The organism is Streptomyces sp. NPDC054783, from assembly GCF_053611725.1.
Genome location: NZ_JBSHAY010000033.1, coordinates 1 through 55,907, shown reverse-complemented (window position 1 = coordinate 55,907; position 55,907 = coordinate 1). Strand labels below are relative to the sequence as shown.

The window sequence follows — 55,907 nt, the reverse complement described above, 5'->3', positions numbered from 1 at the left end:
CTCAATCAGGCCTAACTGTCGCTCGTCCACGTGACAGCAGTCCCGTAGGCGATGAAGTTCACGCTGCTGTACCCACCACCACCGCCCGGTGGATGAGCGGGGCAGGTAAAGCCAACGCCCAGTACCGCGTCATAGCCAAGGTTGTACGCCTCGATCAGGAGGGCCTCGTAGGCAGCGTCCATCGAGGAGCGCGCGGCGCCCCAAATGACTTTGACCTGTGTGAACGGGCGCGAGTCATGGCAGAGTGTGCTGGCTGTAACGGTTGCCAGCGCCCTTTCACGAAGCTCTCCGGCCTCCTGCCGCCTCTTGCGGGCGTTGTCCATCCACTTCACGATCCCATTCTGACGCGCACTCAGTTCAAATGTCACGACCAGAGATCAGCAACCCCTGGAGCCGATCATCTAGGCGTTGCGTGAGGGGACACGGTCTGCGAGCTCGGCGACGAAGTGGCGGCCTGGGCACCCCAGCGATGGTCCATCGTGCCGAAGTGCTGCAGGACGTCCAGCAGCTGGTGCGCCTCGGTGAGAGTGAGCAGCGGCAGTCGCGGCTCGTACAACTCCGGCATACCAAATCCAGGATCGAGAAGTTCGTCCATGCACGTCATAACGGACGCACCCCGTGCCCGTTACGCTCGTCGGCTGGCGCCTGAACAGGGCTTACCCCCTCCGCATCCCGCGCGCTGTGCTCCAGACCCGCCTGGACCCGTGAGGTGGGGGTGAAGGCGAGGTGGGGGAGTTGTCGCATCAGGTCCACGCGCGTAGCGCACGGCGCGAGGGCTGCGGTGATCTCGTGTGTGCGTCTCCAACCCTCACAAACTTTGGAGAGTTCATGCGTCGCGCCTTCGTTGGCCTGCCCGCAACCGCCCTGCTCCTGATCGGGTGTCAGCACCGTCCCGGCTTTCGCCGATCCGCCCACCCCGCCGCCTGTGGCGACCGCCCGCGCGGAGCTGGCCGCGCTCACCGTGGTCCCGCCGCATTCGATGGACGGCTACGCCCGCGACAAGTTCGACACCTCGTCCGGACCCACGCCAACCAGATCCAGGTGCTCACCCTGGCTATCGAGGAGCTTGCCGCAGACAACCGGCGCCTGCTGCAAGCTGTTGGGCAAACCAGCGACAACGTCAGCGCTCTCCGTCCCAATGACGCTTCGCCACGATTCGTGAGACACCGTCAGGCCCCTCTAGCGCCACGGATGTCGAGGAGAGAGCGGAAAGCGCATGAGATCCTCGCCCACGATTAGGTCGCCACGGTATTTCGCCTTACGGGCCCCATCTAGGGCGAGTTGCCGCCACCGGCTGGTCGGGACCTGAGAGCCGTCTCCCGGACCGAGGTGGCTGAGGACGAGGGAGAAGACCTCCGAATTGCGGGCTACGCTGCCGATGTCGCGAACATCGGTGTGGGTTTTGCGCATGTGCTCCGCAAAGGTCTCGGTGGCGCCCCCCTGAATCTAGTACTGCAGGTCGACGGCCTCATGCACCAGGATGTCCGCGCCGTGGGCGAGGGTAGGGATGTTCGGGGCCAGGGCGGTGTCACCGGAGAACGCCACCACGCCGTCCGCGGTCTCGAAGCGATAGGCGAAGGCCGGGAAAACGGCTCCGTGTGGTACCAGGGTCGCGCTCACCGTGATGTCGTCGTTGCTCATCACCTTGAAAGGCCGCATGGCAGGAGCTGTGTCCCCGATGGGTGAAGCGCCCACGTTCGGGATGTCGATCTCGTGCACGCGTAGCGCGGTGGCCGGGTCCGTCCCCAGGCCCTCGGCGATGAAGGCGTTGCTGGAGTACCCGAATGCCGCGTCGGACAGCCGCGTCAGGTCGGCAAGGCCGGGTGTCGGGTGGTCTGGTGCGACCCAGCGTGTCCCGTGGTGGGAGGGTGTGGGCAGGGCTCCGGCCGGGCCTGGACCGTAGACGTCGAACAGCGGCATCTTGCCTGTGGCCAGCTGCATGTACGCGGCAACGAGTGTGGCGAAGCCGAAGTAGTCTGCGACGTGGTCGACATGCAGGTGGGTCAGGAAGATGCCCCTGAGCCGGGAGGGGTCCAGGCCGGCTCGCATGTACTGCGACAACGCACCGCGGCCGCAGTCGACGAGGTAGACGTTGCCGTTGACCACGAGGGCGCTTGCGATGCCGAACCTCGTGCGCACGGGGGCGCCACCGGCGGTGCCGAGCAGGACCAGCTCGGTCTTGGCCCTGAGCGAGGGGCTGGAAGACTTGGCCGGGGATGTTGCGGCAGCACAGCCGGCCAGCAGGCTCGCTGAGGTGACTCCGGCTGCGAGCGCGGTCGAGGGCAGCACTGCCCGCCGGGACGTTCCTTCAGCTGCGCCGCTTGGCTCACAGGTGCACATACATCGTCCATTCTTGGCTTGGGTTGGTTCGCCTGGAGCGTGTCCAGCCAAGGTGCGTGCAAATGGGGCCATGACGTGATCTTGGAAACCGGCCTTGGGGACCATCGGCGACCCCGCGCGGCCGGACCCCGCTGTTCTGGTCCCACGTACGCCCGTACGGGGAGGTAGACCTCGACATGGACGCCCGCCTGAAACTCGCCGCCGTCACCGTGCCGGACCCCCGGCCGCCAGCGGACGCCGACGCTCAACAGCCAGCTGGGCATGCGTGAGCTCGCGTACGGTCGACATCCGCCACGCTTTCGTTACCTCGGAATGCGATCAGAGCCAGCGTCCAGGTCCGCTGCTCCTCGTTCACCGAGGTGTCCAGGTGCGTCGTGTCGGTCAGCAGCAGCACCTCGATACCGATGCCCCGGACCAGCAGGAGGGCACTGGCGCCCCATCCCAGCCACCTTGCCAGCAGAGCGGGAACACCCCGGAGCCTGGGCCGGGCAAGCAGCCATCCCAGCGAGGCGCCGAGGAGACAGAGCACACCCACACCCCACAGACCGGCCGCGACGAACCACAGCGGGCGCTCGGAGGCCAGCGAACCGGCGGAGATTCTCAGCCCCACATCACCGCCGACGGCCCAGTAGAAATGCAATCCGGCGAACGCGGCCGCCCACAAGCACGCGACACGCCCCCACAGCGTGGACGGTCCTGCACCTGTTCCCTCCGGTTCGCGACTCACCGCCGGCCCTCGAGGCCATCTCGCCTGTCAGCACACGGGCCATCCGCTTCCTGTGGCAACACGATGAACGCGGTGCCCTTGGTCAGGTCAATGCTGGAGCGGGGCGGTGCACCGTCGCCCTCGTCGTCCCGCCACAGCAGTTCCACCCGCCGCTGCTCCAGTTCCACCGTCTTGTTTCCGTTCACCACCGCCGTGAATTCATCGAAGGCGATGTTTGACAACGAGCGCCCCGTGCGCCTGTGCAGCCACGGGATCAAGCCCAGTCCCGTGAACCACCGCCACATGCTCTCCACCAGGGCGAACAAGGCCAGCAGACACGCGAAGGCCGGGAACGACATGAGCCAGATCGTCACAGATGGCCGCCCATCGTCCTCAAGACAGTTGCACTCGTCTCGCTGATCGCCATGGGATCACTGTTCTGGATCCGCGGTGCGCAGGGATCAGACCGGCGTATGATGCGCTTCCCCCATGCGGCGGAGGCGCCGCCATGGAGGTCCACCGCATGGTGGAGGTGTGGGGCGTGGCGACCTGTCTGACAGTCCCTGGAAACCTACGAGTGGCCGCACGAGGATTCTGGTCCGGACTGCGAGTGCCTGCCATCGCGGACCAGTTGAGGTCCAATCCCAAGACAGTTCGCCGGTGGCTTCACGGATTCAACCGCTTCGGCCTGGACGGGCTGGACGGGCTGGAGGACCTGGGTGGACAGGGCCGGAAGCGGCGGATCACCGAAACGGAACGCTCAAGAATCATCGGTCTGATCAAACAGCCGCCTGGTCGGCTGACTGTGCAGGCCGACGGCGAGTTGCCCGCGGCGGATGAGTCCGGGCCGCCGGAGTGGACCCTCGACGCGCTGGCCGCCGAGGCCGGACGGATGGGCATCAAGATCGGTCGCAGCAGGTCCGCCGGATCCTATTGGCTGAGGGCGTGCGCTGGCGCCGCACCCGTTCCTGGACCCGGTCGAAGGACGCGGACTTCGAGGGAAAAGGACCAGGATCATCGAGCTCTACACCTGCCCGCCCGAAGGCGCGACGGTCGCAGTCAAGCTCCTTGTCGGCGTCGGCCTGGGCCATCAGCGCCGCGAACACCCGCTCCCAGGTGCCATCGACGGCCCACATCCGCAGCCGGTTGTAGACGCCTCGCCAGTTCCCGTACTTCTCCGGCAGATGGACCCACTGCGTTCCTGTCCGGAACTTGAAGGCGATCGCGTCGATCACCTCACGGTGGTCCCGCCAACGGCCACCCCTCTTCGGCTTCCGGTCCGGAAGTAACGGCTCGATCCGCGCCCAGTGGGCGTCAGTCAGCGACATGCCCAGATCAACGTCCCACTGATCCAAACGAAACTGCCTAGCTAGTTCCTGCTCTGCAAGCCTCGGGATCCAGAGGCCAAGGGCCTGGTCGAGCGGGCCAACGGCTGTCTGGAGACGTCGTTTCTGCCCGGGCGGGTCTTCACCTCGCCGGCGGACTTCAACATCCAGCTCGCCGACTGGCTGACCAGGACAAACCGGCGCATCCACCGCACCTTGCAGGCCCGTCCGTCGGACCGGCTGGAGGCCGACCGCTCCCGGATGCTCGCCCTGCCGCCGATCGCCCCGCCGGGCTGGTGGAAGGCATCGCTGCGGCTGCCAAGGGATCACTATGTCCGTCTGGACACCTGCGACTACTCGGTCCATCCCGTCGCTGTCGGCCGCCGCATCGAGGTCGCCGCCGACCTGGACCAGGTCCTGGTGACCTGCGACGGGGTCGAGGTCGCCCGTCATGCCCACAGCTGGGCCCGCCATCAGACCATCATCGACCCCGATGACGCGGCGGCGGCCGCGGTCGCCCGCGAGACGGCCACGGACAAGAAACCAGCACCAGTGGAGGTCACCGAGGTCGAAGAGCGGTCGCTGGACTCCTACGACCGGACCTCCGGCGTGATCGACGGCGGCCTGAGCACGGGTGAAGGGGCAGCGTGATGAGCACGAAGAACAGCACCACCCAGGCCAGGACCAGCCACGATGTCAGCTCTGAACTCGTCTATTTGACCAACGCGTTGAAGGCACCGGCCCTGCGGGATGCGGCCGTCCGTCCGCGACGCCGTCAGTTCCGGGAGCGTAGTGATCGCCCTTAACCAACCTGGCGGGGCGTCACCGACCGTGCGCCCTCCATCAGACCCTTCCGCGCCTCGGCCACGATCTCCGTGTGCCGAATGAGCAGCTCGAGGTGGCTCGTGACCAGAGCCGCCTCGGCAGGAGTCGTCCAACCAGGTCTGTGGATGATGTTGAGGAGGTCCTCGTATTCATCGTGCGTGATGGCTTTCGTCATCGTGATGAGATGACGAATCCGCTGCTCGAGGTGGGAAAGCTGAGCCTGCTCCATGGGCGCTCCTTGGGTCGTAGCGGTTCGAGCAGCCCATACATATCCAGAACAGGAGTAGTCGCCATCGCGGCTGAACGGGTGGAGTGAACCCTGCCGAGCGATGCCGACGTCACAGATGCGACTGGTCAAGTGCCCCGGGAACCGGGTGCGGTGTGGGTGCCTCGTGGCGTCAGCGCCGAGCCCGGCACTGGGCCTTTCGCATGGAAATCAGCGCATCGGATGGCCGCGCGCCTCACACCGGGGGCGCTCCTCTCGGCTGGACGATGGCCGCGATGTGTGACTCCACCCGCCCCGGCACGCTGGGGGCATGAGGCGCCGAAGGTGCGGCGCTGTCAGCGTAGTTTGGTCCATCAGTAGTACGTTCGGGCCGTTCAGAGCCATGGCGCGGAGGCAGAGATGAGCGAGCGGAGCGGCATCGGCAGGGCACTGGCGAAGAAGGAGACGCCGCGTACGATCGCTGAACTCGCGGACGCGGCCGAGCAGCAGGCGGGGCACTGGCTCGACCGCGAGGTGTGGTGGCGCGTCACGCACTGGACCACCCTGGTCACCAGCAGTGTGCTGGCCTCGGTCGCCGGTGCCACGGCGCTCGCCGAAGTGTGGCACGGTGTTCTGGCCGGCGGCCTGGCTCTGACGGCATCTGCCCTGACCGCTGCGGCCGCCGCTCTGCGTCCCGCGGTGATGGCTGCGGGCAGCGGCGCGAAGGCAGCGAAGTACCTCGCCCTCGCCCGGGACGCCCACCAGGCCGAGGACACCCACAGCGCGGACGATGTCGGGTGCGACATCTACTACACACTTCTCGCGCGTTACGACGCGATCAGAACTTCCCCCGAGCCGGCGCTCCCCGCGCTCGCCCAGTGACTGCCGGTCCATGGGCGATGGCTGCTCTGGTAGGTGACGGGCGGTGCCGGATACTGAGTTCCGGGCGGCGACGAAGCAAGCTCACCACCACGGCATCGCGGGCGGAGCTTGCCCGCCGCCCGTAGGGGCTGGCGTCGAGGCACTGCACGAACACCAGCGCATCGTCCGCTGCGCCACGAACCGGGCCACCGAACCCGTCGAGGAAGTGTCCCGCCGCATCTACGCAGGCTACGAGCCGGACCATGAGGCACTGGCCGACGAGATCGCTTAGCAGAACGTCCTCACCGGTACCCCCACGGTGGCCGCACCCACCCTGCTCGCCAGCAAGTTCCTCACCGCGAAGTCAGGCGCTTGCGGTTCTGCTGGACGGCGTAGCCAGTCGTCCCGCACGGGGGAGCGAAGTCCGGAAGCGGGCCGCCACCCTTCAAACTGGGCATTGGCGGCTGGTGCTGGGGCGGATGCTCAGTGCGGGCGAGACGTTTCAGAACGGCGTCCCGCTGAGGCCTCGGGAAGGTGCCCATCGTGTCGGTCTCGGCGATCTGCCGCTCGAGGTGCGCCAATGATCGCCCGAAGCCGGGGCGGGTCAGGGGGCAGATTGGACATGGCGTGCACCGTGTAGGGCCCCCAGCCTGCCGACCGCCAGCCGTGCCGGTACGGGTGGAACAGCACCTCCGATGACAGGTGGATCAGTCGCCTCCGGAGGGTGGCGGGCGGGGTTACGGCGAGTTGCTGGTCGGCGGCGTGCCACTCCTGTGGTGCGCGAGCCAGGTCGTCGGGCATCGGACTCATGACCTGGATTCAATCGTGCGTTCGAGTTTGTGGGGCAGCGGAGGAAGGGTGCCGTTCGCATGTCGGCGTGATCAAGCTACGCTCGCGGCATGGCTGGCTTCTTCCAGATGTCCACAGCAACTCCGACACGAGAACAAGCGGTTGAGCTGGCACGTACCGTCGTAAGCCGGCGACTGGCCGCGGGCGCCTAGATCATCGGTCCCGTGATCTCTGCCTTCTGGCACGAAGGGGAGTGCGGTACAGGCGAGGAGTGGCAGCTGCTGCGGAAGAGCACCGCCGCGCGGTACCCGGAACTCGAGGCCCACATCCTGAAGAACCATCCCTGGCACAACCCCGAGCTCGCGGCTGTGCCGATCGAGGCAGGCTCCGAGGGCTGCCTGGAGTGGATCGCCGCCAACACGACATCGGCTGAGTAGGGCATCAAGCGCCGCCGGCCTTCTCTAGGACATCGGCGAGCGTCGCGATCTCACCGGCGGTGACGCAGGCGAACCTGGCTACGACGATCTGCCGCAAGGGCGGCTGCACCAACAACATCCGGCCGCCGGAGGCGATCACCCGCAAGGGGAAGCAGGGGAACGCCGCCTCCTACGGCTACAAGGGCAGCCTCGGGGATGCCGAGTACGACCACCTGAGTTCACTTCAGCTCGGAGGCGACCCGAACGACTACCGCAACCTCTGGGTAGCGCCGGCCGACCCTGCTCACAAGCCGGGCTCGGGGGAGAACAACCTGAAGGATCCGGTGGAGACGAAGCTGCACACTGCGGTCTGCTCCGGGAAGGTCACCCCCGCCGCAGCCCAGCGCGCAATTGCCGGCGACTGGACCACTGCCTTGCCCAAGCTGGGCCTGAACTGACCAGGTAGGTCAGCACCGGCACCGCGGCGGCATCGGGTGCTGCGGGCGTACAGCGCGATGCCCTTACAGCGGGGAGGTGAGGCGCTCGCCGGGGTGTCCGTGCCGACGGCGTGCCAGGCGGGCAGGTGGGCGGCGACATTGCCGTCGGCGTCGTAGTCGATCCCTTCCCCGAAGGCAGCTTCGAAAGTGCCGGATGCGGGGGTCGGGCCGGCAATCGTCTTCGGCGCCCGTGCCGCCCCGTTCATTCCCACAGGATCTGGCATGCGGTGAGGCCGAAGGTGGCCACGCCGAAGGCGACCATGAATGCAAGGGTCAGTCGCACGTCGCGAGTTGAGTGCTTGAGTGTGATCCCAACGAGCACGCCGACGAGAGCGGCAGCAAGTCCGATCGTCAGGATCCAAGGGGCCTTCTCACCCATTCCGGCCTTCTCTTCATCGAAGGTGGCCGGTGATCGCAGGGCAGCTCTCAACCAGGCCACCCAGTTGGATGGAGGTTGAGACCTGCCTAGTGGTGCAGATCCGGGGTCTTCCAAGTAACGGTAGGCAACACCGCGTCCGGAGCTGTCTTCCGCCGTGAACGTTAGGCGACGTCGCGTCCGGCGCCGTCTACCGTTCGATCAATGCGTGATGCGCAGCCACTCCCAACACATCCCGACCGAGTGCGCGAGAGCACTCGATGAGGGGTAGCCTAGCGTGCTCGGCGCGTCACTGTCACGCGATCCCCAGCCCACGGGAACCATGCCGCAACGGCTCCAGGCGATGAGGGCGGGGCGGGTCGGCATGGTGAGTTCCGGCCCGGCGGCCGTGCTGCCGGCACAGGCCACAAGGCGCCCGGAAACGGCTCTGCCCCGGGCTGTGTGCCGAGTGCTGCGCCGGCGCCACCTACCCCTCTGCCTTCGCCCGCGCTGGCGCGGCCTTCGCCGCCGCACTCGCCCTCGCCGCCGCCATCACCGGCGTGCTCGCCCAGGTCCTCACCTGACGCCGCAGCAGGTGCCGTTCCCGGCTCGGCCCGGGACAACACCCTCGTCGGTCCCCGAGCAGCACACCGTGCGCCGGCTGGCGATGGAACACTGACGCGGGGGTCAGCGTCCGAGGGAGGGGCCGGAGCGGCCCTGGCTCGGCTTCTGGTAGCGGTACTCCCGCTGTGCCCGCCGGGCGTTCTCGCGGGCCCGCTCGGCGGCCTGGCGCTGGGCCTGCTTGATGTGGGCGGCGCGCTCCTGCGCCTCGCGGGCGTGCTGGGTGGGGGCCTCGGCTGCCATGCGGGTGCGCAGCGCCTTCTCCTCCTGCAGCTTGCCCACCGTCGCCGTACTGACGGTTGTTCCGGCGTAACGTGCCGGGTAAAGGCCTGGTACATCGTGCGTCGCGGTGAGCGCCGAAGGGGTGCAAGCAGGATCTGTGCTGGACGGGCGCCACCGGCTGATCGAGCCCATTGGCTCGGGCGGCTTCGGACACGTCTGGAAGACGCGCGACCCCAACGTCGACCGCCCGGTCGCGGTCAAGGTGCTCACCGGTGACGCGGGCAGCAGACGGCAGGTGGCCCGCTTCGCCCGTGAGGCCGCAGTCGCCGGCGGCCTCACGAGCGTGCAGTTGAGATCTGGAACGACGAGCTCGTTGACGTACAGCACCGTGTCGTCGCGGCGTACGACGGTGATCCGGCCGGAGAGCTGCTCGGCCTCGATGACGGCCAGCGTCTGGAGCATCGCTTGCGCGCAGGTGTCGTGGTTCTGCCAGGAGACGTACCGGCCCTCGGTGAGGAGGCGGTCGGTTTTCGTCCGCCTGGGCCGGGCCGCTGATCTGCGGGTTCTGGCCGAGGTGGACGAGCTCGGCGAGGCCTTCGCCGGGCGCGTCCAGGCACCTGCAGGCGGGCACGACGGTGCGGCCGTCGATGCCGACGTGCTGAAGGAGCCCGGCCAGGCCGACGACCGCGCCGTTCTGGCGCGGGCAGCCCGGTTGTTGCAGGCGGACCTTGCCGGGGACGAGCCAGCCGTGGCGGGGCATGTCCTGCGGGGCGCGGCTGACTGCCAGGGTGAGGTCCCACAGGGCGTCTTCGTCGGGGCTGGCAACTCGGCGCGCAGTGCGTCGCGGATCGTCTTCCGCTCGCGTTCGGTGTGGGTGAGCCCGTCCGGGCCAGGGTGACGTCTTCCATCTCGGGGCCGGTGTCGGGCAGGAGGATCGGTTGGGCGTCGGCGGCGGGCTGGAGCTGGTTGGCGTCCACCTCCTTGTGCGGGAGGTTGAACGCCTCGGCGAAGGCGGCGCCGGCGAGGTGGCGGGGCACGCGGGGTGCGGTACTCGAACCGGAACCCGGACGCCCCTGTGTCCGGGCTGTCCGCGAGGGTGTCCTCGGACACTGGCCGGACGGTGCCCCGGCTGGTCATCCCGGATCGATCGTGGGATAGCCGAGGTGGTGGGCGCACCCGGAGTCGGGGTGGCCGCGTTGCCAGATCTGGTGAAGTTGGCGCCACTGCTTGCGTTCGGCGTCATAACTCGTGGGCCGGCGCAGCCCCATGGCGTCCAGCAGCAGCCAGCGGTGGACGTCGAAGGCCGCCCGGACCAGCTCCCCATAGGCGAAGGCCGCCCGCAGGGCGGCGCGGAAACCGAGCCAGGAAGTGAGGGCCCCGCCCGCGGCACACAGCACGGCGGCCTGCCAGGAGAGCATCGCGCCGGCCAGGGACGCACCACCCACGGCGAACACCGCGCCGAGGCAGCTGATCGTGATCATCAGGTCGAGCGTGGCGCAGGTGGCGGCGAAGTGGAGAGTGAACGTCTCGGGCAGCGTCACGTAGAGGCGGGGCCAGGCTGTGGCCGCGTCCATGCCGTAGCGCTGAGCCTGCTGCTCGGCGGCGCGGACGACGTTCCCGATCCGTGTGGGCATCAGCCGGTCCGGACTGGGAAGTGACCATGGCCGCTCGGTCCGCGCCACCTGATCCTCGTGCCTGCGGCGGAGCCGGTCGGCGATGCGGTCGCCGTACGGCAGGGCGCTCCAGTATCCCTCGTACAGGCGGATGAGCCCGGGCCGGAGCGCGGCGAGCAGCTGGGCGAGCACGGCGGTGACCGCGATGGCCAGGAGCACCGTCAGGATCCGCAGATCGGCGGGCAGACCTTGCCACGCGTGTCGGCTGCGGGACTAGCCGACACCGCAGGCGGCGAGTGCGCCGGTCAGCGTCGCGAAAACGACCAGCGGAAGCCAAACGGTGGTCAGCAGCCGGCGCTCGAGGAGTCCGCCCGCTGTCTGCAGCAGTCCCGGCACGGCTCACTCCAGGTCCGGATCGAGGGGGTGGCCGTTCACACAGGCCTTCTGGTCACCCGGCAGGCAGTAGTCGTAGGCGTTGACGGTGCCGCAGGTCAGGCACCGGATGCGGACGGCGTCGCTGACCGCCTGCGCGACCCCGTACAGGAGCGGGTCGGAACCCGTGTCGCCGCGCAGTCCGGTGCCGACGAGGAGGGCGTCCACCAGTGCCCTGCGCGGCACGAACCCGAACGGACGGCCCGACCCGGCGACCACCACCCCGGGCACCGTGCGCGTCACCATGCGGACCAGCCGACTGGTGGCGGCCAGGTCGCGCAGGGAGGTGCCCGGCGACATCACCACGGCGGGGAACACGCCTTCCGGCGTCCTCACCCGGTACGGTTCGCCCCCGGCGTCCACCTCCACGGTCGGCTCCGGGCCGGGCTCCGACCCTGCCGACGGCTCGCCGTCGCGGCGTCGCACCGTGCGGACGCCCCCGGTCACCAGTTCGCCGATGGTGCCCTTCATATCCGCCCCCTCACGGACCGACGTGTACATACGGGGCCCACAAGGACGGCAGGTCCGGATGGCTCTCCCGGAGCGCACGCACCGCATGGTGCAGCGCCGTGGCGCCGTCAATCCGCTCCGTGGTGCTGCTGGCGAGCGCGAGGTGGGTGTACACGTCTTCGGCGACAGACGGCGCCATGACATCCGCCACGGGCCAGAGGGTACCGATGACCTGGCGGAATCCCGCCATCTGGAAAGCCGAGGTCGGGTGGATCGACTCATCCATGAGTTCCACGCCGCCGACGGCGGTGGAGCAGGCCGAGAGATACGCCAGCTCGGCGCCCCGCAGGTGCAGCCGGCTCATGTCGAGGACGTTCATCGTCTCCTTTCCCAGCCGCAGACCTGACGTGGAGGGGGCGAGCGGGTCGAAGACCCCGTGACAGGCGAAGTGCACGATCGCGGCGTGCGGCAGCGCGTCGAGGACCGTTTGCCGCGTGGCGCGAGCGCCGGCCAGGACGGTCGCACCGGGGAAACCCGCCCGGACGGCGTCGACTTCGGGACCGGCCGCCGGCAGGTTGTCGTCGGGCCGGGCCACGACCAGGGCCCTCGGCGAGTGACCTCCCCGGGCAGTGGGGTCGCCGGTGGCCTCGGTCGCGCGCAACAACGCGCCCAGGGTGGGCGTGTAGGACGGGATCACATGGTCCAGCAGGCCGCCCTCCGCGGGATCCTCCGCCGCGTGCAACGGCAGGGAGGCGAGGGCGCCGGTCGGGCACCACCACAAACGGGGCAGGCGTGCCCGAGGCGGGCCGAGCAGACCCAGCTCGCCCAGGACGGGACGGGCCACGGTCTGCCACAGCCACCGCAACGTCTCACCGACGGGCGCGTCCAGCTCTCCGGGACACAGAATCATGCTCCTGACCAGCTCGGTGGCGCGCTCTCCCACCTCTTGCGCGGTCAGCTTGAGGGGGACGGCCCGTACGCCGTCCCCTTGCACGATTAGGGCGGCGCACCCGTGCATGCTGACGTTCACCATCACCACGGGTCCGGAGGCGGCCGCCGCGCGCAGCCGGTCGATGCGCAAGGGGCTGAGGAAGTCGGCGAGGCCCGGCACCGTCCTGACTTCGGCGAGCGCGGCTTCCCACTCCTGTGCGGCCTGCTCGCGGGGGCGCCTGCGGCGCCGGTGGCCGTTGCGCAGGAGCACCGGCTCGTCATCGTCAGGCCGGAGCGCTGCCGCTGCCGATTCCAGCCGTGCGGCGAGTTCCGGCGCCACGGCGCGTACCGTGTCGAGCCCGGTTCGCAGCTCCATGCCCCGTCCCAGCAGCAGGCCCCGACCGGTCTCGAGAAGTTCCACGGCCTTGTCGGCCTTTCCCGTCCTCAAGGCCAAAGCCGCTGCGCCGGCGGGAATGTTCGACCAAGTGGCGAGGCGGCGCTCCTGCACCCGACGGCTGAGGTCGCGTCCGATCTCGACGGGCATCAGGGAGACGGCGTCGGCGTATCCCTGCGCGGCGCGGTCGACTTGGCCGAGCGAGAGGGCGACCTGCCCGGCGGCCAGGGCCGCGTCGACCTGCAGGGCGGGGCCAGCGGCGGGTGTCCGCACGGCATCGAGCACCGTCATGGCCTCCTTGGCGGCCTCCGGATCGCCCGCGCCCGAGCGGTGGCGGATGGCCAGAGCACAGCCGAGGAGGAACAGCCGTCTCGCCCGCGCGGACGGATCCTGGCAGGAGGTGTCGGCCACCGCCTGACGCGCCAGGCGGGTCGCCTCCTCCAAGTCCTCCGGGGCACCGGTGGTTTCGTAGCGGTCCAGCAGGGTGTGGCTGACAAGGGTGAGGTAGGTGAGGAAGTCCGGGTGGTCCGGTTGGCAGGCGTGCACGGCGGAGCGGGCCAGGCCGACAGCCAGGTCGAGATCCTCCACGCAGCCGTTCTCCACGCCCCATGCGCTCAGGATGCGGGCGGCGCGGAAGGAGAAACCGGGCCGGTCCGGATGACCTTCTGGCAGGTTCCGTACGGCCGCCAGCGCAAGCTCCCTGGCCTCATGGAGGTCACGCGGCTTCTTCGCGCAGTCGTACCGGCTGCGCAGTGACATGCTGAGGGCCGTCAGATACAGGCTGCGGGCGGGGTGCGCAGCGGGCACCGACGCCACGGCGTGGCGCCCCATGGCAATCGCTTGGTGCAGGTCGGCGGGGTCACCTGAGTGGTCGTACTGGTCGCGCAGCAGGCGGCCCAGGACATGAAGGTGCAGCCCGCACTCGGGGTCGAGTGGAGACGCCGCTACAACGGTCTCCGCGGCGATGTCGGTGGCCTCGTCCAAGTGGACGCGCTGCCCTGACCGCTCGTACCGATGAGCCAGGACAAGACACAGGTTGCTGCGCAGTCGCGGGCCGTAGGGGCTGTCCTGGGAGACCAACCGTACGGCGCTACGGCTGCTTTCCAGCGCGGCGTCCAGGTCGGACGGGTCCCCGCCGTGTTCGTAGCGAACCCGGTGCAGGACTCCGAGGTTGCCCACCTGCTGGGCGTACTGCACGTGCTCCCTGGGGAAGTCTTCGACGACCGCCGCCATGATGCCGACCGCCTCGTCGAGATCCGCGCGGGCACCGGTCATGCCGTAGCGGTCCCGCAGTACACCGGCGACGTTGCCCAGCATGAGAAGCCGGAAGTCGCCGATGCCGGGTGCGTCCCGAGCGGCGGCCCGGGAGAGGGCCAGGGCCTCCTCCAGGTCCTGCGGAGCCCCCGTCCGCCAGTGCCGTGCCAGCAGCGACCGGGACAGGAACGACTCGATGTGGGCGCGCATCCCGTCTCCCGGCCCACAATGGTCGAGAACGGTCCGGCCCAGTTCGAGGGCCTCCTCGAGATCCTTCACGGCGCCGGAGGCCTCGTAGCGCAGCAGCAGGGCGCCGCACAGCACGGTCCCGTGCTCGACGAGGCCCGCGGCTCCCTCGGCGGCGAGCGCCCCACGGCTCAGCTCCACGGACTGATCCAGGTCGTGGGGGTCGCCCAGGATCGTGTAGCGCGTCTGGAGCGAGGCCGCCGCCAGAGCGGCAACGCGTGCGGACCGGCGCTTCCCTCCTCCCGCAGCCGCGGATGAGCGCGCCGGTCCCAGTGACCGGACGATGTCGTCGGCGCCGCTGAGGATGCCGTGGCCCGCGTTGCTGGCGAAGTCGAGTGGGTGCGGCAGGCCGGCGGCGCCGTGGCCGGTCCGCGGCATGGTTTCCAGCCTCGCGCACAGCGCCTGGACGGCTTTGGCGGAGAGTCCGGCGTCTGCCTGTGCCAAGGCAGTGATCAGCGTAGCCGTCGCCGCCTGAGTGGAGCATGGTCGCACACGCGGCCACCGGTCCGGCGACGGCAGCGGATCCGCCGCGCCACGGTTCAGCAACCGGTGCAGCTTCTCGGCCGCGGCCATGTCGACTTGGGCCGTGGAGTTGGCCGGCAGGCGGCTGCGGAGCCAGTAGAGTCTGGTGGCCAGATCGGCAGCCTCGGCGTCCAGTACCACGGCACGACCACGCCGGAACCCGATGGCCGAGCGCTTGAGCAGACGGGCCTCGTCGGTGGCCTGCTGCGTGAGCAGGTCGTGGGCATCCCCGCTGTTCAGGAAGCGTTCGATCCGCTGTTTCGCCCGTGCTTTGAGCAAACCCTTGCTGATCACCCGTCAAGGGTGGGGCGTGGCGTTCCGGAATGTGCGGGAATCATGGTTTTCCAGCGGGCGGTGGGGGCGGTGGGGTATGGCGGCCGGACGCCTCCTGCCGCAACGCCGCCACTTCAGTGCTGACAGCCGAGACGTCATGGTGTGGGCCCGCTCCGCGTGGCCCACACGCGCGCGAACTTTTCGGGGTTCCGCCACGCACCTCGCGGCCGGTTCCTACCGTCGCCTTGACCGGCATTCAGCGGCGAGCGTGACAGTGGGGGAGGGACGTGTGGGCGGCAGGAAGGCCTTGCTCGAGGCGTTGCATGTTCTGCGCGACCATGAGGAGGCGGCTGAGCACGGCTGGGTGCTGCTCGGCATGCTGCGCTCCGAGCACCACAAGGGGGTGGACGCCGCGGTGGGGCAGGGCCTGGTGGAGCTGGCCGACCGGGAGATGCGTGCGGAGTTGTCCGCGTACGAGGGCGGGCCCGTCCGGTGGGCGGCCCGGCTCAGCGGCTACGGCCGGGATGTGCGCTGGCCCATACCGAGGCCAGCCCGGCCCCCTCGCACCAGCCTGAGAGGCCGGCAGGGGGCGAGCGGCTGGTGGAGCTGCGCCGCTCGGAGATGGACGCACTGCGTCGGTACGTGCACCTCGGTGAACGGTTACATGTGCCGCCGGCCGAGGGCCTGGCCGACAGGGTGCGCACCGCGCGCCAGATCGGCAGCTGGTGGGTTCTGTACCTGAACGAGGAGCAGGTCGCCTCGGTGGCCTATGCCTTCTACTTGCGTTCGATGGGCGGTTCGGTCGCGGAAGTCAATCGGTTCGGCCGGGAGTACGGCGTCGTCTTCCGGGCTGGCCAGCCGATGGGCGACGAGCAGCCGAACCGCTACGGCCGTAGCCGGCTTTGACGCGTCGGCCGCAATTGCGTCGTGGCGAACTGGCTGTTCGAAGGGGCGGACTGAACCCGTCACAGGGCTTGTCTCTGGCGGGGAGCGAATGCGGTCGAGCATTCTTCCCTTCTGGGACACGCCGGGGTCTAGTCTCATACGAGGTCAGGAAGCCAGAGCACGGGCGTCCTCAGTGCCCGGGGGAGACCATGGACGTCGAAACATTGATCCTGCTGGGAGCGGCGGGTGGCCTATTACGCGGTCTCCTGGACGCCTACGCTGGGTTTTCGCTGTGGCACGCGGCTCGCCGCGAGCATCGGCGTGGGGTTGCCGGCTCGGACACCGACGTACCTGTCTTCCGGGAATACGTGGATCCCCTCGCCGACTCCATCGCGGCCGTCGTGCACAGCGCCCTGGGGGCTGGCGCCGCCGTGCTTTTCGGCACGACCGGCCAGATCAGCGGGGCGTACGCCGCCCTGGTCGTCGGTATGTCGGCTCCGCTGCTCCTCACCCAGCTCGGCCAGCTGCAGTCGGTGAGCGACGCGGTCCGGGGCGGCCCGCAGACTACCGGCGGCCGACCGACTCAGACACTCCCATTGCCCGACCCACCAACTCTCGCCGACGGCCAGATCGGGGAGGCGTCGTGAGCGCGCGCCTTTTGCGCACGCCTTCCCGACAGGGGGGTGACCACATTGCGCAGCGTTCCGTCGCACCTGCTCAGTGAGGACCGTCAGGACTACGAGCGGATCCTCGACGAGGCGCTGCGCTCGAACCGTCCCGAGCTGGCCGCACTCGGAGAGCGCCTCAACCTCGAGCAATTGCGCACCATGGCGATCAGCGCCACCGCGCTCATCGCGGCGGCTGCGGCGACTGAGTACCAGCACTACGTCAAAGTCCGCGAGGAGCTGCGCGACCCGAGACTGTCCACCCCGTCGTCCACCTACCAGTCCGGCACCGGTACCTCGGGCACGGGCGCGAAGAAGGGCGCCGCCACAAGGGCGGAGGCGGTCCAAGCCGCCGCCACCGGAGCGGGCATCGGGCGGCGCGTCCTTGCGAGCATCCTGGGCGTCGAGTACCGCGCGGGCCGAAGCCGGGACACAGGTTCCCGAGGCCTGCCGCTTCGGTTCCGGTTGGTGGCAGCCTTGCTCGGGGCACGAGAGCGTCCCACCGTGCCCAAGCGCACCCCTGCCCCCGCCAGGACCCCGTCTGAGCCGGGTGCGGCTGCCGCCTACGCTGTCACGGCGTCCATCCTTTTCGGAGCGCTCGGCGTGGTCTGCCTTTCCGTGGGTTACGCGTTGAAAGCTCTCGGCCTGGCGCCCGCGGACGCCGATATGGTGATCGGCTCGGGACTGATCCTGGGCGGGATCATGATCCTGGTATCCCTGGCCGGGGTGATCTGGCTCATCGGCACCGCACTGCGTGAGGCGTCCTCCCCGTGGGGCGGCGACCACGATCAGCAACTGAGTACGGAGGTGGATCGGGCCAGGGAGGCGTGGCGGCAAGCCCTGCTGGAGCGTGGTTTCTTGCCATTCTTTCAGGAGGCCCTCGCCGAGCCCGGCACAGCGACTCCGCGGCGTCATGATCCGCCCCAGGCCCCGTCCGGCCGCATGCCATACCTCGGCTATGACCGTCCAGGCTTCTCCAGTCCCTATGACGGCACCGACTCCGAGCGGCGCTCTGGCTTCGCGAGCCCGGACTACACGAGCCCCGACTTCGGCGGCCCGGAGCGCCAACCAGAGTGACCGCTGCGGTGTTCAACGGCTGCTCGTGGACGGCCTCGAGCCAGAGACTCCTGCCTTTGAAACGGTCCGCCTCGACCTAATATGTGGGGCTTCTTCTTCCATCCGCCGCCTGAGGGCCGTCACCGCCGTAACGGCCGCTTCCGTGGGAGCGGCCGCGCTGCCGGCCGCGGCCGCCGATCACCACCCGGGCTACCCCCGTCACACCGCGGTGTACATCAGCGATGTCCAGTACGACTCACCGGGCCGGGACGACGACCGCTCCACCCGCTCGCTGAACAGGGAGTGGGTGGACCTCACCAACGCAACCCGCCGGGCGGTGAACCTGGACGGCCGGACACTGCCGGACGAGGACGGCCACACCTACACCCTCCATCACGTGTGGCTTAAGGGCTGGGTCACGGTCCGCGTCCACACCGGTTACGGCAGGGACACCCGCACCGACCTGTACCAGGACCGGCGGCATGAGGTGTGGTAAAGGGACGGCGACACCGTCACGTTGCGCACCGATCGCAGCCGCCACGTCGACGCCGTTTCGTGGGCCGCGACCGCGACCACCGTGGCGGGCACCGGCACTGACACGCCGAACGGATAGGTGGCGCTCGCACAGCCGGCGCCAGGAACATGCAAGCATGCAACCACACAACTGCTCGGATCGGACCCTCAATAGCCCAGGTCGTAGAGCCGTTGTCCGTCCATGACCAGGCGGCGCTCGTGCCCTCCAGCCCTGTTGGGCAGAAGTGTGGGGAGCGTGTCAGCCTGACAAGGCGTGAAGAGCGGATTCCGTGGCAAACCCCACTGATAAAGAGCAGCTCGGTCGCCTTCCGGGAGGTCCCATCGCTCAGCAACCCCGACAGCAATGCTGGACTCCGCGGTCACCAGGCGCGATACGGGCTGCGACAACACCTGGCGAAGGGCGTCATGGACCGAAGCCCACCCGTCTGCACCGTTGCCCTCCACCCACGTCAGCATTCCGGCATTGACGCTCATCTTCAAGATCGTTCACGGAACTGCGGACAGAGCCGTTTTCAAGAATCGCCATCACCCGGCCACCCTCCGTCCTGTTCGTCGGCTTCGCTTGGCCGCTCCGGCTCGACGCGCATGAGGGCATGGTGCAGCTGGTCGTCACCGAGCTGGTCACCAACGCGCGCAAGTACGCCCCCGGCCCGTGTCTGCTGACCTTGGAGGCCAACGCGGGCGCCGTCGAGGTGACCGTATGGGACAGCAGCACCTCGCTGCCATTGGTCCTGGCGGCAGATCCGAGCCGCGTCGGGCAGCACGGGCTGGAGATCGTGCTAGTCACCCTGATCGTTCTCTGATTCTGGCTCGTGGGAATCGCGCCGGGTCAGGGGTTCAGCGCGCGGAGGCCGGCGCCCGGGTGCGGAGTTCCCCGATGAACCCCCAGCAGGTGCTGTCGAATCGTCAGGACCGGACGGGGAGGTTGGCTTCCCATCCGTCGAGGAGTCGTTCGAGTCCCAGTTCGAACCCGCGCTCGGCGCTGTCGGCCGCATGGGGGAGCTCGGCATCACGAATGACCCGGGCGAGGAGTGGGTGGCGCCCGGTTTTGACGACTTTGTCGAGGTAGGGCGCGTGGGCGTCCATCCATTCCTGGATGCCGACTCCGGAGCGTCGGACGGCTTCCTGTTGGGCGAGCTCACCGATGGCGTAGCCGCGGGCGAAGGCCTGCAGCGTGTTGACGACGGTGATCATGACGTCGATGTCGAAGCCGAGGGGATCGAGGGCGGCGAGCGCGCATTCGGTGGCATCGAGGGAGTTCGGTCCAAGTGATGGGCGCCCTGCCGCGAGGGAGGCCATCCAGGGATGCCGGTGGATGGTGGCCCGGGAGCGATGGGCCAGCGCCCGCAGGTCGCCGCGCCAGTCGCCGGTGGGGGCAGGCGGGCCGCCGTCTTCGGCCGCTACGGCGTCGAGCATGAGGTCGAGCAGGTCGTCTTTGGATGCCAGGTAGCGGTAGAGCGAGGCTGTGCCCGTTCCCAGCTCTTTGGCGACGCGCCGCATGGACAGAGCCTCGATGCCCTCGGCGTCGGCGATCGCGACAGCGGCGGCGGTGATCTCCGTCCGGGTGCGTGACGGCGCGGGGCCTTTCGCGGCCCGCTCCGGCCGGTTCCAGATCACCGTGTGAGCGTCGTCCATCGGTTTTCCTCCTCACTACTGCGCTCACTGTTCGCAGTAGTGCTATCGTGAGCGTCATTACTGCGAACATTGTACCCGAGTAGAGCGTGTCCAGCCGAAAGGGAAACCACCATGACCACTCCCGTCACGATCATCGGTGCCGGGCTCGGCGGCCTGACCCTCGCCCGGGTCCTGCACCTGCACGGCATCCCCGCGACCATCTACGAAGCCGAGGCATCGGCGGAGGCCCGCACGCAGGGCGGCCAGCTCGACCTCCACGAGTACAACGGGCAGCTCGCCCTCGAAGCGGCCGGCCTCACCGACGAGTTCCGCGCGATCATCCACAAAGGCGGCGAGGCCGTGCGCGTGCTCGACCAGCACGGCGCGGTCCTGCTCGACCAGCCCGACGACGGCACGGGCGGGCGCCCCGAGGTGCTCCGCGGAGACCTGCGTCGGATCCTGATCAACTCGCTGCCCGACGAGATGATCCAGTGGGGACACAAGGTCACCAGTGTCCGCCCCCTCGGGGACGGCAGGCACGAGCTGGCATTCGCCGACGGGTCAACCCTGACGACCGGCCTCCTCGTCGGCGCGGACGGTGCCTGGTCGAGGGTCCGGCCGCTGATCTCCGACGCGAAGCCCGAGTACGTCGGCACGTCGTTCATCGAGACCTACCTGTACGACGCCGACCAGCGCCACCCCGCAGCGGCCAAGGCCACCGGCGACGGTTCCTTGTTCGCGGTCACGGCCGGCAAGGGGATCCTTGGCCATCGAGAGGCTGGCGCCGTTCTTCACACCTACGTCGCGCTCACCAAGCCGCAGGAATGGGTCTCCGCCGTCCTCGCCAGTCCCGAAACGGCGGCGGCCCAGGTGGCGGCAGAATTCACCGGATGGGCGCCGGAACTCACCGCACTCATCATTGACGGGGAAACCGCCCTTGCCCCGCGCCCGATCAGCGCCCTGCCGATCGGCCACCGGTGGGACCGTGTTCCCGGAGTGACGCTGCTGGGCGACGCCGCCCACCTCATGTCACCGTTCGCCGGGGAGGGAGCCAACCTGGCCATGTTCGACGGCGCCGAACTCGGCAAAGCCATCGCCGCACACCCCGACGACATCGAAGTCGCCCTTGCGGAGTACGAGCAGGCTCTATTTCCCCGCAGCGCCCACTTCGCCGCCGAATCCGACAAGAACCACCAGCTCATCTTCGGCGACAACGCCCCCGCCGGCTTGCTCAACCTGCTCACCGGCCAGGAGTCGACCGAGTGAGCAGGGCCCACAGATCCGAGATCCTGAGCCGCAGGCGTCGGTCTGGCCGCCTCCACGGCCAGCACCCGCACGGACAGACGGCTGCTGACGTTGAAGCAGATCGCCGCCCCGTTCGGCTACGTGCCGAGCGACCGCGCCGACGCCGGGGCGTGCGTACCGCTCCTGGGAGCGGACGGAGGTGTGGCGGCACCGGGCCAGCAGCATTGGGGTGGAGGCAGCCAGGAGACCGTAAAGACGTTCGTGTCCTGCATTCTCGGCAAACCCGGGCTTTGCGCCCCCCATCAGGTGTACGCCGACTGCCGGGGGCTGGTGATCTGATGCGGGTCCGCACAGCGGTCGGCTGTGCGGCATCGAGGTGGTCGCGTGGACGTATGGGTGAAGGGGCCGGACGGCCGACTACGACGACGCTCCCCCCATGGCAAGCGCGGTTCGTGCCAGCCCGCGCAGCCAGGCGTGGGCGTGGTCGGTGTCGTAGCGCTGATGCCATGACAGGTATATCGGTGCCGACGGCAGTTCGAGCGGGAGGGGGAGCACGACCAGGCCGAGGTCGGCGACAGCTGACCGCGTGGTGGCTTCGGGGACGCTGATCACCAGATCGGAGCCGCGGGCGAACTCCAACGCGGCCGCTTCCGTGGGCGCGGTCGCCACCACGCGGCGGGTGAGGCCAAGTCGCGCGAGGGCGTCGTCGAGGGCATTGCTGAGGTTTCCACGTCGCGAGACGGTGACGTGCTCAGCGGCGGCGTACCGCTTTGCGGTGACGGTGCTGACGCGGGTGAGGGGGTGCCCCTGCCTCACGACGATGACGAGGCGGGACTCGCCCACATTCTCGGCACGGACGTCCGGTGGGCTCGGCCGGTTGGCGTTCGCCTCCAGGTCCACCTCGCCGCGCCGCAACTCGGGGGTGTCGATGCTCGATTCCGCGACGAAGCGCAATCGCACACCCGGCGCCTCTTCACGCACGGCCGCGAGCAGCGCGGGGCCGCTCAAGGCGACCAGGGAATCATGCCAGCGGAGTGTGAAAGTGCGCTCCAACGTTGCCAGATCGAGTTCACGACTCGGTGCCAGCACCCCTTGAACCTGGTGCAGCAGCTCGTGCACCTGTTCCCGGACGGCGATCGCGTACGGCGTCGGGGTCATCGTGCGGCCGGTGCGCACCAGGATCTGATCCCCGGTCGTGCGCCGAATCCGGCCCAGACTCCGGCTCATCGCGGGGGCGGTGACATGCAGGCGCGCGGCCGCCCCGGCCACACTGCCCTCCTCCAGCAGCGCGTCGAGCGCGGCGAGCAGGTTCAAATCCAATTGCATGTGAGTAATCCTAGCCGTGCTTTACATGCATTTGAAGTTAATCAAGGGGCTGGATACCTTCGGGACCAGAGCGCGGAACAGTGCGCACGGTTCGGCCCGAACGGCCTCATCACCTCCTACTCAAAAGGGAGTTCACCATGTCCGAAATACTTCAGACCACTGACGTCGCCACCTTTGACGCCGACCTGCTCGGTCAGACCGCGATCGCCGTGCGTGCGGCCGGTTCGGCGCTGCGCGAGCGCTTCGGCGAGGTCGTCCGCTACCAGACCCGCGAAGAGCTGATGCGCGCGCTCGCCGTCAACGACGAGGTGGCCCTCGACATCCTGCGCCCCCGCCTCACGCGCCTGCGTCCGGACGCCGGCTGGGTGGAGGACGAGCTGGACGGCGGGGCGCTGCCGCCCGGCGAATGGTGGGTCGTGGATCCGGCCGAAGGCAACGTCAACCACCTGCACGCCCTGCCGGAGTGGGCGGTGACCGCCACCCTCGTGCGTGAGAACCAGCCGGTGCTCACCGCGGTCCACCTGCCGTTGACCGGCGAGACGTACACCGCGCTCGCCGGCGCGGGCGCCCACCTCGACGGCCGACAGCTGCACGTCTCCCAGACCGCGGACCTTGGCCTGAGCATCGTGGCCACCAGCCAGGCCCGGCCGGACGAGGACGAGAAGGTCGTGCGACGCATCGGCTCCTCGATCACCGCGATGCTCCTCGACGCGCTCGTCGTCCGCACCGCCGTGCCCGCAACCCTGCACCTGCTGAACGTGGCCGCCGGCCGGATCGACGCCTTCTGGCAGTTCGCCGGCGCCCGCGCGGACCTGCTGCCCGGGGCGCTGCTCGTCACCGAGGCCGGCGGACAGATCTCCGACGCCCAGGGCCGCCCCTGGACCCCGCAGAGCGAGAGCCTCCTGGCCGCCGCACCCGGCGTCCACGCCGGGGCCGTCACCACCCTCTCACACTGACCGCGCACCACAACCCGCACATACGGAAGGACCAGATCATCATGACCACGATCGCCGTTCTCGGAAACGGCCGCGTCGGCGGCAACCTGGCCACGGCCCTCACCCGGGCAGGACATGAGGTGAGGGTGGCGGACCGCTCGCCCGGCGCCGCCGCCGACGCTGCCCGGACAGCCCAGATCGTCATCAACGCCACCCCGGGCGCCGGCTCGCTGGAACGTCTCGCCGCCCTGCGCCAGGAACTGCGCGACAAGATCCTCGTCGACGTCTCCAACGCCACCACCGACGGACCGGACGGCCTGCCCGCCGACCTGATCTACCCCGGCTCAAGCCTCGCCGAACAACTCCAGGAAGCGCTCCCCGAAACGCACGTCGTCAAGACACTCAACACCATGCTCTTCCCGGTGATGACCGCGCCGGCCACGCTCACCCAGGCACCAACCGCGTTCCTCTCCGGCGACGACCCGCAGGCCAAGCAGACCGTCCGCGAACTGCTCACCGACCTCGGCTGGCGCACTGAGTGGATCACCGACCTCGGCGGAATCCAAACCGCCCGCGCCACGGAAGCCGCGATACTGTTCGTGCCGCACGTGATTCGGTCCAGCGGATTCGCACCCTTCGCAATCTCGATCGCCCGCTGATCCGCACACGATGCACCGCCCCCGGCGGGCCCCCATCCAGAACAGATGCGACAGCGCAGCCAGGGCCAGCGATTCAGCGCCGGACGGCGACCCGTGGCCACCCCTCCCGGGGCCGTCGGCCTCGCACCGACGAATCGGCTCATCTCACGGCGGACGCGCTTGCGGAGCTGGTCGCGCGGGGCCCGAGCGATTACTGAGGGACGTAGCTCTCGATGTGGTCGATCACCGCCGATACGGCATGTCGGTATGCGGTGCTCGACCGGCGGACCTGGGACAGCAGCATGCCCCCTTGGACGGCGGCCGGCAGGGCGGTGGCCAGTGCGGTGATGTCGGCGCACTCGCTCAGCTCACCGCGAGCCTGCATGCGGGCGAGCCCCGACCTGATGGGTGCTTCCCACCGCTCGAAGGACGCGGCAAGGTCGGTGCGGGCCGAGGGGTCGGTCTCGGCGAGTTCGCTGGCGAGCGAGCCGATCTCGCAGCCGCCTACCCACCCCATGGCGTCCTGTCGGTCGGCCGCCCTGTCGCGCCAGGCCCGCAGCGCGTCGATGCTGTCCAGATTGTCCAGCAGGGGACGCTGCCGGTCGAGCCTGGCGTTCGTCTGAAAATCAACGACGGCCAGGACCAAGCCCTGTTTGTCGCCGCAGTAGTGGTAGATCAGCGATGCGCTGACCCAGGCAGCCGACGGGACGTCCGGGATGCTCGTACCCCCGACGCCGCGGTGGAACATCAGTTCCGCGGCGGCCTCGATGATGCGTTCACGGGTTCTCCGGCCGGGCCTAGTGAGTCGGCGCCCCTCCAGCCCTTTGACGTCTACTGGCGAGTTCATACGCGCACCTCCAATCTGTGTCGTTCCGGCAGCTCCAGGAAGGTCCTCATCATGTCCCTCGACCCCCAGATCGCTGCCCTGCTCGAGAAGTTGGCCGAAGAAGGCGGACCGGCACCGGAGAGTCGAACGGTCGAGGAGAACCGCGACTTCGTGAGCAGCCTCTCCACCCTCGCGGGCGACGCCGAGCCGGTCGGCAGCGTGCACGACGCAGTGGCCGCCGCCGAAGGCCTCGAGGTCCCCATCCGCATCTACACCCCCGCCACCGTCCCGCGCTCCGGGCCGCTGCCCGTGACGGTCTTCTTCCACGGCGGCGGATGGGTCCTCGGAGACCTGGACAGCCAGGACCACATCGCCCGCATCGTGGCCAACCGCTCCGGCACCATCGTGGTCTCCGTCGACTACCGGCTCGCGCCCGAACACCGCTTCCCGGCGGGGATCGAAGACGCCTACGCCGCCCTGACATGGGTCGCGGCCAACGCCGGAAGTTTCGGCGGCGACGGGCCAAACATCGCGGTGTTCGGTGAGAGCGCCGGCGGCAACCTCGCCGCAGCCCTCGTGCAGGAAGCGCAGCGGCGCGGGGGACCTCACATCGCACTGCAGGTACTGGCGTACCCGGCGGTCGACCGGTTCGACGACAGCCCCTCCATGTACGAGAACATGGCCGGACCGTTGCTGAGCCGCAGCTGGCTCGAATGGTTCTGGGGCCTTTACCTCAACACACCCGACGAAGGCGCCGACCTGCGCGTCTCGCCGGCGCGCTCCGACGAGCTGGCCGGGCTTCCTCCTGCCGTCATCGTCACCGCCGAACACGATCCGCTGCGGGACCAGGGTGACCGGTACGCGCAGAAGCTCGCCGACGCCGATGTGCCGGTCAAGCACCTCCCGATCAAGGGTGCCACCCACGCTTTCTTCTCATTCACCGGATCGGTGCAGCTCTCACGGGACGTCTTGAATCAGCTCGGAGATGCCGTGGCCACGGCGTTCAACGTCTGACCCGCCCAGCGTTGCCGCTTGCCAGGTCCCCACCACGCGTAAGCGCGGCGGGGGACCTGGCGTCCCGCGAGTCCGCAACGGGCCGCCCCGACAAGGGCCGCCGCAGTGGCGGTCCCGAGGAAGATCGCGGTGGCGCTCGCGGGGGAGAGCGCCACCGGCGACGACGGGACCCGCGACGTGCTCGCCCGGCGACCCACGTACGATCGCGGTGACCGCCCTCGGTGAGGAGCCTCCCGCTCCGCAAGCGTCCCGACGACGCACCCATCGTCACGTTGGTGGTGCCGACGCTGGCAGGCCCCCTGACCTTCTACCTACCCCTCCTGGGCGGCCCCCGCCCTGATCGTCGCGCTATGGTGGCTGTGGACCGCGCCTCGGTGGCGCAACCGGGACAAGGCGATCGGGACGATGGCCGCCCTGACGTCGCTGCTGCTGTGGGTGGCGCAGTCCGTGGTCGCCGCGGGCGCGTTGCACTCCGGCTTGGGAGCGGCATTCATCCCGGCCACCCTGGCCGTCCTGGCACTCCCGGCCGCCGTCAGCCTGTATCTACTGCGTGCCGCGAGGCGCCCAGCGTGACGGCGACTTACCTCCTGCCGGTGTCACCCGACTCGATCGGCTCTCCCACTCCATCCTCCACTGATCGCCCTCGGCGCCGGGCTGCGCGAGCGGCGCATCGACACCTTCACCGTGGACGACCTGCCATGTTCGGCATGCTCAGCGTGCCCGCTGAGCTCCAACGCGACTGATCGTGGCCAACCAACGACGGGCTCGCGGGTGGGCCGGCGGACGCCGTCCCAGGCTCACCAAGGGCCGGATCACTCCCTGTTGCGCAGGGTGTCGAGGCGATGGCCGGTGCCGGTGGCGCCTGTGCGGCACCACACACTTCGACACCGTCGACGTTGCCGCGGTCCGCCTCGGTGCGAAACGCGCTGCCCTGCCCGCCTCGACGGCTGAACCGCGGTCGTGCGATCGCGTGTACGTGTGGCCGTTCGGTGAACTGCTTCTCGCAGGCGCGGTGGGCGCCCAGGGCGAGATGTCGGCGGCCGGCGCCGGTGACGCGCGCGCTGGTCACGGCGGCCGAGGCGGCGGCCCGCAGGGCGCTTCACCCGGTGGTCGACACGGTGCCCCTGGTAGGTGAGGCGCGCCGATGACCTATGAGTGCTCGGCTTCGGCTTCGGCTTGGCGGCGGCGGTATTCGGCCGCCCTGGTCACGTAGTTCTTGTGCTCCTGGGCGTGGTCCGGGGGAAGGTGCGGGGCGTCCGGGGACGTGGTGGCGAAGAAGCTCCGCAGTCCATTGTTGGACTCGGTGGCGAGCCTGCCGGACCGGGGGAACATCGTTGTTTCGTAGCGTGTGATGGCCTTGTCGATGGTGCCCTCCTTGACGATGGCGTGCGCGAGTTCGGCGCCGTCGAGGAGGGCGAGATTAGTGCCGTGTCCACCGAAGGGCGCCATCAGGTGGGCGGCGTCGCCGCACAGGGTGACGCCAGGGCGGTGGCTCCAGGTCAAGGGTGCGGGCAGGGCCCAAAAGGAACGCGGTACGTAGTCGCTGTCGTTGTCGGTAAGCAGCGGACGCATGGCCGCCGACCAGCCGCTGAACTCCTGCAGTAGAAAGTCGCGCACGGCGTCACGGGCGGCGAGGTCCACGCCGACCTCGGTGGCCCATTCGGCTTCGGCGCGGAAAGCGATGTATCCGCGGACCACGTTGTTGCTGTTGCGTTGGACGATCACCGCACGGCCGGCGTTGTCGTTGGCGAACATGTGGCCGTCTCCGACGAGCGCGGCGATCTCGGGGTGGCAGGTGTCGACGTCATCGAAGCGCACGTCAAGGAAACAGGCTCCGAGGTACTGCGGCACCGCTTCGGTGAGCAGGGGACGGACCTTCGACCAAGCTCCGTCGGCCCCGATGACCAGATCTGCTTGCACATGGATGCCGTTGGCGAACTCCAGACGGTGTGTCCCGTCATCGGCCGGCGTGGCCTCGAGCAGCTTGTGCCCCCAGCGGACGGTGCCAGGCTGGAGGTGTTCGAAGAGCATGGTGCGCAGCTGGCCGCGGTCGATCTCGGGGGCTGCCGTGTCGTCTTCGGCGGGGATGTACTCGGCCAGGACGGTGCCGTGGTGGTCCCGACGGGTCTTGGCCTGGCCCTCGACGCGGGCCAGCGCCAGGAAGGCGTCCATCAGGCCGGCGTCCTCCAGGGCGATCTGGCCGGCGTCGGCGTGCAGGTCGAGTGTGCCTCCCGGGTCGCGGGAGTCCACGGCGGAGTCGGCGTCGTAGACGGCCGGCTCGATGCCGTGTTGCTGGAGGATGCGGGCGCACATCAGTCCGGCGGGTCCCCCGCCGATGATCGCGATGCGGGGTGCGGTGATGGTCACGGGTGAGATTCCTTTTCTGTCGGGAGCGAACGCCCCGTGCGGTGGTGCCGGGGCGCGCTGTCAGCGGTCGTCCCCCGGCCGGCCTCGCCCGGGCGGAGGAGCAACGCCACCATAAGTGAAGCCGATAAAAAAGCGCAACGAATAAACTTAGTGATCGGATGCGCTAGTGTGATGGCATGACCGAGATGGGGCGCCGCGAGCGCAAGAAAGCCGCCACCCGCCAGGCACTGGCGGACGCGGCGCTGAAGCTGTTCCTGGAGCGCGGCTACGACGCGGTCGGCGTGCGGGACATCGCCGAGGCAGCCGACGTTTCGGTGACCACGCTGTTCAAGCACTTCCCCGACGGCAAGGAAGCGCTGGTCTTCGACCAGGACACCGACCGCGAGGCCGCACTCGTCGCCGCCGTCCGCGACCGCCCCGCCGGCCAAACCATCCCCCAGGCGCTGCGCGGACTCCTGCGCGAGGAACGCTCCCGCCGGGTCCGCACCGACCCCGGCTTCACCGACTTCCTCCGGCTCGTCGACACCACCCCGCCGCTGCGCGAGTATGGCCGCCGCATGTGGCTCCGCCACGAGAACGCCCTGGCGGCAGCGATCGCCGCCGACACCGGCCTGCCCGCCGACGACCCCGGCTGTCAGGCACTCGCCCACTTCGCCCTCGACGCCGTCGCCCTCGTCCACGGACGTCACGACGCCGAATCCGCCCTCGACCGGGTCTTCGTCCTCCTCGACAGCGGCTGGAGTGGCATGACCCGTCCGGGCGGCGATGGTGGGAATGCCGGACGTCCTTGAGTCCACGGAACGCCAACCTGCCGCTCACTGAACTCGCCCACGATGAATGAGCACTGTGCATCGTGAGGTTGCTGGTCGTGGCTCTGGTGTGAGGAGCGGGCGGGACACTCACGCTGGTCGTCGGCGGGTGTCCACGGTGAAGATCGTCTGACGTGATGGCCGGAGCCGTTGTCGGGTTCTGCTCGCCGAGGTCCGAGCCCCTCTTGCTATCCGTCACCGGGTTGGTACAGGGGGATGTCGCGGGGACGGCGTGTGGGCATGCAGGAGGCGAAGCGGATCACAGCTCGCCGGAGTGAATCTGGACACGTTGGCCGAGGAGTTGGCCAAGTAGCTGCAGGAGGTCCGGGCCGAGCGGGAGGAACTGGTGATTGCCGAGGGGTTGGCCGAGCAGGACCGGGCCGAAGGGGAGGCCACCTCGACCGTCGCCCCGACTCCCACCTGGAGGAATTGGAGGTACCGCGCCCGCGCACGAATCGCCGCTGATCCGGGGTACGAGGGCAGGGACGGGACCGAGACCGGCTGCCAACTCGTCGAGGCGGACAGACCCGCGGCCGCTGTCCTCCCTTGCCTTCTCTCGCCTCCCCCCATCGTTCGTCCGTCACCCGGGCGCCTGCCCGGTCGCGGACGTGGCACCTGCCCGGCCCGTGATGGTCGGCCGGTCCGCGCTGTCCGGCCCCGCTGAACCTGGCCGCCCGGCCGTCTACGGCCTGGACACCTACGTTCGCTTCTTGACCGCCCTCATCGACCACCTCGATGAGCCGCGGGTATACCTGCTCGGCCACTCACACGGGGGCTTCGTCGCCCAGCGGTACGCGCTGGACCACCCGGACCGGCTGGCCGGCCTGGTTCTCCACCACACCTCACCGGTCGCCGGCCCGGACTGGTGGGAGGCCGCGATGACCGGACTGAGCACCTACCCGGATCTCTACCCGGACCGCCTCGAGGCGGCCAACGTTCCGGCAGCGTTCCAGAACGCCCTGGCCGCAGGCGACGACGAACAGGTCAGCACACTGTTGCGCAAGGCGCTGCCGGTGTACTTCGCCGACTTCTGGGCCCGCGAGGCCGAGTTCACCGACTTCCTGGCGCGAGTGCACATCTCCGCGGAGCCAGCCACCGCACCCGGCGGAGAGCCCTTCGACGTCCGGGACCGGCTGGGCGAGATCACCGTGCCCACGGTGGTGATCGCAGGGCGACGCGACTTCATCTGCGGCCCGCGCTGGGCCGTGATGCTGCGGGACGGCATCCCCGGAGCGCGACTGACCGTCCTCGAACACAGCGGCCACTTCGGCCACATCGAGCAACCGGACGAGTTCACCGCCGCCGTGCTGGAGGTCGTACGGGAGCAGGAGACGCGAAAGCCGGTATGACGACGACCGGTCCGCTCGGCCTGGCCGAGCGGACCGAGGTCGCGTCGCGGCGTACGCGGACTTCGTGACCGGGGCTCCGGGGCCGCTACGGGGGACAGCCGAGTGGGCTGGCGTGCGTGGGCTTCGGGAGGATCTGACTGGCCACGAGCGCATGACTCTCGTGAAGATCGTCGGTCAGCGGGAGACTTCACGGTTCGTCAGGATCAACAGGGCCCTCACCAGTGCGGTTGCCCACTTCGGGTCGGTGCGGACCTTCCCGAGCACGCGTGAAGACCAGCTCGAAGAAGCCCAGCGCATCAACGAGCAACTGCGCGCACAGGGCCGCGAGTCGTAGCCAGAAACCTCAGGGTGATCAGGGGCTTCGAGCTTCGTGGAGAGCCGGCCAGTGCCACAGGTACATCATCCGCGACGGGCCGTTCCGGCATCCGGCGGAGGCCCGGCCCGCCCGTCGCCGCCCTCCTGGAGCTCGGTATCAGCCGAGAGCGCCACGCAGGCGACGCGCGAGCTGCGGAAGGTGCCGCCCGGGAAGCGGGTCTCGGAGCTGGAGCGATTGTGGACCAGGCCGGTGCGCTAGCGATACGCGAGGCCCTGGACCGGGCCCGGGAAGTGCGCGCACTCGGGGCTGGCCTGGTGGGGACCGGCGGGGTGCCGGTGACGCGGATGGCCGCGTTGGCCCGGCACGGGATGGGCTTGAAGGCGCCCACTTTGCGGGACTTGGAGGACCCGCACGACCGCCACCATGCTGGCCACGGTGCGGCCCTGTGGGCCTTTTCCCTCACCACCGCCGCCCTCGACCGACTCGAAACCCGCGTCCGCCATCGCCTCAAACAGCTGCAGTACCGCCCCGACGTCCTTGACGGCTTCCTCACCGGAACCGGACTCTCCGTTGACCTGCCACCCCGAAACGCCCGCCTATCGCTTCTCGCTTCCGCGGCGAGAAACTCTTGCCTCCTCGCGGTTCTGCCATCCATCGCCTCGGAAACGGTCTGAATCACCCATTAGGAGTCAGTGACAGACATAGCGCATTTTCACATCTCCCTTACATGGCATGTTGGCCTCCCTACTTCCCCGAGGGAGGAACTGCGTGTCCAACTCCCCCACGCCCACGGACCCGGCCCCGCGATACCCCAGGTGGTCGGACCGCCTCATACGTCAGCTCGACGCCTTCGCGGCCACGCGGTCCCGTGCCGAGAAGGTGCCTGCCTTGATCCTCACCAGGCAGGACGGCGGCGATGTCCAGGCACCGGCCCTCATGGTCCGGGAGTACGAGCACCGGTTGTCGCGACGGCGGGGCAACCCTCACTTCCAGGTACCGCACGCCGTCGTCGACGACGCGGAGCTGAGCGGAGGCTTCATGGCCGCGATCGACCGGGTCGGACTGCGGTTCCAGCTCACCATGCCGTCGGGAAGACTGCGGTTGTCGGCCTTTCACACCTGCCGGGCCGTACTGGACTCCGAACGCGGCACGGGCGACTTCCAGGCCCAGCAGCAGCCGATCCTCGAGGACCTGTACGCGGCCCTGCTCAAAAGGCGGAAGACGCTGCGTGCCTGCGCTAGCCTCGCGGACTTCCTGGGGCAGCATCTCCTGACCGGCTGGCTGCAGGGACTCGTGGCAGCCCTGGTCGTCGGCCTTCCCAAGGTCTGTTACCGGTTCTACCTGCGGCACTGGGGCCTGCGCTGGGTCGCGGACGAAGCGAACGCGACCTGCTTCCTGGACGCCGCGCTCGCCTTCTGCCAGGACGGCGAGCTGGACAGGGAAGACCCGCGCGTGCGACGGATCCTCTTGCGCGCGCTGCTCACCGATCTGCGGAAAGCGAGCCGGAGAAGGACCTGGCTGAGTCATCTGTGGGCACGGCGCCGGTGGTCCTTCGTCGTCCTCATTCCCGAGATCGACGACGCGGACGGCCCCGGCCGCGCCTTCCTCGGCACGTTCGAGGAGCTCGCCGGTGACCAACCGTCCAAGCCGCTGCTCGTCCTGGCCGCCTGCGCGGGTCCGCCTCCGGACTACGCCGCGCCGCTGGGCGCCGACCCCGACCGGCCCAACGGCGTCGCCGACAAGGTCTTCACGTTCCTCAACGAGGGAAGTGACGAGCCGGTACGCCTCATCACGCTGCCGGCCGAGGACGACACGGAGGGCACGGCCAAGACGAAGATCGACACCCATTGGGGCGTCATGGCCCGCCGGGACCACCCACTCGACTGGTTGCGTCCGGCCACTCTGCCCGTCACGGCCGCGGCGACCGCCGGCATCCTCCTGGCCCCGCACTACCTCTGGCCCACTCCGCCCCCCGCGCCTCCCTCCTGCGTCACTGTCAGCACCGGTGAGCGCGTGGGCGTCACCGACGGCAGGCAATGTGATCTGGCCGTACCGGGAGACCGCGGAAGGGAACTGCGGGACCTGGAGCACCAGGTCGCCAAGGAGAACGCCCAGATCCCGGACGGGCGTTACCGCACCCTGGTCTTCCTCGCTCCCCTGAGTCTGCAGAACGGCGTGTACGACGACCCGCCGATCGGCCTGCAGATCCTGCGCGGCGCCATCGCCCAGCAGCACAAGCTCAACACCGGGGTCCGCCAGAACAAGATGCCGATCCGCCTGCTCATCGCCAACACCGGCCAGTACTTCCAGTACGGCGCGCACAGCGCCGCAGCGCCGAAGGACCCGGACGTCGCACAGATGATCACCAGCCGTCAGCGGCAGGACCACATCGCCGCGGTCATCGGCATCACCCAGAGCCGTCCCGAGTCGCTGAACGCGGTCCGGGAACTCGACCAGGCCGGCATCCCGGTCATCGCGAACGGTGTGTCCGGCAGCACCATGGTCGGCCCCGACTCCCCGCAGCGGTACTTCCAGATCTCGGCGCCCGACGGGCGAGTCGCGCCGGTCCTCGCCGACTTCATCCGCCACTCTCCCGCGGTCCGCGGACTCACCAGCGGCACACCGCACGCCGTGGTCGTGTACGACCCGACCGACACAGCCTTCAGCACGGACCTGAAGAACCTGTTCGTCGCCGCCTACCGCCCGCACGGCGGTATCGACGAGATCAAGTACAGCGAGAAGCCCGGGGCGACCACGCCGGAGAACATCGCGAGCGAAGTGTGCAACAAGGTCGCTGCGACGCACGGGATCGTGGTCTACCTCGCCCGATCCGGTGTGCTTCCCAGCCTCCTCAACGCGATGCAGCGTGCGGGCGGCCAGTGCCAGCCCCCGGAAGGCACGACCATCCCGATGATCACCGAGAGCTCGCCCATCGACTTCCAGCTTCATCCCGAACAGACGGCGCGCGCCTACCCGTACATGACGCTCTTCTACGAGACGACGAACGCCCCCACCCCGGACTCCCGCGATCCCTATGCCCAGTTCGCCCAGGACTTCGCCACCGTCTTCGGCGGACGCAGCGCGGATGCGGACGCCGCCGGCGGCTTCGACACCGTGGGTGTCGTCAGCAAGGTCATCGAGGACCTGCTGCCGGCTTCCGACGACGTCCAGCCCAACGACATCTACCTGTGGCTCACCGCCCACGGCGTGTCCCAGTACCCCGGCGCTTCCGGCGTGCTGCAACTGGACGGCAAGAACAAATACCCGCCCGACAAGGCCGTGTTCATCCGCGAGATCGCCCAACCGAGCGGAATCACGACCACACTGCTCAGCTGCGGAGTCCTGCCCGACCGGCAGAACCCCGCGAATTGGGGCACTCCACCCGACGCCTTCCCCTGCCCCAACGACACCGCGGCCGCTTCCCCGTGAGAGGTTCCCGGTTCAGTTCGTACTGAGCATGCCCTCCCGCAGACGGGCCAGGAGCCACGCGATCAGGCGGGAGGCGTGCACCTTGAAAGGCTCCAGGCGCTCTCGATCTCCTTCTGCGTGCGTCCCCCGACCAAGCGCCAACGGATGATCTTGGGGGCGGGCCGTCGAGTACCTGTGGGCCTGCGCCAAACGCAGTCTCGCAAACCTCGCCAGCGCCGCCCTCGACCGACTCGAAGCCCTCGTCCGCCATCGCCTCAAACGGCTGCAGTACCGCCGATGTCCTCGACGGCTTCCGAACCCGGACTCTCACTCGACCTGCCATCCTGGACGCCGAAGTCAGACAGCGCCTGAAATCCGTGGGTCTCGACGGCCTGACTGCCGTTGTATCTGTTCCACACTGGCACTTCTCCAGGGACCGGCCATGGGCGTGCTCTCGTCGCTGCCGTCCGCGGCTATCGAGCTTGTCGAGGGAGCCTCCCGCCGCGTCTACGCGGGCTACGAGCGGGACCTTGAGGCCCCGGCCGACGAAATCGTCCCGCAGAATGTCCTCGCCGACGCGACCACGGTAAGCGCACGGACCCTGCCAGTCGGCAAGTTCCGGGGTGGACCAGGATGAGCAGGGCAATGCCCCACCAGGAAGCACCGGCCAGGGCGGTCAGCGCACTGGGCGCGAGACTGGTCAACGAGTCGGCGAGGCGAGGCGTGGTCATCGAGGGTCCCGGGGGTCGCAGGGGCGGTGTGTGGTTGACGGACTGCTGTCTGGCCAGGGCGGGGACAAGGTGCCAAGCGCTGGGGTTAGTCGCGCAAGGCGTACCTTGCAGGCTTGAACGGCTCATTCGATACCTCTGGACTGCGGGTCTTGGAGTTGAGAAGCCTTGAATGCGGCGGCAGTTCATGCCCAATCCGCCTGGCCCTAGCCAGGTGAGGTCCGGACAGTGCCGGGATGTCCATGTGCGTTGGCTGTGGGCCGGGCGTGGTGGCTGGCAGCCGCGTTCTGAGCGGCTGGGGGCCCGCCCCGAACACGTGCCCCGCCCCCAGGCCAACGCGACCTTCACTCCCGGCGACACCCTGATCCTGTACACCGACGGCCTGATCGAACGCCGCGGTGAGGACATCGACGCCGGCCTGACCCGCCTGACCTCCACGCTCGCCACCTGCACCGGGTTCAGCGCGGAACACCTCGCCGACGCCCTCCTCGGCCTCACCAGCGAGGCTGGTGACGACATCGCCATGGTCGTCGTCCGCCTGGAGAAATCACCGTGATCTCGGGTGGGCGCTGGGACACCTCTGGAGCGGCGAGAACCCTCACCTCAAAACCATGATCAGTCTCAGCGCCGATGGCTACCGATGTTCCACAAGGCCGATCACGATGTTCCCCAAGGCCGATCTTGGATGGGGACCGGGAAGCGTCGGGCGCGATGTTCCCCAAGGCTGGCGTCCCCCGGGCCAGGACCGCAGGCCGGTCCTCGTTCGGCCGACAGCGCGAACGGCGCCTCGCTCGTTGTGCGGGTGTGAAGAACGAACGGACGGTTGCGGACCATGCGGGCCGGGCGACATTTCCGTCGCGTGCAGTCGGCCGACCGTAGGGGACGGCGCAGCCGGACCGCGCGCTGAGGTTCCGCATCGAGGCCGCTCTGGCCTTGCACCTCGGGGTGATGCCCACAGCGTCGTGGCCCGGCCTGGAGAGCTCCGGCCGGACCAGGCGATGCGACGGCTGGTGCCGACTCGTAGGCTGCCGCCATGACCGAGATCCAAAACCCGACGCCTCGCGACGCCTTCGAGCTGCTGCTGGCCGGTAACCAGCGCTTCGTCGCCAGTACCCCCGAACACCCGAACCAGGACGCCACCCGTCGCGCCGAGATCGCACCGTCCCAGCAGCCCTTCGCCGTGCTGTTCGGCTGTTCCGACTCCCGGCTGGCCGCAGAGATCATCTTCGACCGCGGTCTGGGCGACCTGTTCGTGGTGCGCACCGCAGGCCATGTCATGGGCCCCGAGGTGCTGGGCAGCGTCGAGTACGGCATGGACGTGCTGGACTGCCCGCTGGTGGTGGTGCTGGGGCACGACTCATGCGGCGCGGTCGGCGCGGCGTGCGCCGCGCTGGAGGACGGCATGGCGCCGGCGGGGTATGTTCGGGATGTCGTCGAGCGGGTGACTCCCAGCGTGCTGGCGGCGCGGGCTGCCGGACGGGTTGAGCCGGAGGAGATCCTCGCCGAGCACATAAGGCACACCGTCGACCTGCTGCTGGACCGCTCCCGGGTGCTCGCCGAGAAGGTCGCCGCCGGCCAGGCCGCCGTGGTGGGCCTGTGCTACCGCCTGGCCGACGGCAGCGCACAGCTCGTCGCGGCCCGGGGCCTTGACGTGCCGGTCCCGGCCGGGTCCTGACCGCCCCGGAAGTGGCTGCTTACCGTGATGCGCCGCGGCCAGAGGACACCCTTAACGCGGATAATGGTCAGATTCCCGATGCGGTCAGCGCGCGGTGGCGAACCGCAGCGCGTCACGGGCGATACGTGTGGCGGCAAACTCGGTTCCGGCTACGAACCGCATCATCGGCCCGAACATCGGGGCAGCGAGCGATCCGGTGAAGTACAAGCCGGGGCTGGACGACTCGAGGGTTGCGGTCAGATGCGGAGCTGTCGAGCCCGGTACGCACGCCAGAACCCGCCGTAGTGCGGGCGACAGGGATGGTACGGCGTTCAGGTCGAGCCGGTAGCCGGTGGCCGCGAGGACGTGATCGACGGTGAGGGCCTGTGGTGACGTGCCGTAGGTCCCGGTGACCTCCAGGCGCACCCTGCCCTCGGACGTCGCCTCGGCGTGGGCGACACGACGTGAGGTACGTACCGGCACGATGCCCTCGACCCGGTCCCGCAGCCACCAGCCGCCCGACGGACCCAACGCGCGCCTGAACAGGCGCAGTCGGGCCCGGGGCGGCAGGTGCCGCACTTGGCCGGGGGCCTTGCACACTGCGGCCAGGATCCAGCCGGTTCCCAGCGGTGAGGCGGGCTTGGCCAGGCGTGGGGTCCAGTGGCGGGCCAGGTTGGGCGTCATCCCCCACAGCACCCGCTGTTCGCGGACCAGCACCTGCACCTCGGCGCCGCTCTCGTGTAGCAGCGCGGCGCTCTCCAGGGCGGACTGGCCACCGCCGATCACGGCGACCCGTCGGCCTGCGTATGCCGACAGGTCGGTGTGCTGACTGGTGTGCGATACCAAGGCAGCGGGCCCTGGCCCTGCGGGCGCGAGATGCCGCAACGCTTCCGGAACGTAGGCCAGCCCGTTCAGGCCGGTGGCCACGACGACGGTCGCTGCTTCGAGTTCCTGTCCGTCCTCCAGTCGGACCACGAACCCGGCACCGGACGTGGCCTCATCGACGGCCACTACCCGGGCGGGATCCACCTCACCGACGTACCGCTTCTGAAACCACTGCCCGTAGCGCACGAACACATCGCACGGGATGGGCGTCAACTCCGTCAGCTCGCCCTCCCCGTGCACCCGTCGGAAGTCCGCCAGCCGCCCGCCCGGCTCTGGTGCGGACAGGTCGGTGGCGGCCGGCGTCGACTTCAGGAACATCCCCGTGGCCATGGCGTGCCGCCAACTGCCCATCACCTCGCCGAAGACCCGCACCGGCACTCCGGCGGCCCGCAGGTGCGCGGCCACCGACAGCCCGTACGGGCCGGCCCCGACCACGACAACCGGAAGCCCCATGCGCCGTGTGAACACCTGCTCCTGGGCAGAGCGCTGCCTCGGAAGCGACTGCGCCATGCATCCCCCCCGCTGGTCCCCCCCGCCGCCTTCCCCAAGACGGCGCGACACTCTGGGATGGTGCGCCGGACTACAGTCGCCGCACCCGTCCCCCATCCGTGCCCGAGTGTGCCTCACCACGCGGAGCGGGCATACCGAAGTGGCGTACCTTGACCAAAATCTGGTCGAAGTAACCTCATGGTGCAGACCGGACGGGCTCGGAGCCCCATCGGCGCGGACCGCGCCGACATGATCGATGCCGTGGTACCCACCGCCAAGCCTTCGACCTGCTGTTGGAAGGGGGCAACAAGCGGTTCGTCTCCGGCACGTCTGCGCATCCAAGCAGGACGCCGCGTGCCGCGCGGAGACCCTCCCCGTGTCAACCGGTGAGGGCACACCGCCTTAAGCGGTCCGGGGCCCCGCGGCGCGGCGGAGCCGTTGGCGATCGCCAGTCCCAGCCCCTCCTCCACTGGCAAGGACGCGATGATCAGGTCGCACCCCTGTCGGTCGAGCTCGCGCAGGAACCCGTACAGCCCGCGCGCGTAGGCGGTCAGCGAGCCGGGGACCGTCACCACGGCGTGCGCCTTCACCGGAGCGTCGGCGAGGGAGGGGGGAAGGAAGACGCCCACCTGGTGACCCAGCTCCTGCGCGAGCTCCACTTCGATGACGACCTTCTCCGGCTCGACGAGGACGACCCGCGCACGCGGCGCGTAGTGCGACGGATGCTGGCCCGGCACCCGGACACTGCTCATCGAGGGCATGTCGATCGGGCACCCCAGCACCGCTTCGAGGTCCTCACGCGTCACCCCGCCCGGCCGGAGGATGCTCGGGATCTCGCCCGTGGCGTCGACGATGGTCGACTCGACGCCGACCGTGCAGGGGCCGCCGTCCAGCACGAAGTCGACAGCATCACCAAGCTCCGCTCGCACGTGGGCAGCGGTTGTGGGGCTGACCGAGCCGAAGCGGTTGGCGGACGGGGCCGTGACACCGCCGCCGAAGGCCGACAGCAGCGCGAGTGCGACAGGGTGGTCGGGCACGCGCACGGCCACCGTCTGAAGGCCACCGGTCGCCTCCAGAGGCACGCGGAGAGCGCGCCGCAGGACCAGCGTGAGCGGCCCCGGCCAGAAGTGTTCGGCCAGCAGACGCGCGGGGGCGGTCACGTCCTCGACCCAGTCGTCCAGGTGCTCCGAACCGCCGATGTGGACGATCAGCGGGTGGGAGGGCGGGCGCCCCTTGACCTGGAAGATGCGCGCGACGGCGGCGGGGTCCTCGGCGTTGGCGCCCAGACCGTAGACAGTCTCGGTCGGGAGCGCCACCAGGCCCCCGGCGCGCAGCACCTCGGCCGCCTTCTCGATGTCAATGGTTGTTGCCCTCACTCTCGCAATCCTCTCATTCCGCTCTCCCGCGTTCCGTGGTCTCGCCGGCGCATGGCCAAGAGACCACGGCTTGCGGCCCTCATGATGCCGACTCGGCCGACCGGTCCGCCGCCGACGCGAAAGTCGCCGCCTCGGGCACGGAGCAGGGGCCGGACCCCGTGACCACCACGGTGGGTCGAGCGCAGCTGGCATCCGGTCGTGGTCTAGCCGCCCAGGTCGGGCCCGGCGATCAGCGTGGAGTAGCAGAGAGTGAGGTGACGTCGCGTAGCGTACTGCAGACATACACGTCCGAGTGAGTGACTGACGCTGTCGGGGAACTTGGCTTCTGCTCTGTACGTGCACTGCGCGTAGTGGGAAGTTGGAGAGCCGGCGCCGGCCGGACTGGTCCTCGGCCCCAGGTGTTCCACTCGCCCTAGGGAGGGTCGACCGTGGCCTCCGATCACGACATGCTGTGGCGTCGCTGCGCGCACCTGGGCCGTGTCCTGCTGCCTGTGGTGGACGAGGAGGCGTGGCGCCAGGCCCGCCGTCAGGAGCACCTGGAGGCATGGGGCATCAACATCGCGGAAGGCGAGCGGCTGATCGAGGTCTTGGCGGCCCTTGCCGCCCATGCCGTCGCGGTCGACACTTCCGTGTCTGCCGCAGAGCTTGACCTCCTGCCTCTGAGCGCGGTGGCTGACGCGGCGACCGGTAAATGCGACTTCGAGTTGCTCGCCGGGCTTCCCGACACCTTCGCCGACGGCCGCGACGAACTGGCCGTCAAGGTCTTCCGGCTGTACGCCTACAGGGGCGGGCAGTACAGTCGACGACTTTTCCAGCTGAGCACAGAGCTGCGCGGTGCACTGATCGTCCTCGCCGAACGCTCGCGAATGCCGTCCCCCAGGTGCGGGCACGTCTTCTTCTGGGTGGCTGCAGCTGGCCTGTCCAGTGATCACGGAGACTTGACGAGCTGAGGTCACGCTTCCGGCCGCATGTCGAGTGCTGGTCCTTTGCCGGAATCGGCTTTGGCAGTGTCCGGGGCAAGAAGATGGGCATCATCTTGAGAGTGATCAGGTCAGCCTGCGGGGTGGGTGGCGACGCGCCAGGACCGGAACGCGGCCGGCAGCGCACCGACTCCATCAGCGTCCTTGCTGCGGTGCGGGACCTGACCCGTCTGGTCGCGACCATCAGGGGGCTCGCTGACCCGTCTGTGCAGCCCTGAACAGGGGAAACGAGGCGCTGCGCCAGCACGTCGGCCGCGCTGGACGACTCCAATTTCCAACATCCCCGACAGCGTCAGCTACTGAAAGTGATGGGAGAGGCCCTTCTACCCGGAGACAGCGAAATCTGCCTAACACCGGCGCAGTGAAGTACTTCGACTGCGCGATCCTGTCGCTCCCGACCCGCCTGCGTTCTACTGGCGGTAGAGCGGTTGTATGGGAGAGGAGGACACCAGTATCAAGACGACCAGAGACGTCCGCGACCGCCTGAGGGTCTTGGCCAGCGAACGCGGTACCACCATGAACGACCTGCTGGTGGCGCGCGAGCTGACCGAGGAGGAGAGGGAGCAGCGCGCGCAGCAGGCCTTGGAGGAGATCCGGCAGACGACCGGGGTGACCGTTTTCTGACAGCGCGCGGACTCGAGCTCGTGCCTTCCTGCAGAGCCTCGGACAAGAGCACCACGCCGCGTGATCCGTGTCTTGCTCGACCACACCTGTATCAAGGCGCTCGCCGAAGGCGACGAATTCCTCAACGGCTGTACGTGGAGGCCAGCTTTGGTTACGCCGAGATCGTGATTCCGGCCCTGTACGCCGCGGTCGCCGAGCGTGAACGACCGGGCGCCGGTCAGCACATCCTGCAGCGCCGCTTCACCGCGGCCGCCGACTTCACCGCGGCCCACGCCCTGGTGGCCGGCGCATGGCGCCAGGCGGACTGGCGGGTGCTGCATCTCGCATCCGCGGTGATCGTCGCACGGCAGGCGGGGGAGGACGCCACCCTGCTGTCCTTGGACATCGACCTGTACGCGGGCACCGGCGTCAGCCCGCTCAATCCCATGAGCCCCTGACCAGGGCTGCTGCTCGCCGACGGTGTCGGACTGCAGCACCAGCCCGCCGGCCCGGGGGCGGGCAACCCGATCGCGGTCACGCTCGCCGCCCCACTCAGGCGGGCTGGCCGTGGGCTTCAAGGCAGCCGGGGCGGCTGCAGACTGCCTGTTTTCGCTCCCTACGCCGCGAGACCGCACCTGTCGTCGCCACTGTCAGCGGGACCCTGCCTGCCCTTCGGCTTCTTCGGCAGCCCGCTGCCCGGGACGCGGCGCCCTGGAGCGCGGCGCGGCCGGAGCGGCGCAGTTCCAGGTACCGGTGTGCGGCGACCCCCCACGCAGCCGAAGCAAGGGGGCGGCATGCGCCACGTTCCAACCCGCGCCACAGTGGTACGCGCCGGAAAGATCACGACCCTCTGGGCACTTCCGTTCTTCTGCGAGTGGGGGCCGACGTCGCTTCAGCGGCACCTGGACTCAGACCGGCTCCAGGACCAATCACTACGGTGCCGACGGCGACAGCCCGAGCTGGACGGCCGAGGACACCAGCGGCACGATCACCCGCGACATGCGCGGCATCGACGGCCAACTGGATGCGATCACCGGCGCCTCCGGCTCCGCCGTGCTGCAGATGAGCGACGTCCACGGCGATGTGACCGTACGGCTCCCGCTGGACACCTCCCAGCCTGCAGTCGCCCAGTCCTACGACGAGTACGGCAACGCCGAGGGCGACACCGCCACGGCCTGCTAAGGCTGGCTCGGTGCCGCCCAGCGCTCCGCGGACTCCGTCACCGTGTCCATCCTGATGGGCGTACGGCTGTACGATCCCGCCATCGGACGCTTCCTGTCCACCGACCCCGTCCTGGGTGGCAACGACGACGCCTACGTCCATCCGGCCGACCCGGTCAACCAGCTGGACCTGGACGGTCGAGCTTCCAAGAAGCCCGCGGCCTTGAACCACAAGGAGAAACAGGCCCTCGAAGACAAGGCCAGCGGGCGGCTGTACGACCGCAAGGCGTACAACTCGGCGAAGAAGAAGCTGGAGCAGGCCGAGAGTTACGCGGGCAGCCGCAACCAGCAGAAGAACTGCTCGCAGTCGGACAGCCTGCGGGTGGCGCTGAAGGCGCTGGGACTGTTTGCCTTCATCATCGCCCTCGTCGTCACCCTGGTCATCTTTTGGGAGGTGGACATCGTGGCCGCCGTGCTTTGGGCACTCTCCTGATCCCCGGTGGTGGCGATCCGGCCGGCCCGCCACCACCAGGACCCCACACACCGACAGCGAGAAAGGATTCCCGCCATGTCATCAGGCTCTGAACCCAACGATCCGTCCTGGTACGGCATCCGATGCGTCTTCCGTCACGGCCCGCTGGAGGTCTACGAGGAGCGCATCACCCTGTGGATCGCCCACTCGCCCGACGAGGCGATCGAGCGCGCCGAGGCCGAAGCCGCGGAATACTGCGAGGGCCTCGACAACGTCGAGTACGTCCGCTTTGCCGAGGCTTACACGATCGACGGCGCGCCTGGGGAAGGCGCCGAGGTGTTCTCCCTCATGCGGGAGAGCACACTGCCGCCGAAAGACTACGTCTCGCGGTACTACGCAACGGGCAGTGAACGGACAGGGTGAGTGGTAATGACACCCAAGGCGGGCACCACAGTCCAACTCCCTCTGCACAGCAGCACAGCCCCTGTCTGCCTTGGACGAATACAAAAACCTGAAGGCGACTCAGCCGCCATCCGCCATAGGCGGTTTGGTTAGAACGTAGAGAAGGGACCGGTGTCGGCACTCGTCACTCCCCGTGCCGACACCAGTGCTCGTCACGCGGTCGGGGACGGTGCGGGTGGTGAACGTTAAGCCGGCGGGCCGTCTGCAAGATCCGAAGATCGCGGAAGCCCTGGCATGGCCGGCCGAGCTGTTTCGGCAGCACGGCTGGGAGTACGAGATCTGTCCAGAGCGGATCGGACGCTGCTGGAGAACGTGCGGTTCCTGGCCGCCTACCGGCGCCCCGGGGTGGTGCCCGAGGCCGAGGTGGAGCAGGCGTGGGAACAGGTCGTGGATAACGAGCAGTTGGGACTGGCCGAGCGTCGACTGGCAGGGGGTCGGCCGCCCGAGGAGGCGAGGCCGGCGTTGATGGCGCTGTTGTGTTCCGGGCGGCTGACGACGGATCTGTCTGGTCCTAGGGGATGGATGGGCCGACGACGTTGGCTTGCCAGGGGCCCGGACCGAGGTGGCTGGTTACTTCCAGTGCCGCGCGGAGTTCGAGTTCGTCGGTGCCTGTGGTCCGGCCGAGTCTGGCCTCGGCGCTCTTGACACGGTAGGCGACGGTGTTACGGGCGATGTGGAGGTGCTCGGCGGTGGTGATTAGGCTGCGGCCGTTGGCCAGGTAGCAGTGGAGGGTCTCGCGGAGCTCGGCGGTGCGCGGGTCGTCGGCGGCAAGGGGACCGAGGGCGCTTTCGATGAACCAGCGCGCTTTCTCCTGGTCGGCCGTGATCAGGGCTGCGATTCGGACGGTGTGGTAGTCGCAGGTGCTGCTGTTGGTGAGAAGGGCGAGGCGTCCTGCTTCGCGGGCGCACAGGTGGCTCTGGCGCATGCCGGTGAGGCCGTAGGCCGGCATGCCGATAGCGGCGCGGATGTCGGGATGCGAGGCCAGCGTCGCATGGATCTGGCCGATGAGTGCGCTGGTGGGTGTGCTGGGCAGGCCAATCCACAGCCAGGTGATCTCGGCTTCGGCGGGAACGGTCAGGGTGGTGGCATCGGCGATGGTGCCGGCGATGTCGGCGACTGCCGCGCGCAGTTTGGCCTCGGATGTGTCGGGCGGGTTGTCGGTTGCGGGCCACAGGATGCAGGCGAGGTGGTGGCGGTGGATCGGGTAACCGAGCAGGGTCTCCGCTTCTTCCGGCTCGCCTGCGGGTGCGTCGGCCAAGATGCGGTCCAGGAGCGCGCGGCGTGCCGCGGCCTTGGTCTGGCTGAAGCGGTCCCCCTCGGTGATGTACTCCTCAGCCATGACGGAGGCATGGAAGTCGACGTACTCGAACAGTCTCTCGTTGACGCGCTGTGTCTCGGCGAGCTGGTCGGCTGGCGCAACTTCGCGTTCGATGGCGGCGGCCAGTTCGCGGGCGAGTTGCGCGTGTCCGACTCTGATGCCGGGCAGGACCCGGTCGAGCGGGATGCCGCGCCGGGCGAATTCGCGGTCGCTGTCCATGCTCTCTGGTGGGACGTCGGCCCTGGTCGGAACGCGGTCGTGATGCAGAGCGATGAGTGTGGCAAGGACGGAGGCTTCGATGGCCCGGCGCAGGCTGACGTAGGGCCCTGGTCCGCCGCCGTGCTCGGGGACGCGTTCGATGACCTGCCGGGTCATCGCGGCGGCGGTGTCCACGGCCCATTGAATGGGTCCGGGCCCCAGGTCGGCTGCTGCGGCAGCCAGTGTCTGCGGTGAGCAGGCCGGCGGGTTCTGCTGTTCGCGGGGGGCGGGGGTGCGCAGCCGCAGTACCCAGTCGTCGGCGGTCATCACTCCTCCTCGGGGCGGGTGCCGCGGTGTGCCTGCGAAAGCGATCATGTCACTGCGGGGCGAGCCGGCGGGCAGGTCAAGCGCGCTGGCCCGCCCGAGCCGGTGCGGCTTGTCCGGGGGGTCTCCGGGACTGCGATCAGGCTGGCCGGCCCAGGAACGAGCGCAGCACCTCGATCATCTCCTCGGGGGCCTCGAAGGGCCAGAAGTGCCCGGAGTCGAAGAGGTGCAGTCCGCTGCCGGCGGGCAGTTTCGCGAGGACCTCGGGGTCGTCGTAGAACTCGCGTGGCTGGAGCGGGTCGCCGCTGCCCTGCAGGAGCAGGACCGGGCAGGTCCAGGAGCTGATGAGGCGGGTGCGGCGGTCGATCCACTCCTGGTCGAAGGAGGAGGAGTGGAAGTAGCGCGGCACGGCGGCCGCGATGCCGGGGTAGCTGAACTCCTGGATGGCGCGCACCAGGTCGCTCTGAGCGATGGGGCGCTCGGTGAGGCTGGTGTAGGCCATGGTGACCAGGCGGCGGGCGTCGGTGAGGATGGTCCGGGCGTCGGGCCCGGTGAACATGGCTTCCTGGGGGTGGAGGTCGGGGTGGAGGTGCCACAGGTGCTGCTGGCCGCGGCCGTAGCGGATGACGCGTTCGCCCATCTGGGCGACGAGGTGGTCACCGACCGGGGTGCCGCGGTCGTGCGTGATGAGACTGAACCGGTCGACGCCGAGCTGGTCGATCAGGGCCTTCAGCTGGGTGGCAACTCCTTCCTGCCGGTAGTCCCCGGTGCGCTTGTCGGACTGGCCGTATCCCTTGAGGTCGATGGCGATGCATCGGTAGGCGCTGCCCAAGGCCTGAAGGGCGTGGTGCCACTGCCACCACGAGTCGGGGACGCCGTGCAGGAAGACCACGATCTCGCCGTCGGCCGGGCCGCATTCGACCAGGTGCCAGCGCACCTGCTGGCCGTCGCCAGGGGCGTCGACGAAGCGGTGCACGACGCTGATGCCGTCCAGCTGCTCGATCTCGCCGTCGTGGTTGGGATCGGTCGGCGGGATGTCGGGCAGGGCGGCCAAAACCTCCTCGACCGCCGCCATCTTGTGGGTGCGGTGAGAGATGGCTTTGCGGACCCGCGCGGGCGGCTCGGTGTAGGTGTGGGAGGGGGAAGGGGTGGTGGTACTCATGGGTTGCATTCCAGGGGTGTGACGTGGGCTATTTCTGGGGGAACTGGCGTACCGGCTTCGATTGAGGAATCCAGGACGGCGGCGTGCCTGGTCGCGGGGCGGAAACATGCCTGGGTTCGAGCCGGCCTCGACGCTTTAGGTGTAGATGAGGCCGAGATGCAGGACAGCGACCGCGGCTGGGTTCAGGTCGATCGCCGCTCCCCGCCGGTGGCGCACGGCCGGTTTGCACTGTGCCTGTGCGAGCGCGGCCTTGCATGCCTCGCTCGCTGTGCCGGCGTCGACGACGAACAGTTGGCTTCCGTGGCTGTGGCCTGTGCGGGTGAGGATCTCGACTCGCCATCGCGATGTGATCTTTGGGGTTTCCTTCGGTGTGCCCGGGCGGCTTGCCGCCGCCCTTCAGGTGTGGGTGCCGGTCATCAGCGCGGCCAGGTCCTCGGGCTGGGGGAAGGACGGCGGCACCGGCGGGCCCCAGCTGTACAGGGCGCGGGCGTCCTCCCACACCCGAGGCGTCCACAGCTGGTCGTCGACGATTGCGTCCATGTCGGCGAAGTACTCCGAGAAGTTGCCGGCGGGGTCCTTCAGGTACCAGAAGAAGTTGGAACCGAGGTAGTGGCGGCCCAGGCCCCACACGTGTCGCTCCGGGTGACCTTGGAGCATGCGGGTGGCGCTGCGGCCCACCTCGTCGATGTCGTCGACCTGCCAGGAGGAGTGGTGCAGGAACGGGATCGGGGCGCTCTGCACCAGGACGTTGTGGTGGTCGCTGGAGCAGCGCAGGAACGCAGCTTTCGGGACCAGGTCGCTGACCTTGAACCCGAGGCCCTCGGTGAAGAACCGCTGTGAGGCTTCCTGGTCGGTCGAGCCCAGCACGACGTGCCCGAGCCGCCGCGGCCGGACCGCACCCGTGCGCAGCACACTGGCCGCCCGCCGGTCGGGGCGCAGAACGCGGCCGGGTCCGTTGAACGGCTCCTGCGGTGCGGGCGGCTGGACCACCCTGGGCTGTACTTCGACCACCGCCCGCACGCCGGTTCCCGGGTCGGTGGCGCGCAGCCTGCCGCCGTCGTGGGCGAAGGGCGCCTTGAGCCGGTCCAGGCGCGCGGCGATGCGGTCCAGGTCGTCCGGGGTGTCGGCACCGATGACGAGTTCGTGCAGGGCAGGGCGCCGAGCCGCAACGATCCTCAGCTGCTCACCGCCGTCGACGGTGGCGAACCGTCCGTCTCCCAGCGGCTTAAGGCCGAAGTCGGCGTAGTAGGCGCGGGTCTGTTCCACCTCGGGGACGCCGATGGTGATGCGGGCCAGACGGTGCAGGGCCATGAGAAATCTCCAGGAGAGCGCGGAAGGGGGCGGCCGGGGCGTCGGCCGGGTCACTGGGCCGGTAGGGGTATGGGCAGCGAAACCATCCGGTTGTGCAGGGCACCGATGCCGTCGATCCAGCTGTGCAGTTCCTGGCCCGGGGCCAGGAAGCGGCGCGGGTCGCGGGCCCCGCCGACTCCGGCAGGCGTCCCCGTGAAGATGAGGTCGCCGGGCAGCAGGGGGCACACGGCGGACAGCCGGGCGATCAGCTCCGGCACCGGGAAGATCATCCGGCTGGTGCGGGAGTGCTGCATCGTCTGCCCGTCCACGGCGCAGCCGATGCCCAGGTCGTCCGGGTCTTCCACCTCGTCCGGCGTGACCAGCACGGGACCCAGCGGGCCGAAGCCGGGGAAGGACTTGCCCAGCGAGAACTGAAGAGCCGGTCCCCGCAGCTGGACGTGCCGCTCGGACAGGTCCTGTCCCACCGTCAGTCCGGCCACGTGCGACCAGGCGTCCTCGGCATGCACCCGCTCGGTGCGACGGCCGATCACCGCGACCAGCTCGACCTCCCAGTCCACCACCGGGCTGGGCAGTGCCACCGGGTCGTACGGGCCGGTGACCGAGGTGACGAATTTGGTGAAGACCGCAGGCTCCTCGGGTCTCTGCAGGTTCGACTCGGCAACGTGATCGGCGTAGTTCAATCCGATGGCGAACACCTGCCGGGGGCGCGGCACCGGCGGCCCGTACGCCGACTGGTCCACCGGCCTGCCCTCCGTCTGGGAGACTCCGGCGGCCCAGTTGCGGAACTCATCCCACCGTTCGAACACCGCCTGCGGATCGGCTGCGAAGCGGCCGTCGCTGGCCTCCTCCACATCCACCGCCCGGTCGTCGAAAACCAGGGCCAGCCGGCCGTGCAGATTCGCTGTGCGCATTGCTGTCTCTTTCGTGCAGAACCTCGGGAAAAGGGGGAAAGGGCTAGGGAAATCAGGGGCATGCCGGCCGCCGGTCCGGCGAGGTCACGACCGAAGGGTTCGGATCGGCCCGGTACCACTGCAGGCGCAGCCGCCGGCCCTTCGATGTCTCCGCGATCAGGACCAGCCGGTCGGTGTCAAGCGCGGCGCGCCGGGTCAAGGTGCGGCCGACCCACGGGGTGTAGTGACTGGCCAGCACGTGGTGCCTGACCTGATCTCCACTGCGCTCCCATCGGCCGGCGTACGCCACCGCAGCGCCGGCGAGCACGGGAACCTCTGCCGAGGCAGCCACCGCCGCCGGCCGGACATCGTCCCCACCGGCAAGCAGCGCGCTCATCCAGCCATCCGCCGCGTACAGAAGCATCCCGTGCGGCCGCACTCCCAACGGTGTCGAAGCACTCGTGCCCCCATCACCGCACGCCTCATCAACGATCAAGCTGCTCAGAGCCCACGCTCCTACGAGATCATCCACGGCATCCTCCCGCTCCTCGCTCCGGCGTCGTCCCGGCCGGCCCACCTGGTCCAAAGAGTCTTAGACGTCATCTCATTTGGTGAGTCTGCGGTAGCAGATGAGGGTGCAGGCGATGCTGGTGAAGGCCAGGAAGTGCTCGGCTTTGCGCTCGTAGCGGCGGTGCAGGCGGCGGCATCCGGCGAGCCAGGACATCGTGCGCTCTACGGTCCAGCGATGGCGGCCCAGACGGGTCGAGGACTCGATGCCCTTGCGAGCGATGCGGTGCCTGATGCCGCGGCTGCGTAACCATCGCCGCAGGTGGTCGTAGTCGTATCCCTTGTTGGCGTGGAGCTTTGCCGGTCTGCGTCGCCGGCGCCCGCGCCGGGAGCGGATGGGCGGTATGCCCTTCACGAGCGGGATCAACGCCTGGCTGTCGTGGAGGTTCGCTCCCGAGATCCCGGCGGACAGGGGCAGACCGGTCCGCTCGGTGATCAGATGGATCTTCGAGCCGTACATGCCCCGGTCGACAGGACTCGGACCTGTCAGATCCCCTTTTTCAGGGCCCGCATGTTCACCGAGTCGATCGCACAGCGGGACCAGTCCAGTTCGCCGCGCGCACCGAGCTCATCGAGGACCAGGCGATGGAGTTTCGCCCACACCCTGGCCTTCGACCACTCCGTGAACCGCCGGTGGGCGGTGGCACCCGAGGGCCCGAACGAGGCAGAGGGCAGTTGCTGCCACGTGCAGCCCGACGTTGCCACGAACACGATCGCAGCCAGCACCTCCCGGTCGCCGTGCCGACGTCGGCCGCCACCTTGCGGGCGAGTCGGCGCCTCTGGCACCACTCGCTGGAACAACTCCCACAGCTCATCTGGCACCAGCCGCTCAACGATCCCCACACCCGCAGACTACCGAACGAGCCAAATGAGATGACGTCTTAGCCTTGTGGGCGAAGTGACGCTCTCTGGCGGTCATCGCCGGGTTCGGGTGGCCTGCCAGTCGAAGGGAGTCAACCGCTCGCAGGGACGGCTGTGCATGGCTCCGCCGTCCAAAAACCGCGCCTCGATTTGGACCCGGGCTTGAATCTGCCGGGGCGGCCGGTGGCCTCCCATGTGGCGCCGGGACCACCGGGCCGGGACACCACACAGCGAGCGGGTTCCCCGGCCAGGACGCACGCCGGATGGGGTACGGAGCCGCCGCCCCCGCTGCCCATGGGGAGCTCGGCGGGCGCGGCAACTGGGCCTTTCGTACATTGAAGAGGCGGTTAGTCGTGAAGTTCGCCTGGTCGCGTCCTGCCGCCCTCCGCTTGGCGCGGGAGATCGCGGTCCTGGCTGCACTGTCGCGCGCGCCGACTGTCCCGCTCCTGCCCAAGGTCGTCGTCGATCACCTGCGTCAGCCGCCCGCTCAGCTCAAGCCGCGAGACGTAGTGCACGACCCGGCGGAAGCGCTCCGACATCCAAGCCTTCCTCCCCGAGCAGGCCGCCGGCATCCTCACCGACCACGGGATCGACGAGCCCGTCTCGTGGGAACCACCCGACGACTGGCTCGACGGCATCAGGCTGCCCGTCGCGCTGATCGTCGCCAAGGAACTCGACCTGACGATCAACCAGTTGCTGCTGCTGGGAAGCCACGGCCCCCTGCGGGCCGGATGAGGAGTGGACGATCCCGGCCCACCGCTACCCTTGGCCCACTCACTGACCGCGCGGTGCGGGCGGCGGCCCCCCACCGCCCCCGCACCGCACCCCCAAGGAGTCCGCGGACGTCCTTCGGCGCCGCGCTCCCGGGCTGCCGGACCGGCACACCGTGGTTGGGCCCGCCGGTCCGGCAGCCTCACCAGTCCGTCACCCCCGGCGCCCGTACGGAACACCGCCTCGCAGCGCCCTTACAAGCCCTCCATTGGCGGTACGGGTACGGCTTGCGCCCAACGACCGATGAGTTCCGCCTCGCCGCGTCGTCTGCATGTTGGGAACATCCCCTTCCGTGCCTGCGGGAGGCCCCGAGATGATGACAAGGAGCGTGCACATCATGGACCAGGAGAACGTGAGCGCCACCCTGACTGTCGCCGCGCCCGCCGCGAGGGTGTTCGCGGTGCTGGCGGACCCGACGACTCATTCAGCCGTCGATGGCACCGGCTGGGTTCAGGAAGCTGTCGACCGGGCGCCGCTGACCGAGGTGGGGCAGATTTTCCGGATGGGCATGTACCACGCCAACCATCCGAACGGTGACTACCAGACGGTCAACAAGGTCCAGGTGCTCGACCCGCCGCGCGCCATTGGCTGGCTGACGGGGCCGGAGAAGGGCGACGGTCAGCTGGAGTTCGGCGGCTGGCTCTGGCGTTACGACCTCGCGCCGTTTGGTCCGTCCGAGACCGAAGTCACGCTCACCTACGATTGGTCGGGGGTGCCGCAGTTCATCCGGGATCGAGGCATCCAGTTCCCGCCGTTCGGCCCTGGGCATCTCACCAACTCGCTGCACCACCTGGCCGAGCTTGCCGCACCGACATCCGCCTGGCGGCTAGCCTAGCGCGGTGACCAGAAACCTTCGCCGGGCCTGGTGACACGCCGCTGGAGGTCCGCGACGCGAGGTCTTGCCAGCAGACGTGAGTTGATCCCGGGCGCTGGCCAGCGGGACACCGCTCTCGGAACAATGCCTCCGTGGAATTACTGACTGCCGCGCTTCCCGTGGGTGCCACGGTGTTCGTCGCCATCGTGGATTACCTCCAGCGGAGACGCAGCGAGCGGCGCCAAGCCGAAAACGAGACGGCGCGCCAGGAACTGGAGCAGGCGGAGCGACGTCGCATCGCCCGCGGACTGTATGAGCAACAGCGGCTGGAAGCCCTACAGGAACTGCTCGACAAGCTCCGCGAGCTTGAAATCCAGTCACGGTGGAACGCAGGGGGACGGGATCTGCGCGCTGAGGTGCCGAAGATCAACACCTTCCTGATCCAACATGGCGAGGTGCTGGAGGACGAAGAGCGCCGACTGGCGCAGCAGTTCCTTGAAGGGCTGACATGGATCGACCATCGCGAAGCTGAAGAGCGGCGCAGGTGGGACGAGCAGCGGGAACAGGAGCTTTCCGCGCACGGAAGCGACATCGGCTCATACGAGAGCTCCTGGGAGCGGACGGGGCGTTTGCCACCTTTCGATGAAGTCCATCAAGCTGTGCAGAAATGGACGTCGGCGCGGGATGTCCTGGAGGAACGGCTTCGTAAGGCCCTCCAAGGCATGTGAGCGATCAACATCGCACTACAAGTCTCCGTTCGGGTTCGTCCGAGCGTCGTTGACACGATTAGTGCTGTCACACGGATTCGTTCGTCGGGTCGGTCAGGCTGTGGGTGCAAGGGGGCGTCTTCCCCAGCGGATGCCCTTCTCGCTGCGGATGCGGGCGCGTTCTTTGCGATGGGCGGCGAGTACATCGGGATGGCGGGCGTTGACGTTGCGCCAGCGTCAGGTAGCGGTGCAGGGCCCGGGTCTGCGCGAGATGGCTGCGGTGGTTGGAGTTCGCCAGGGTGGACTGCCGCAGTGGGCCGCAGTGGGCCTCGATCGGGTCGACTCAGGAGGCGTAGGTCGGGGTGAAGCACAGCTCGACCTTGTTTTTCTTTCGCCCAGCTGCGGGTGTCTGCGCCAGTGTGGGCGGAGAGGTTGTCCAGGATGATGTAGATCGGGGCGCCGTCGGGCCGGGCGGCGCGGATCGACTTCAGCGCGGCGAGGCTGTTGGCCGTTCCCTTGCGGCAGCGGTTGACGCCCCACAGAGTGTCGCCGCCGACGGAGTAGCAGTCGTGGAAGTAGGTGGCGCCGTGGGTGCGGAGGTAGGTTGCCGGGAGCCGGTTGGGCTTGCCCCGTTGGGCCCAGCAAGAGCCCGCGGTGGGGCGGATCCCCAGTGGGCCGAACTCGTCGAAGGCGAAGACCCGGTCCGGGAAGCGTTCCAGCACCTCGTCGATGCTGGGGCAGGGTCGAGCACATCCCATACGAGCTGTGCGTGCTCGTGGGGCTGCGGGACGCGCTGCGGCGCCGGTAGATCTGGGTGCCGGGCGCGAACCGGTGGCGGAACCCGGAAGACGATCTGCCGCCGGACTTCGAACTCAACCGCGATGTGCACTACGACGCGATCCGCCAGCCGCAGGACGGTGACCTGACCGGCTCCGACAAGGAGTCCCAGGACGTATCGATGCTGGCGCTGCACCTGCTCCGGTCACCATTGGTGCATGTCAACACGCTCCTCCTCCAGGACATCCTGAGCGAGGAGAAGTGACCGAAGCGGCTCACCGACTCCGGCCGGCGGGCCCTGTCCCCGCTGTTCTGGACCTATGTGAACCCCTACGGCCGGTTCAAGCTGGACATGAACTCCCACCTCGCCCTCGCCGCTGCGGCATCCATGGTGCCCCCCGCATCGCACCCGATAAGACAGACTCTGAACTGGCGGCGGTGGCGACCGGTCGGGCGCCGTCGGCCGGCCTGTGACATCTCTGGCTTTGCCGCCCTGCCGGCGGGGCCCAGCGTAGGGCGCCTGCGACGTCCGGGGACCAGCATCAACCGGGGGCTGCCGTCGAGGTCTGGAGGATCTGGTCGGGGTGCGGGCCGTAGGCCAGGACGACCTGCCCGTTGGGCTGCTGCGGTTGCCCGGTGATCCTGTGGATCGGGACCGGCAACAGGTCGAGCGGGTGACGCCGGATGTGCCAGGTCTGGTAGGCGACCAACGCGGTGAGCACTCCTGCCAGCGTCACTGAGCCCCACAGCGTGCCCAGCCCGAGTCCTCCCTGGCTGACGGGTTTGGTGATCGAATCACCGGCGGCGGCACTCAGTGGGCGTGTCAGGACGAATGCCAGCCAGAACAACACCATACTGTTGATGCTGGTCAGGTAGTGGGCGGCGAGCAGCAGCAGCATAATTCCGGCGATAACGAAGAAGGCGTTGCGGAATCCCAGTCCGGTGCTGTGGGCCAGCCAGTCCCCGCTGGCGGTGCCGAGGGTGTTGGACACCAGGATCGCGATCCAGTAGAGGGCCTCGCCCTTGCGGGTGGCGATCTTCTCGACGTCGTAGGTCTGCCCGGTTCGCCACCACACCAGAAAGATGACCACCAGGATGCTGGTGAGAATGATCGCACCGGGCCCATAGCCGATCCCGTTTTGCGTCACGATGCCGGAGTGGCCGATTCCGCGGTCCATGAGATCTGATATCGAGGTGCCAACAATACTGGTGCTGAAGATCACTGTCCAGAAGAGACTCGGATGGAAGCGTCTGGCTCGCAGCTGCAAGAAGGCGACCGTGACGAAGAATGCGAAAAAGGCGATCGCGCAGGTCACGTAACCGACTTTGAGTTCGATCGCAAACTGGTCGCTTGCGGTTTCCCCGAGAGTGACAGCGACGATTTTCAGCGCCCAGAACAACGCCGTTACGAGCGGGAGCTTCCGCAGTAGATACGTAGCCGGGTGGGTCATCGCAGGGCCGGGGGGAGCGGTGGCAGTCATGTTGCTGTCTCTCCTTTCCCTTCAGTTTCTTCGGTGCGCTGGGACGATTCACACAATCGTGATTCGATCTCCCAAGCAGACGATCATGCGCTGCCTGTAATTCTGGGCGGATTCTGTCGGCGGCCCGAATGGGCCGGAGACCGCTGCCCGGCCGGCGGTCGGCGTATCACGAGGCCTGTCCGGCAGTGTCCGGCCTCGGTTGTGGGGCAGTACCACGAGGACCTCGTGGTCTTGGTCGTTGTGGTGGACTTCGATCCACTGCCCGAGTGAGGCCACGATGTGCATGCCCTGGCCGTGCTCATCGGCATCGAGGCCAGCCGACGAGGATCGGCCAGGCGCGCCTTGACCGAAATCAGCAGGGCGATCAGAAGGGACCGCCGGCCGAGGCACAGGACCAGGATCATGTGGGCGTGGCCGTGTTGCGTGGCGTTGGCGCGAGTTCGTCGACCACTAGAAGGGCGGAATTTAATTGTTCGTCGGATAGTCCCCAGAAGTGCAGCAGGCTGGCGGTGAAGTCTCGGCAGGCTCGTACACAGATCCCTTGTGCGGGTACTGCGAGAAGAGCTTGCCCATAGCAGTCACGGTGTTGCACGGACATAGCGGCTCTTTCCAGATGAGACGCAGTCGTCGGCGTGGCCGAGATCAGGGCTCGAACGGCGCACCGGTGCCTGCTGAGATTGCCCACCGGTACTCCGCGCGGGTGTTGCCCCATCGGTCGTCCATATATCCGGATCCGGGTGCGTTGGGCGTGCTGGAGGCATTCCTGCCGGGGACGCAGCAGGGGGCTGGTGTTGGTCAGTGCAATTACGCTGCTAGCCTTGCCCGCCGGCACTACCGTGCCGGGCCTCGGTTCGCGCCTGATGCGATTGTTGGTCATGGTGCCTGTCCTCGCCATTGGAGCGGTCGCCCCTGCTGGGCACATCCCCAGCCTGTGACGCGCCTCCTGAGAGGGCGCTGAGGACCGCTCCGGCTTCCGGCCCTCTCTCTCAGCAAGCCGCTCCTACTGATCTCTTCGGATTGGTGTCGGGGGTGGTGATGTGTGGTGATCCCTGCGGTAGGCCGGTGGTATGCGGTACGCGCACGGTGGTGGGCTGACCGCGGAGCGGCGGCGGTTTCGTGAGCGGATCCGGTACGAGGCAGGCGAGCGGTTCGGCCGCGGCGAGAGAACCGCGGTGATTGCGAAGGACTTGCGGGTGAGCGAGCGGTCGGTGGAACGCTGGCGCCGTGCCTGGCGGGAGGGCGGAATGGCCGCCCTCGCCTCCGCGGGACCACCGAGTCTGCCCAGGCTGTCCGACGACCAGTTCGCCGAGTTGGAGGAGGAGCTGGCGCTGGGACCGGCCGTGCATGGCTGGGAAGACCAGCGTTGGACCCTGGCCCGGATCAGAGCGTTGATCGCCTGGAAGTTCTCACTGGATTGCTCGTCGGCGGCGGTGTGGCGGCTGCTGCACCGGCACGGCTGGTCCTGGCAGTGTCCCGCCCGCCGGGCCCTGGAACGCGACGAGGCCGCCGTGGGCTTGTGGAAGAAGGATGTGTGGCCGCAGGCGGAATGACTGCGGCGGCGCTAGTAGTGCTTGGTCAGGTTCATTCGCCGGTGGCGTGTCTGTTTGATCGGGTGTGTCGTTGACCGGGTGTGCTGGGTGGGGAGTTGGCCGCG

The 55,907-nt window shown here is 68.8% G+C and carries 55 protein-coding genes and 9 pseudogenes; 34 read left to right on the top strand and 30 right to left on the bottom strand.

Annotated elements, in window-relative coordinates; translation table 11 throughout:
• Positions 1–11: 11 nt before the first annotated feature.
• The 5 genes from ACWGJ5_RS37915 to ACWGJ5_RS37895 all read right to left on the bottom strand — a co-directional run bounded on the left by ACWGJ5_RS37915 (position 12) and on the right by ACWGJ5_RS37895 (position 3,405).
• Positions 12–332, bottom strand: coding sequence for a hypothetical protein (locus ACWGJ5_RS37915; RefSeq protein ID WP_453314168.1), 321 nt, complete (start codon positions 330–332; stop codon positions 12–14).
• 65 nt (positions 333–397) lie between these two features.
• On the bottom strand, positions 398–595 hold the full coding sequence (locus tag ACWGJ5_RS37910) for a hypothetical protein (protein WP_453314167.1): 198 nt from the start codon (positions 593–595) through the stop codon (positions 398–400).
• Positions 596–1,446: 851 nt separating this feature from the next.
• Entirely contained in the window at positions 1,447–2,289 is an 843-nt protein-coding gene (locus ACWGJ5_RS37905) for an MBL fold metallo-hydrolase (protein ID WP_453314166.1), read from the bottom strand.
• A 295-nt stretch (positions 2,290–2,584) separates the two neighbouring features.
• Positions 2,585–3,067, bottom strand: coding sequence for a DUF3995 domain-containing protein (locus tag ACWGJ5_RS37900; protein ID WP_453314165.1), 483 nt, complete (start codon positions 3,065–3,067; stop codon positions 2,585–2,587).
• Complete coding sequence (locus ACWGJ5_RS37895; RefSeq protein WP_453314164.1) at positions 3,064–3,405, bottom strand: DUF6191 domain-containing protein; 342 nt, start codon at positions 3,403–3,405, stop codon at positions 3,064–3,066. The genes ACWGJ5_RS37900 and ACWGJ5_RS37895 overlap by 4 nt, the downstream gene beginning before the upstream one ends.
• A 17-nt stretch (positions 3,406–3,422) precedes the next feature.
• Between ACWGJ5_RS37895 and ACWGJ5_RS37890 the strand changes: the two are divergent.
• Positions 3,423–3,896: pseudogene (locus tag ACWGJ5_RS37890) on the top strand (helix-turn-helix domain-containing protein); the annotation flags it as partial.
• A 49-nt stretch (positions 3,897–3,945) separates the two neighbouring features.
• On the opposite strand, the gene ACWGJ5_RS37885 reads toward ACWGJ5_RS37890, so the two are convergent.
• Complete coding sequence (locus ACWGJ5_RS37885; RefSeq protein ID WP_453314163.1) at positions 3,946–4,374, bottom strand: transposase; 429 nt, start codon at positions 4,372–4,374, stop codon at positions 3,946–3,948.
• Positions 4,375–4,587: 213 nt separating this feature from the next.
• On the opposite strand from ACWGJ5_RS37885, the gene ACWGJ5_RS37880 reads away from it, so the two are divergent.
• Positions 4,588–5,022 carry a Mu transposase domain-containing protein gene (locus ACWGJ5_RS37880; RefSeq protein ID WP_453314162.1) on the top strand — a complete coding sequence of 145 codons (435 nt, stop codon included), beginning with the start codon at positions 4,588–4,590 and terminating at the stop codon, positions 5,020–5,022.
• A 151-nt stretch (positions 5,023–5,173) separates the two neighbouring features.
• On the opposite strand, the gene ACWGJ5_RS37875 is transcribed toward ACWGJ5_RS37880, so the two are convergent.
• On the bottom strand, positions 5,174–5,425 hold the full coding sequence (locus tag ACWGJ5_RS37875; RefSeq protein WP_453314161.1) for a hypothetical protein: 252 nt from the start codon (positions 5,423–5,425) through the stop codon (positions 5,174–5,176).
• A 396-nt stretch (positions 5,426–5,821) separates the two neighbouring features.
• Between ACWGJ5_RS37875 and ACWGJ5_RS37870 the strand changes: the two genes are divergently transcribed.
• The 4 genes and pseudogenes from ACWGJ5_RS37870 to ACWGJ5_RS37855 all read left to right on the top strand — a co-directional run.
• On the top strand, positions 5,822–6,283 hold the full coding sequence (locus tag ACWGJ5_RS37870; protein ID WP_453314160.1) for a hypothetical protein: 462 nt from the start codon (positions 5,822–5,824) through the stop codon (positions 6,281–6,283).
• A gap of 43 nt (positions 6,284–6,326) precedes the next feature.
• Positions 6,327–6,554, top strand: a complete 228-nt coding sequence (locus ACWGJ5_RS37865) for a hypothetical protein (protein ID WP_453314159.1) — start codon at positions 6,327–6,329, stop codon at positions 6,552–6,554.
• A 721-nt stretch (positions 6,555–7,275) separates the two neighbouring features.
• A complete protein-coding gene (cutA, locus tag ACWGJ5_RS37860) occupies positions 7,276–7,488 on the top strand; it encodes a divalent cation tolerance protein CutA (RefSeq protein WP_453314158.1) in 213 nt (70 codons plus the stop codon).
• Between the two features lie 44 nt (positions 7,489–7,532).
• A pseudogene (locus ACWGJ5_RS37855) lies at positions 7,533–7,925 on the top strand (hypothetical protein); the annotation flags it as partial.
• Between the two features lie 241 nt (positions 7,926–8,166).
• Here ACWGJ5_RS37855 and ACWGJ5_RS37850 read toward each other — a convergent pair.
• From ACWGJ5_RS37850 to ACWGJ5_RS37820, 7 genes and pseudogenes are all read right to left on the bottom strand, one after another.
• Positions 8,167–8,343 carry a hypothetical protein gene (locus tag ACWGJ5_RS37850; RefSeq protein WP_453314157.1) on the bottom strand — a complete coding sequence of 59 codons (177 nt, stop codon included), beginning with the start codon at positions 8,341–8,343 and terminating at the stop codon, positions 8,167–8,169.
• Between the two features lie 663 nt (positions 8,344–9,006).
• The gene (locus ACWGJ5_RS37845; RefSeq protein ID WP_453314205.1) at positions 9,007–9,222 is read right to left on the bottom strand and encodes a hypothetical protein; all 216 of its coding nucleotides are present in this window, start codon (positions 9,220–9,222) and stop codon (positions 9,007–9,009) included.
• Positions 9,223–9,591: 369 nt separating this feature from the next.
• Positions 9,592–10,299 (bottom strand): annotated as a pseudogene (locus ACWGJ5_RS37840) (hypothetical protein); the annotation flags it as partial.
• A complete protein-coding gene (locus ACWGJ5_RS37835; protein ID WP_453314156.1) occupies positions 10,296–10,994 on the bottom strand; it encodes a hypothetical protein in 699 nt (232 codons plus the stop codon). The gene ACWGJ5_RS37835 and the pseudogene ACWGJ5_RS37840, both read right to left, overlap by 4 nt.
• Before the next feature lie 54 nt (positions 10,995–11,048).
• Positions 11,049–11,171: a hypothetical protein gene (locus ACWGJ5_RS37830; RefSeq protein ID WP_453314155.1), complete on the bottom strand. Its 123-nt coding sequence runs from the start codon at positions 11,169–11,171 to the stop codon at positions 11,049–11,051.
• A 3-nt stretch (positions 11,172–11,174) separates the two neighbouring features.
• Entirely contained in the window at positions 11,175–11,678 is a 504-nt protein-coding gene (locus ACWGJ5_RS37825) for a hypothetical protein (RefSeq protein WP_453314154.1), read from the bottom strand.
• Between the two features lie 10 nt (positions 11,679–11,688).
• On the bottom strand, positions 11,689–15,297 hold the full coding sequence (locus tag ACWGJ5_RS37820) for a CHAT domain-containing protein (RefSeq protein ID WP_453314153.1): 3,609 nt from the start codon (positions 15,295–15,297) through the stop codon (positions 11,689–11,691).
• A gap of 579 nt (positions 15,298–15,876) precedes the next feature.
• Here ACWGJ5_RS37820 and ACWGJ5_RS37815 point away from each other — a divergent pair.
• The 4 genes from ACWGJ5_RS37815 (at position 15,877) to ACWGJ5_RS37800 (ending at position 18,378) form a co-directional block, all read left to right on the top strand.
• A complete protein-coding gene (locus ACWGJ5_RS37815; protein WP_453314152.1) occupies positions 15,877–16,182 on the top strand; it encodes a DUF6417 family protein in 306 nt (101 codons plus the stop codon).
• A 188-nt stretch (positions 16,183–16,370) separates the two neighbouring features.
• Complete coding sequence (locus ACWGJ5_RS37810) at positions 16,371–16,808, top strand: hypothetical protein (RefSeq protein ID WP_453314151.1); 438 nt, start codon at positions 16,371–16,373, stop codon at positions 16,806–16,808.
• A 36-nt stretch (positions 16,809–16,844) separates the two neighbouring features.
• Positions 16,845–17,903: a hypothetical protein gene (locus ACWGJ5_RS37805; protein WP_453314150.1), complete on the top strand. Its 1,059-nt coding sequence runs from the start codon at positions 16,845–16,847 to the stop codon at positions 17,901–17,903.
• 142 nt (positions 17,904–18,045) lie between these two features.
• Positions 18,046–18,378, top strand: a complete 333-nt coding sequence (locus tag ACWGJ5_RS37800; protein WP_453314149.1) for a lamin tail domain-containing protein — start codon at positions 18,046–18,048, stop codon at positions 18,376–18,378.
• A gap of 185 nt (positions 18,379–18,563) precedes the next feature.
• On the opposite strand, the gene ACWGJ5_RS37795 is transcribed toward ACWGJ5_RS37800, so the two are convergent.
• Entirely contained in the window at positions 18,564–18,890 is a 327-nt protein-coding gene (locus ACWGJ5_RS37795; RefSeq protein WP_453314148.1) for a hypothetical protein, read from the bottom strand.
• A gap of 116 nt (positions 18,891–19,006) precedes the next feature.
• Here ACWGJ5_RS37795 and ACWGJ5_RS37790 point away from each other — a divergent pair.
• Positions 19,007–19,198: pseudogene (locus tag ACWGJ5_RS37790) on the top strand (ATP-binding protein); the annotation flags it as partial.
• 124 nt (positions 19,199–19,322) lie between these two features.
• Here the strand turns inward: ACWGJ5_RS37790 and ACWGJ5_RS37785 are convergent.
• The gene (locus ACWGJ5_RS37785) at positions 19,323–20,051 is read right to left on the bottom strand and encodes a TetR/AcrR family transcriptional regulator (protein WP_453314147.1); all 729 of its coding nucleotides are present in this window, start codon (positions 20,049–20,051) and stop codon (positions 19,323–19,325) included.
• Positions 20,052–20,162: 111 nt separating this feature from the next.
• Between ACWGJ5_RS37785 and ACWGJ5_RS37780 the strand changes: the two genes are divergently transcribed.
• Positions 20,163–21,296, top strand: a complete 1,134-nt coding sequence (locus ACWGJ5_RS37780; RefSeq protein WP_453314146.1) for an FAD-dependent oxidoreductase — start codon at positions 20,163–20,165, stop codon at positions 21,294–21,296.
• 396 nt (positions 21,297–21,692) lie between these two features.
• Here ACWGJ5_RS37780 and ACWGJ5_RS37775 read toward each other — a convergent pair whose 3' ends face one another.
• Positions 21,693–22,601 (bottom strand): LysR family transcriptional regulator, encoded by a 909-nt coding sequence (locus tag ACWGJ5_RS37775; protein WP_453314145.1) that lies wholly within the window; start codon positions 22,599–22,601, stop codon positions 21,693–21,695.
• Positions 22,602–22,738: 137 nt separating this feature from the next.
• On the opposite strand from ACWGJ5_RS37775, the gene ACWGJ5_RS37770 reads away from it, so the two are divergent.
• Entirely contained in the window at positions 22,739–23,557 is an 819-nt protein-coding gene (locus ACWGJ5_RS37770; RefSeq protein ID WP_453314144.1) for a 3'(2'),5'-bisphosphate nucleotidase CysQ, read from the top strand.
• A 41-nt stretch (positions 23,558–23,598) separates the two neighbouring features.
• Complete coding sequence (locus tag ACWGJ5_RS37765) at positions 23,599–24,195, top strand: NADPH-dependent F420 reductase (protein ID WP_453314143.1); 597 nt, start codon at positions 23,599–23,601, stop codon at positions 24,193–24,195.
• Between the two features lie 190 nt (positions 24,196–24,385).
• Here ACWGJ5_RS37765 and ACWGJ5_RS37760 read toward each other — a convergent pair whose 3' ends face one another.
• Positions 24,386–25,021: a TetR/AcrR family transcriptional regulator gene (locus ACWGJ5_RS37760; RefSeq protein WP_453314142.1), complete on the bottom strand. Its 636-nt coding sequence runs from the start codon at positions 25,019–25,021 to the stop codon at positions 24,386–24,388.
• 51 nt (positions 25,022–25,072) lie between these two features.
• On the opposite strand from ACWGJ5_RS37760, the gene ACWGJ5_RS37755 reads away from it, so the two are divergent.
• Together ACWGJ5_RS37755 and ACWGJ5_RS37750 are read left to right on the top strand one after the other, a co-directional pair.
• Positions 25,073–26,014, top strand: coding sequence for an alpha/beta hydrolase (locus tag ACWGJ5_RS37755; protein WP_453314141.1), 942 nt, complete (start codon positions 25,073–25,075; stop codon positions 26,012–26,014).
• A 405-nt stretch (positions 26,015–26,419) separates the two neighbouring features.
• Positions 26,420–26,587, top strand: a complete 168-nt coding sequence (locus ACWGJ5_RS37750; protein WP_453314140.1) for a hypothetical protein — start codon at positions 26,420–26,422, stop codon at positions 26,585–26,587.
• Between the two features lie 576 nt (positions 26,588–27,163).
• Here the strand turns inward: ACWGJ5_RS37750 and ACWGJ5_RS37745 are convergent.
• Positions 27,164–28,381, bottom strand: coding sequence for an FAD-dependent oxidoreductase (locus tag ACWGJ5_RS37745; protein ID WP_453314139.1), 1,218 nt, complete (start codon positions 28,379–28,381; stop codon positions 27,164–27,166).
• A 185-nt stretch (positions 28,382–28,566) separates the two neighbouring features.
• Here ACWGJ5_RS37745 and ACWGJ5_RS37740 point away from each other — a divergent pair, with 185 nt between their 5' ends.
• From ACWGJ5_RS37740 to ACWGJ5_RS37705, 8 genes and pseudogenes are all read left to right on the top strand, one after another.
• Positions 28,567–29,172, top strand: a complete 606-nt coding sequence (locus ACWGJ5_RS37740) for a TetR/AcrR family transcriptional regulator (RefSeq protein WP_453314204.1) — start codon at positions 28,567–28,569, stop codon at positions 29,170–29,172.
• A 368-nt stretch (positions 29,173–29,540) separates the two neighbouring features.
• Positions 29,541–30,539: an alpha/beta fold hydrolase gene (locus tag ACWGJ5_RS37735; protein WP_453314138.1), complete on the top strand. Its 999-nt coding sequence runs from the start codon at positions 29,541–29,543 to the stop codon at positions 30,537–30,539.
• Positions 30,540–30,690: 151 nt separating this feature from the next.
• A complete protein-coding gene (locus ACWGJ5_RS37730; RefSeq protein ID WP_453314137.1) occupies positions 30,691–30,873 on the top strand; it encodes a hypothetical protein in 183 nt (60 codons plus the stop codon).
• A gap of 870 nt (positions 30,874–31,743) precedes the next feature.
• Positions 31,744–34,284 carry an ABC transporter substrate-binding protein gene (locus tag ACWGJ5_RS37725; protein ID WP_453314136.1) on the top strand — a complete coding sequence of 847 codons (2,541 nt, stop codon included), beginning with the start codon at positions 31,744–31,746 and terminating at the stop codon, positions 34,282–34,284.
• A 163-nt stretch (positions 34,285–34,447) separates the two neighbouring features.
• Positions 34,448–34,558 (top strand): annotated as a pseudogene (locus tag ACWGJ5_RS37720) (IS630 family transposase); the annotation flags it as partial.
• A gap of 147 nt (positions 34,559–34,705) precedes the next feature.
• A complete protein-coding gene (locus ACWGJ5_RS37715) occupies positions 34,706–34,900 on the top strand; it encodes a hypothetical protein (RefSeq protein WP_453314135.1) in 195 nt (64 codons plus the stop codon).
• Positions 34,901–35,286: 386 nt separating this feature from the next.
• A pseudogene (locus tag ACWGJ5_RS37710) lies at positions 35,287–35,547 on the top strand (SpoIIE family protein phosphatase); the annotation flags it as partial.
• A 477-nt stretch (positions 35,548–36,024) separates the two neighbouring features.
• A complete protein-coding gene (locus ACWGJ5_RS37705) occupies positions 36,025–36,666 on the top strand; it encodes a carbonic anhydrase (RefSeq protein ID WP_453314134.1) in 642 nt (213 codons plus the stop codon).
• Between the two features lie 84 nt (positions 36,667–36,750).
• Here the strand turns inward: ACWGJ5_RS37705 and ACWGJ5_RS37700 are convergent, their stop codons facing one another.
• Together ACWGJ5_RS37700 and ACWGJ5_RS37695 are read right to left on the bottom strand one after the other, a co-directional pair.
• Positions 36,751–37,983 carry an FAD-dependent oxidoreductase gene (locus ACWGJ5_RS37700; protein WP_453314133.1) on the bottom strand — a complete coding sequence of 411 codons (1,233 nt, stop codon included), beginning with the start codon at positions 37,981–37,983 and terminating at the stop codon, positions 36,751–36,753.
• A gap of 438 nt (positions 37,984–38,421) precedes the next feature.
• Positions 38,422–39,395 (bottom strand): annotated as a pseudogene (locus ACWGJ5_RS37695) (L-threonylcarbamoyladenylate synthase).
• 428 nt (positions 39,396–39,823) lie between these two features.
• On the opposite strand from ACWGJ5_RS37695, the gene ACWGJ5_RS37690 reads away from it, so the two are divergent.
• The 6 genes from ACWGJ5_RS37690 to ACWGJ5_RS37665 all read left to right on the top strand — a co-directional run bounded on the left by ACWGJ5_RS37690 (position 39,824) and on the right by ACWGJ5_RS37665 (position 43,033).
• Positions 39,824–40,345, top strand: a complete 522-nt coding sequence (locus ACWGJ5_RS37690; protein WP_453314132.1) for a hypothetical protein — start codon at positions 39,824–39,826, stop codon at positions 40,343–40,345.
• Between the two features lie 462 nt (positions 40,346–40,807).
• Positions 40,808–40,999, top strand: a complete 192-nt coding sequence (locus ACWGJ5_RS37685; RefSeq protein ID WP_453314131.1) for a hypothetical protein — start codon at positions 40,808–40,810, stop codon at positions 40,997–40,999.
• Positions 41,000–41,133: 134 nt separating this feature from the next.
• Positions 41,134–41,436, top strand: coding sequence for a PIN domain-containing protein (locus tag ACWGJ5_RS37680; RefSeq protein ID WP_453314130.1), 303 nt, complete (start codon positions 41,134–41,136; stop codon positions 41,434–41,436).
• A 541-nt stretch (positions 41,437–41,977) separates the two neighbouring features.
• Positions 41,978–42,160: a hypothetical protein gene (locus ACWGJ5_RS37675; protein WP_453314129.1), complete on the top strand. Its 183-nt coding sequence runs from the start codon at positions 41,978–41,980 to the stop codon at positions 42,158–42,160.
• Between the two features lie 42 nt (positions 42,161–42,202).
• Entirely contained in the window at positions 42,203–42,631 is a 429-nt protein-coding gene (locus ACWGJ5_RS37670) for a hypothetical protein (RefSeq protein WP_453314128.1), read from the top strand.
• A 75-nt stretch (positions 42,632–42,706) separates the two neighbouring features.
• Positions 42,707–43,033: a hypothetical protein gene (locus ACWGJ5_RS37665; protein ID WP_453314127.1), complete on the top strand. Its 327-nt coding sequence runs from the start codon at positions 42,707–42,709 to the stop codon at positions 43,031–43,033.
• A gap of 550 nt (positions 43,034–43,583) precedes the next feature.
• On the opposite strand, the gene ACWGJ5_RS37660 is transcribed toward ACWGJ5_RS37665, so the two are convergent.
• The 7 genes from ACWGJ5_RS37660 to ACWGJ5_RS37630 all read right to left on the bottom strand — a co-directional run bounded on the left by ACWGJ5_RS37660 (position 43,584) and on the right by ACWGJ5_RS37630 (position 50,417).
• Positions 43,584–44,783 (bottom strand): PucR family transcriptional regulator, encoded by a 1,200-nt coding sequence (locus ACWGJ5_RS37660; RefSeq protein ID WP_453314126.1) that lies wholly within the window; start codon positions 44,781–44,783, stop codon positions 43,584–43,586.
• Between the two features lie 268 nt (positions 44,784–45,051).
• On the bottom strand, positions 45,052–46,074 hold the full coding sequence (locus ACWGJ5_RS37655; protein WP_453314125.1) for an alpha/beta fold hydrolase: 1,023 nt from the start codon (positions 46,072–46,074) through the stop codon (positions 45,052–45,054).
• Positions 46,075–46,470: 396 nt separating this feature from the next.
• Entirely contained in the window at positions 46,471–47,385 is a 915-nt protein-coding gene (locus ACWGJ5_RS37650; RefSeq protein ID WP_453314124.1) for a VOC family protein, read from the bottom strand.
• Positions 47,386–47,435: 50 nt separating this feature from the next.
• Positions 47,436–48,296, bottom strand: coding sequence for a fumarylacetoacetate hydrolase family protein (locus ACWGJ5_RS37645; protein ID WP_453314123.1), 861 nt, complete (start codon positions 48,294–48,296; stop codon positions 47,436–47,438).
• A gap of 52 nt (positions 48,297–48,348) precedes the next feature.
• A complete protein-coding gene (locus ACWGJ5_RS37640) occupies positions 48,349–48,807 on the bottom strand; it encodes a lipocalin-like domain-containing protein (RefSeq protein WP_453314122.1) in 459 nt (152 codons plus the stop codon).
• A 72-nt stretch (positions 48,808–48,879) separates the two neighbouring features.
• Positions 48,880–49,679 (bottom strand): IS5 family transposase gene (locus ACWGJ5_RS37635; protein ID WP_453314203.1). Its coding sequence is split into 2 segments (ribosomal slippage): positions 48,880–49,341 and positions 49,344–49,679, totalling 798 coding nucleotides; the frame shifts between segments, so codons are not numbered across the junction.
• A 516-nt stretch (positions 49,680–50,195) separates the two neighbouring features.
• On the bottom strand, positions 50,196–50,417 hold the full coding sequence (locus ACWGJ5_RS37630) for a hypothetical protein (protein WP_453314121.1): 222 nt from the start codon (positions 50,415–50,417) through the stop codon (positions 50,196–50,198).
• Positions 50,418–50,811: 394 nt separating this feature from the next.
• On the opposite strand from ACWGJ5_RS37630, the gene ACWGJ5_RS37625 reads away from it, so the two are divergent.
• Positions 50,812–51,309 carry a polyketide cyclase gene (locus tag ACWGJ5_RS37625; protein WP_453314120.1) on the top strand — a complete coding sequence of 166 codons (498 nt, stop codon included), beginning with the start codon at positions 50,812–50,814 and terminating at the stop codon, positions 51,307–51,309.
• A 131-nt stretch (positions 51,310–51,440) separates the two neighbouring features.
• Positions 51,441–52,016 (top strand): hypothetical protein, encoded by a 576-nt coding sequence (locus tag ACWGJ5_RS37620; RefSeq protein WP_453314119.1) that lies wholly within the window; start codon positions 51,441–51,443, stop codon positions 52,014–52,016.
• Positions 52,017–52,109: 93 nt separating this feature from the next.
• Here ACWGJ5_RS37620 and ACWGJ5_RS37615 read toward each other — a convergent pair.
• Positions 52,110–52,726: pseudogene (locus ACWGJ5_RS37615) on the bottom strand (transposase); the annotation flags it as partial.
• 83 nt (positions 52,727–52,809) lie between these two features.
• Here ACWGJ5_RS37615 and ACWGJ5_RS37610 point away from each other — a divergent pair.
• Positions 52,810–53,037 (top strand): hypothetical protein, encoded by a 228-nt coding sequence (locus tag ACWGJ5_RS37610; protein ID WP_453314118.1) that lies wholly within the window; start codon positions 52,810–52,812, stop codon positions 53,035–53,037.
• 277 nt (positions 53,038–53,314) lie between these two features.
• Here ACWGJ5_RS37610 and ACWGJ5_RS37605 read toward each other — a convergent pair whose 3' ends face one another.
• Positions 53,315–54,253 (bottom strand): COG4705 family protein, encoded by a 939-nt coding sequence (locus ACWGJ5_RS37605; protein ID WP_453314117.1) that lies wholly within the window; start codon positions 54,251–54,253, stop codon positions 53,315–53,317.
• Positions 54,254–55,320: 1,067 nt separating this feature from the next.
• Here ACWGJ5_RS37605 and ACWGJ5_RS37600 point away from each other — a divergent pair.
• Positions 55,321–55,817 (top strand): annotated as a pseudogene (locus tag ACWGJ5_RS37600) (winged helix-turn-helix domain-containing protein); the annotation flags it as partial.
• Positions 55,818–55,907: the final 90 nt, after the last annotated feature.

Bases quoted from the DNA above. Each gene is read 5' to 3' on its own strand.
- ACWGJ5_RS37875 (WP_453314161.1), bottom strand. From the start codon at position 5,425: ATGGAGCAGGCTCAGCTTTCCCACCTCGAGCAGCGGATTCGTCATCTC.
- ACWGJ5_RS37850 (WP_453314157.1), bottom strand. From the start codon at position 8,343: ATGGGTGAGAAGGCCCCTTGGATCCTGACGATCGGACTTGCTGCCGCT.
- ACWGJ5_RS37795 (WP_453314148.1), bottom strand. From the start codon at position 18,890: ATGAGCGTCAATGCCGGAATGCTGACGTGGGTGGAGGGCAACGGTGCA.
- ACWGJ5_RS37645 (WP_453314123.1), bottom strand. From the start codon at position 48,296: ATGCGCACAGCGAATCTGCACGGCCGGCTGGCCCTGGTTTTCGACGAC.
- ACWGJ5_RS37765 (WP_453314143.1), top strand. From the start codon at position 23,599: ATGACCACGATCGCCGTTCTCGGAAACGGCCGCGTCGGCGGCAACCTG.
- ACWGJ5_RS37870 (WP_453314160.1), top strand. From the start codon at position 5,822: ATGAGCGAGCGGAGCGGCATCGGCAGGGCACTGGCGAAGAAGGAGACG.
- ACWGJ5_RS37650 (WP_453314124.1), bottom strand. From the start codon at position 47,385: ATGGCCCTGCACCGTCTGGCCCGCATCACCATCGGCGTCCCCGAGGTG.
- ACWGJ5_RS37675 (WP_453314129.1), top strand. From the start codon at position 41,978: ATGCGCGGCATCGACGGCCAACTGGATGCGATCACCGGCGCCTCCGGC.
- ACWGJ5_RS37810 (WP_453314151.1), top strand. From the start codon at position 16,371: ATGGACGTCGAAACATTGATCCTGCTGGGAGCGGCGGGTGGCCTATTA.
- ACWGJ5_RS37895 (WP_453314164.1), bottom strand. From the start codon at position 3,405: ATGTCGTTCCCGGCCTTCGCGTGTCTGCTGGCCTTGTTCGCCCTGGTG.
- ACWGJ5_RS37665 (WP_453314127.1), top strand. From the start codon at position 42,707: ATGTCATCAGGCTCTGAACCCAACGATCCGTCCTGGTACGGCATCCGA.
- ACWGJ5_RS37625 (WP_453314120.1), top strand. From the start codon at position 50,812: ATGGACCAGGAGAACGTGAGCGCCACCCTGACTGTCGCCGCGCCCGCC.
- ACWGJ5_RS37760 (WP_453314142.1), bottom strand. From the start codon at position 25,021: ATGAACTCGCCAGTAGACGTCAAAGGGCTGGAGGGGCGCCGACTCACT.
- ACWGJ5_RS37740 (WP_453314204.1), top strand. From the start codon at position 28,567: ATGGGGCGCCGCGAGCGCAAGAAAGCCGCCACCCGCCAGGCACTGGCG.
- ACWGJ5_RS37700 (WP_453314133.1), bottom strand. From the start codon at position 37,983: ATGGGGCTTCCGGTTGTCGTGGTCGGGGCCGGCCCGTACGGGCTGTCG.
- ACWGJ5_RS37685 (WP_453314131.1), top strand. From the start codon at position 40,808: ATGGGAGAGGAGGACACCAGTATCAAGACGACCAGAGACGTCCGCGAC.
- ACWGJ5_RS37605 (WP_453314117.1), bottom strand. From the start codon at position 54,253: ATGACTGCCACCGCTCCCCCCGGCCCTGCGATGACCCACCCGGCTACG.
- ACWGJ5_RS37730 (WP_453314137.1), top strand. From the start codon at position 30,691: ATGACTCTCGTGAAGATCGTCGGTCAGCGGGAGACTTCACGGTTCGTC.
- ACWGJ5_RS37775 (WP_453314145.1), bottom strand. From the start codon at position 22,601: ATGCAATTGGATTTGAACCTGCTCGCCGCGCTCGACGCGCTGCTGGAG.
- ACWGJ5_RS37910 (WP_453314167.1), bottom strand. From the start codon at position 595: ATGGACGAACTTCTCGATCCTGGATTTGGTATGCCGGAGTTGTACGAG.
- ACWGJ5_RS37885 (WP_453314163.1), bottom strand. From the start codon at position 4,374: ATGTCGCTGACTGACGCCCACTGGGCGCGGATCGAGCCGTTACTTCCG.
- ACWGJ5_RS37705 (WP_453314134.1), top strand. From the start codon at position 36,025: ATGACCGAGATCCAAAACCCGACGCCTCGCGACGCCTTCGAGCTGCTG.
- ACWGJ5_RS37785 (WP_453314147.1), bottom strand. From the start codon at position 20,051: ATGGACGACGCTCACACGGTGATCTGGAACCGGCCGGAGCGGGCCGCG.
- ACWGJ5_RS37755 (WP_453314141.1), top strand. From the start codon at position 25,073: ATGTCCCTCGACCCCCAGATCGCTGCCCTGCTCGAGAAGTTGGCCGAA.
- ACWGJ5_RS37825 (WP_453314154.1), bottom strand. From the start codon at position 11,678: ATGAAGGGCACCATCGGCGAACTGGTGACCGGGGGCGTCCGCACGGTG.
- ACWGJ5_RS37780 (WP_453314146.1), top strand. From the start codon at position 20,163: ATGACCACTCCCGTCACGATCATCGGTGCCGGGCTCGGCGGCCTGACC.
- ACWGJ5_RS37770 (WP_453314144.1), top strand. From the start codon at position 22,739: ATGTCCGAAATACTTCAGACCACTGACGTCGCCACCTTTGACGCCGAC.
- ACWGJ5_RS37715 (WP_453314135.1), top strand. From the start codon at position 34,706: ATGGGCGTGCTCTCGTCGCTGCCGTCCGCGGCTATCGAGCTTGTCGAG.
- ACWGJ5_RS37655 (WP_453314125.1), bottom strand. From the start codon at position 46,074: ATGAGTACCACCACCCCTTCCCCCTCCCACACCTACACCGAGCCGCCC.
- ACWGJ5_RS37750 (WP_453314140.1), top strand. From the start codon at position 26,420: ATGGCCGCCCTGACGTCGCTGCTGCTGTGGGTGGCGCAGTCCGTGGTC.